Raw genomic sequence first — 56,408 nt, 5'->3', positions numbered from 1 at the left:
GGGCAAGCGCATTGCCCCCGGACCCCATTCTCAGGGGCCTCCGGTCGGGTGAAGATCGTGCTGACGATACCGAGCGCAAGACAGTGCCGCATCGTGTTTGTTCAACCACCGTGGAGAGAAAGCATGAAATCAATCAAGCTCAGCCTGGTGCTCTGCGCCGCCTTGATGGCCGCAGGTTGCGTGACCGACAAGACCTACAACACCGAAGTGCAGAAGGCCAATACCTACGCCGCGCTCAACCAGACGCTGTCGAGCGAACTGAGCAGCGACCAGGCACAGATCACGCAGTTGCAGAACGAGCTCAAGGTGACGATGGTCAACGAGATCCTGTTCCCCGAAGGCGGCTGGACACTCAGCCCCAAGGGTGAAGCGACGCTGGCCAAGATCGCACCGACGCTGTCCAACCTGCCGGGCCAGCAGATCATCGTCCAGGGCTTCACCGACAACGAGCCCATCGGGCCGGCCCTGCGAGGCCGGTTCCCGTCCAATCTCGAACTCTCGTCGGCGCGCGCGGACAACGTCGCGCGCTTCCTCACCTCGAAGGGCGTGCCGCAGAACTCGATCTCTGCGCAGGGCTTCGGCGACGCGCGCCCCGTGGCGAGCAACACCACGCCGCAGGGCAAGGCGAAGAACCGCCGCGTCGAAATCGTCATCTCGGCAGCCAACCGGCCGTAGCGGGTCTCGCCTAGAACCCGCAGAAGCAGCCGAAGTTTTCTACGGGTTCGCGCGCGGCACTTCGCAGCGCCGCGCGTGTCGGTGTAGCCGAGTAGCCGAGCACCATGCCCCTTGCGTTTCAGCAATCGCGAGGCCGGCAATTCAGTGCCGCGCGAAACTCAGAGAATGGGAGTTTGCAAGACGCTCCAGCCGGACCACCCTGGCTTCGACAAACGGAACTGGTCGCTTCGGAGGGCCTGTTCGTTCCAGCTCGGACTGGAGGCAATTCGCTGAACTAATCAGGTCGAGCAGTCGCTGCAGCGGTCAACGACCGATCTCATCATGCGGATTCAACCGGTCGATGCAACGATTTGGCTGAACATCTCAGCCGGCGTGTGGAAGTCGAGGGTCTTCCTTGGTCGCTCGTTCAATTGTCTTGCAACGGCATTCAGCTTGGCCTGTGAATGGCTCGAGAGATCGATCCCCTTAGGGAAGTACTGCCTGAGCAAGCCGTTCGTGTTCTCGTTGGTTCCGCGCTGCCAAGGATTGTGCGGATCGCAGAAGTAGACTTGGATGTCGGTCGCCAGGGTGAAGCGCTTGTGAGCCGCCATCTCCTTGCCTCGGTCCCAGGTCAGCGACTTGTACCGCTCCTGCGGCAGCTTGCGAGCGTTCTTGATCAGCGCATTGACGACGGTCTCGGTGTCCGTGCCCCCAAGTTTTACCAGCATCACGTAGCGTGTTTGACGCTCGACCAGGGTGGCAATCTGACTGCTCGTGCCCCCGAACAGCAGGTCGCCTTCCCAATGACCAGGCACTGCCCGATCTTCCACCGTGGCCGGGCGCTCGCTGATCGATACGGTGTCAAGGATTCTTCCGTGGTTATCGGTCTTCTGCGTGTGATGGCGCGAACGGCGCATGACCCGCGTGCGTCGCAGATGCTGCAGCAGTTCCTTCTTCAAGGCCCCACGGGCTTGGATAAAGAGGCTGTGATAGATGGTCTCGTGTGACACCTGGAAGTGCTCGTCGCCAGGATAACTATGCTTGAGCCACCCCGCGATCTGCTCGGGCGCCCACAGCGATTGGAGCTTGGCAGCCACGATGCGCGCCAAGGCTCTGTTCCTTATCAGTTTGCATCTCTTGGGACGGTGCCCGCAGTCCCACGCCGCCTGGTCGGCCTGAGCAGCCCGGTAGCCTTCTCGACCACCGTTGCGCTTGATCTCCCGGCTTACAGTCGATGGCGCTCGACCGAGGATGCTGGCGATCGCTCGAATTGAGAAGCCGGCCACCACAGCACGTGAGATCTCCTCGCGCTCGGTCAAGGTCAGTGCCAAGGAGGACCGGGACCGCTTTGGCGGTGGTATTCCGCCGGCTCGGGACAGAATCCCTTCGACCGACGAATGCGATCGATCAAACAACTGGGCTATCTGTTGAAGGCTGTCGCCTGCTTTCCAGCGCTCCCACATCAGGGCCTTCTGGCTGTCCGTGTAGTAGGTCCGTGTCCGATACTTCATCTACAACACTCCTTCTGCCTACGCAGTTTCTAGTGTGTTGCATCGACCGGTTGAATCCGCACCTCGGAGCGGAGGTTCGTTTCGGATCGGACTGCTGCAGGAATTGAAGTACCCGATTGAATGCACGTAGGTCGAAGAGCCTTGCGAAGGTCGACGACCGCTCTTGGCAGTAGAGCAAACATTCGGGGCGCCCAGTCGAAAGACCGAGATGGGCACGTTGCAGGCTTCCCTGCGTCGAGTGGGAACGGCTGGTCTGCGCCATCAAGGGGTCCTGGTCGCGAAGTCGGCATTCGCTGCACTGCGGACATGGACCGCGATGTTTGATGTTGCGCTCCTGCGTTGACTAGCAGGTTTCAGGGTTGCAAGCCAGGTCGGCCGATGCTGTTGGCTGGCATCAGCAGGTGATCCGCCATCATCCGAGCTGCAGCCGACAACTGCCTTGAAGCGCTGTAGCCCAGCAACAGTTGGCGCTGCGCCCAAGAATCGATCAGGCGCACTGCCCTGAGCCCGCGCGGGCCTGGCGTTTCCTTGCACGCTGCCAACGGGAGTACGCCCACCCCGAGCTGGGCGGCAATCATCTGGCACATCGCGTCGAAGCTGCGCACCTGCACGCGCATTCGCAGCGGCCGCCCAGACTCCGCGGCCGCGCGGGATGTCAGCTCCAGCAGTGAACTTCCCCGGTTCAGCCCGATGAAATCGTGGTCCAGGCAATCGGCGAAAGCGACTTTCCTGGCCTTGGCCAATGGATGCGCGCGCGGACACAACAACACCAGTTCGTCGTTGCGAAACGGCGCGAGCGTAAGGCCGTCGGCCGGCGTACCTTCGGCAAACACGCCAATGTCGGCCAGGCCGTCCAGCAGAGCGCGGACGATGTCCCCGCTCAACTGTTCTTCAATGTCGACGCGTATTCCGGGCTGATGCGCCATGAAGTCCGACAGCGCCTGTGGCAGGAACTCGGTCAGCGCAGACATGTTGGCCCACAGTCGCACATGCCCCCGATAGCCCTCGGCGTAGTCCGCCAGCTCGTTGCTGAACAGCTCGAAACCCTGGAACAGCCGCATCGCATGTTGTGCGGCCGCATGACCGGCTGGCGTCACGCTCACGCCCTGCACGCTTCGCTCTAGCAGCTGTGCGCCGGTGGCCGCCTCGAAGTCGCTGAGGCGCCTGCTCGCGGCCGACAACGCAAGATGGCATTGCGCGGCGCCCTTGGTGATGCTGCCGGTTTGCACCACGGCACAGAACAGCCGCAGCGTCACGAAGTCAACCCGCGCGGGGTTGATTGGGCTCTTCACCATCCCGGTCTCCTTGTGGGCTTCGCAGAACGCGAAGGATACATGCCGACATGGCAATTCCTCCTGGGCGCCCTTGGACCCTAAATTCAGGTCTCGACAGCTCACGAAAGCACAGAGACATGAAAGCACTGCAAGGCCTCAAGGTCCTCGAACTGGGACAACTCATCGCCGGCCCCTTCGCCGGCAAGACGCTGGCCGAGTTCGGCGCCGACGTCATCAAGGTCGAGCCGTCCGGCGTCGGCGATCCGCTGCGCAAATGGCGCCTGCTGCGTGACGGCACCTCGGTGTGGTGGGAGGTGCAGTCGCGCAACAAGCGCTCGGTCTGTCTCGACCTCCGAAGCCCGGAGGGCCAGGACGCCGTGCGGGCCCTGGCGCTCGAAGCCGACGTCCTCATCGAGAACTTCAAGCCCGGCACGCTGGAAGGCTGGGGACTGGGCTGGGAGCAGCTTCATGCACTCAACCCGCGGCTGATCATGTTGCGCATCTCCGGCTACGGCCAGACCGGACCCTACCGTGACAAACCCGGGTTCGGCGTGCTCGGCGAGGCGATGGGCGGCCTGCGCCACCTGACCGGGGAGCCCGGCCGCGTGCCGGTGCGCGTCGGCGTGTCCATCGGCGACACGCTCGCGGCGCTGCATGGCGTGATCGGCGTATTGACGGCCCTGCACCACCGCACGGCCCACGGCGGCGAGGGCCAGTTCATCGACGTGGCGCTCTACGAGTCGGTCTTCAACGTCATGGAAAGCCTGGTGCCCGAGCACGACGCTTTCGGCGCCGTGCGCGAACGCGCCGGCAGCGCATTGCCGGGCATCGCGCCCACCAATGCCTATCGGTGCAACGATGGTCAATACGTGCTGGTGGCCGGCAACGGCGACAGCATCTTTCGCAGGCTGATGCGCGCCATCGACCGCGAGGATCTCGAGACCGACCCGGATCTGACCCACAACGACGGTCGCGTGCGCCGCGTGGAAGAGATCGACGCCGCAATCGAAGCGTGGACGCGGGAACGCACCCGCGACGAGGTGCTGGCCGTGCTCGATGGCGCCGGCGTCCCGGTCGGTCGCATCTACTCGGTCGCCGACATCGCCACCGACCCGCAGTACCTGGCCCGCGAAATGATCGTCGAGTCGCCGACCTCCGACGGGCGGACGCTCAAGGTGCCGGGCGTCGTGCCCAAGCTCAGCGCGACCCCGGGCGCCATCGCCCATGCGGCGCCCCGCCTGGGGCAGCACACCGTAGACCTGCAGCGCGGCGGCTGGCCTGCGCGCTCGGCCTGAACCCAAAGGAGCAAGAACCATGAACCACGGCAACAAACAGCGGCTCTTCATCAACGAAGTCGCCACCCGGGACGGCTTCCAGATGGAGCCTCACTTCATCCCTACCGACGACAAGATCGCATTGATCGACCAGCTCGGCACGCTGGGCTACTCGAAGATCGAGGTGACCTCCTTCACGTCGCCAAAGGCCATCCCGGCGCTGCGCGACGGCGAGGAAGTCATGGCGCGCATTGCCCGCAGGCCGGGCGTGGTCTACACCGCGCTGGTGCCGAACCTGCGTGGCGCGGAGCGAGCGCTCGACGTCCGCATCGACGAGTTCAACATCGTCATGTCCACCAGCGAGACACACAACCTGAGCAACCTGCGAATGACGCGCAAGCAGTCGTTCGCACAATTGGGCGAAGTGATCGCGTTGGCGCGCAGCGCGTCCGTTCCGGTGAACGTATCGCTGTCGTGTGTGTTCGGCTGCCCGATGGAAGGCGAAGTGCCGCAAGAGACGGTGCTCGGCTGGATCGACCGGTTCGCCGAACTGGCCGTCAAAGGCATCACCCTGTGCGACACGACGGGCATGGCCTACCCCACCCAGGTTCAAACACTGTGCCAGGCGGCGATGACGCGCCATCCTCAACTGGAATTCACGGCGCACTTCCACAACACGCGGGCGATGGGCCTGGTCAACAGCGTGGCAGCTGTGGAAGCTGGCATCCAGCGCTTCGACATGTCGCTGGGTGGCATCGGCGGATGCCCTTACGCGCCTGGCGCTACAGGCAACGTGGCGACCGAGGACGTCGTGCACATGCTCCAGTGCATGGGCTACGACACCGGAATGGATCTCGACGGCCTGATCAGCGCCGCGGCGCAGGTCAGTCACCTCGTGCGGCACGACCTGCCGAGCCAGTTGCCGAGAGCCGGCCACCGCCTGACAAAGCATCAGCCCCCAGCCGACTTCCCCGAGATCGTCGCCCGCGCGGCTGCAAGGCAAAGCGCAAAAGGCAACGCAAAGGAGGCCGTCGCATGATCGACCATCTCGACCACCTGGTGCTTACCACCACCGACGAGCAGGCATGCGTCGCCTTTTACGTCGAAGGGTTGGGCATGACGCTCGAATCATTCGGCGAGGGACGCAAGGCGTTTCGCTTCGGCAACCAGAAAATCAACCTGCACGTGAAAGGCAAGGAGTTCGAGCCGAAGGCGCACCAGCCGGTGCCGGGTGCGCTGGACCTGTGCTTCATCGCCAGCCTGCCGCTGGACGACGTGATCGCCACCCTGAAGCACAAGGGCCTCGCGATCATCGAAGGGCCTGTGATGCGCACCGGTGCGGTGTCGCGCATTCGCTCCGTGTACTTGCGCGATCCGGACCTGAACCTGATCGAGATCTCCGAGGTGGCGTCATGAAGGTGGTCTTTCTGGACGCGGCGACGCTGCCTCAGGCCCTCGCCTTCGATGACGGCCTGGGCATCGACTACCACCCCTACGACACGACTTCGCCCGCGGAAGTCGGCGAGCGCATCGCCGGCGCGACGGTGGTCATCACCAACAAGATCCGGCTCGACGGCGGGCCGCTTCGGGCCGCGCGGGGCTTGCGACTCGTGGCCGTCGCTGCAGCCGGCACGGACAACATCGATGTCGAGGCGGCCGAAGCGCTGGGTATCCGCGTCCAGAACGTCCCCGACTATGGAAGCGAGTCCGTCGCCGAGCACGCGATTGCCACGCTGTTCGCCTTGCGCCGCGAGATCGTGACGTACGCCGCCGCGGCGCGGGACGGCCGATGGACGGCATCCCGCCACTTCTGCTGGACCGGACCTCGCATCCGTGACCTCGGCGGCTCGCGCTTCGGCATCGTCGGCCGCGGCCGCATCGGCGAGGCGGCTGCAAGACTCGCGCGTGGCGTCGGCATGACCGTGCACTTTGCACAGACACCCGGCACGGCGTGCAAGGACGACGAACTCCCGCTCGACGACATCCTGTCGCAGTCCGATGCAATCACGCTTCACGTGCCTTTGACGCCAGGCACGAAGGGGTTGATCAACGCCGAATCGCTGGCGCGGATGAAACCCGACGCGGTGCTCATCAACACCGGCCGCGGCGCGCTGGTCGACCCCGCCGCGCTGGCCGACGCGCTTCGCAGTGGCTCGATTGCGGGTGCGGCCATCGACGTGCTGGAAGTGGAGCCGCCGGCACCGGGGCACCCACTGATCGACAGCAACGTTCCCAACCTCCTGCTGACGCCGCACGTCGCCTGGGCCAGCGACCGCGCTCAGGCCCGGCTGGCCACTCGCCTGCAGGAACTCGTGACGCAACAGGCCCGCCTTTCCTGAACACGACATCCACCGGAGACAAACCCATGAATACCGCTTACCTCGCTTCGCTTGCCGCAATCGCCTCATCGATCTGCGCCTCTCCAGCACAAGCCGACACCTATCCATCCAAGCCGATCACCATCGTCGTTCCGAGTGCTGCGGCCGGTTCGACGGACATCGTGGCCCGCATGATTGGCGATCAGTTGGGCAAGGCGCTGGGCCAGTCGGTCATCGTCGATAACAAGCCCGGCGCAAGCGGCAACATCGGCACCGAGGCGGTCGCGCGCGCCGTACCTGACGGCTACACACTGCTCATGCAGTACTCCGGCTATCACGTCGGCAACCCGGCGCTGTTCCCGCAGATCCGCTGGAAGACGAGCGACTTCGCGCCGATCGCGCTGGTCATGCGGGCGCCACACGTGATCGCAGTGAGCGGCACGCTGCCGGCCACGAACCTCAAGGAGTTCATCTCCAGCGGACAGAAGAACGGCAAGGGGCTCTTCTTTGCGTCGTCGGGCAATGGCTCGATCCAGCACATCGCCGGCGAGATGTTCGCGCGACAGGCCAAGGTTCAGGCCACGCATGTTCCCTACAAAGGTGCCGGTCCGGTCGTGACCGACCTGATCAGCGGACAGGTCGACATGTTCATCACCACACCGCCCTCCGTCATTGGACAGGTGCAGGCCGGCAAGATCAAAGCTCTTGCCTATGCCGGACCCAAGCGCCATCCATCGATGCCGACGGTTCCTACGACGGCCGAAGCGGGCCTGCCCGGGTACGAGGTCGAGTCGTGGTTCGCCTTGTTTGCCCCTGCGAAGACGCCTCCTGAAGTCGTCGCGCGCCTGACCGCTCAGGTCAAGACCATCGTTGAAAGCGAGGCCTTCAGGAAGAAGGTCGAAGACCAGGGCGCCTTTGCTGCCTACATGGACCCGCCGGCGCTCGGCAAGTTCGTCGACCAGGAAGCAGCCCTCTGGGCGAAGGTGATCAAGGACGGAAACATCAAGCCGGACTGAGCCACACTTTGACGCGACCCGAAAGATAAAGAGGCAAAATATCTTGCTTTCGGAATCGCCGACCGAGCGGTCCTTCGCTTCGCGCTGACCTACGACTTTGATCGGCCATGAACAGTCTGTCGCGCCGCCTCCAAGTTATGTCCGCCTCGATTGAAGGCGGACATTGAGGCAGGTGAACAAAAAAGCCCGGCTGCAGTTTTGGGACGCGAGTGACCTTTGTGGCTGCGTGTGCAATCAACCATCTTCCTTCGGCGGCGCAACCAGCGCACCCCTGATGTCGTGGCGTGCCATGGCGTCGGCGACGAATCCTGATGCTTTCATCTCTTCAACGAACTCGCTCAGATAGTTGGCAGCTTCTATTCCCCTGCTGCGCGGTGTTCCCATCGCTTGCTGGATCACCATGAATCTGCCAGGCAAGAGTCGCAGCCCCTCTAATCTTGCTGCGTCGGAGGCAAGCTGCTGACGCACACCTGCAGCCACGTCGGCGTGCTGCGCAAGAAACTCTTCAACAACCGTAGGTGACGTGTCGGCTCGAAGGATCTGGGCCTTCTTGAGCTCGCGAGTCAGGTAGAGGTCGTATGCGCTTCCTTTGCCGACCATGATCCGCACGCCTTCGGCATCGACTTGCTCGTTTGTTGCGATCTTGGAGTCTTCGCGCACGAGGTAGCTCCCTTCGATCAATATGTACGGGGCTGTAAAGAGCAAGCCTTCGCCGCGCAGGGGATCGACGGCGAAAAACCCGACATCGGCTTGCTCGCCGGTGACGGCGGTTACTGATTTTCCAGCGGCATCGAACACCACTGGCTTCATTTCTGTATGCAGACGCCTCGCAAGTTCGATCGCCAGGTCGACCGACACGCCCGTTGCCTGTGAGGTGGCCGCATCCCACCTTGCCAGGATGGGGTTGCCAAGGTTGATAGAGGCGCGCACTACGCCTGTCGGCGCCAGTGCCGATCGGATTGTTAGTGGGACTTGCATTGCAGGAGACCTTTCAAGGAAGGGACGTGGTATCACTGAGCTATGGCGTGGCTGCCGCTTAGACCTTGGCTGCGTGCTCTTCGAGCAAAGCGAGCACCGAGGGGTCCAGTGCAAGCCCTTCACGCCGATGCCGCGCAAGGTTGTTCAGTTCGATTTCCCCCGGCACAAGAACTGGACGCGCTGCTTCGGCGGGAGGGCTGTCGTGAAGGATCGCCGCGAAATCGTTCATCCGCTCCGCAAGCCATGCAGTGGAACCGAGGCGCCGTGTGTCGATGAGGATGAAGAAATGTCCGAGGTTTTGCGGCTCGTCAGGCGCATCGACCCAGGACTTCACATGCGTGAGGTAGGCGGCGCCCGATAAAAGTCCTGCGAACAGGTCCACAAGCAAAGCCAGCCCGTAGCCTTTGTGTCCGCCGATCGGAAGCAGGAAGCCATCAAGGGCCGCAGCGGGATCGGTCGTCGTCCGGCCGCCCTTGTCCGTCGCCCAGGTGTCGGGAATGGATTCACCGCGCTTGAGTGCGTTGCGGATTTTTGCGCGAGCGGCAACGCTGATGGCCATGTCCAGCAAGAACGGCTTGCCGCCGGGGTTCGGCACGCCAAAACCGACAGGACTATTCCCGAGACGGGCATCGCTGCCGCCCCACGGTGCGATCGTCGTGGTGGCATTGCTCCCGATGATGCTGGCGAACTCGGCTTCGGCTGCGATCAGCGAATAGGGCGAGACAGGGCCGAAATGGTTGCTGCCACGCGCAAACGCAATACCCACTCCTGTCTGCTTGGCCGTTTCCATGGCGGCCTCCAACGCGCGCATTCCAACGAGCGGGCCGACTCCGTTGTCGCCGTCGATGCTCACGATGGCGGGCGCTCGCTGTTCCACCTTGATGTCCGGTCTGGCCTTGATGCCGCCGACACTCAGTCGCTCACCGTACGACTCAATACGGCCGAGGCCGTGGGTCGACAGGCCGAACAGGTCAGCGGTTACCAGGATCCTGGCGACGTCTTGTGCGTCTTTGTGATCGAGGCCAAGGCCCTCGAAGGCCTTGGCACCGAGCTCAAGCAGTTCGGACTCCAGTAGGACGCGTTTTTCAATGATGGCGGTGTTCATGGTGTCTTTTAATGGGAAGTGATGATTGGTGGCTTCATTCGGCCTTGAGGCCGGCCTTGCGAACAACGTTGCCCCAACGTTCACGCTCGGCTTTGATGAACTTGGCAAATTCCGCAGGGGCCATGGGAGACGCGGTGCTGCCGTCTTCTTCAAGCCGTGCACGTACCGTCGGAACGCTCAACGCCTTGATCGCAGCGTCATGCAGGCGGGCGACGATCTCCGGCGAAGTCTTGGCCGGCGCGAGGATCCCGAACCATTGCGAGCTGTCGAACCCGGGGTACCCGAGTTCGGCCACCGTGGGGACGGCAGGCAGTGCGCCCAGCCGTTGAGGGGAGCCGCTTGCGATGATCTTTATCTTTCCCGCCTTGGCCTGTGAGATGAAGCCGGGAGGGCCTGCAGAAGCGGCATCCGTGTTGCCCGCCAGCAGATCGTTGAGCTGGGCACCAGTGCCCTTGTACGGTACATGGGTGACGTCGATGTTGGCCGTGACCTTCAACATCTCGAATGCAAGATGACCTGCGCTGCCGTTGCCTGCTGAACCATAGTTCAGCTTGCCGGGCTGCGCCTTGGCCAACGCGACGAACTCCGGCAGCGTCTTCGCCGGAACCTTCGCTCCGATGGCGAACACCATCGGCACCTTGGCCAGCAAGGCAATGGGCGCGAAGTCTTCGTCGCCATACGGCAGCTTGGGAAACATCGCCGGGTTGACCGCCAGGGTGCCGACATGCCCGAGAACGATGTTGTAGCCATCAGGTGCCGCGCGTGCCACCTCTTGCATGGCGATGATCCCGGATCCACCTGCCTTGTTGTCGACGATCACGGCCTGCCCCAGCGTCTTTGACATCTCGTTGGCGATCAGGCGTGCAATGACGTCGGAACTGCCGCCTGGGCCATAGGGCACCACGAGGCGAATCGGCTTCTCGGGCCAAGCGGCGTGGGCCAAGGGCATCGTTGCTGCCATCACGGCGGTCGCCAGAAGGCCGATCACGCGGCGGTGAAGCGAACTTCGAGTGGTGCTGCCGATGCTGGGCAAAGTGCTCATTCAATGTCTCCTTGTTGATGCGGCCTGGATATGGCCGCAGATCAGGGTTGAATGGTCGCGGGGAGTCGCTTCGGTGTAAATTGCAAAGATTCGCTCTACTTTTGCGTCAAACGCATGAATTTCGATTTGGCGGATATACGCGCCTTCCTGTCCGTTGCAGACTTCGGCAGCTTTCGGGTTGCTTCCGAAAACTTGCACCTGTCGCAGTCAGCCCTGTCTCGTCGCATCGACAAGCTCGAGTCGGCGCTTGGCATCAAGCTGTTCAGCCGCACGACGCGGAAGGTGGAGCTGACGACGGTCGGCAGAGCATTTGTGCCTAGGGCTCAAAACGTCATGCGCGAGCTCGACGACGCGCTCGTGGGGATCAAGGACGCGACGGAGCGAATCTCAGGCCTGGTGACGATTGCTTGCGTCCCGTCTGCTGTGGGCTACTTTCTGCCGGCTGCAATCAAGCGCTTTCACGCCTCATACCCGAAGGTTCGCATTCGTCTCATCGACGAATACTCCTCAGAAGTCCTCGTAGCAGTCGCGAGAGGGGACGCGGACTTTGGGTTGACGTACATCGGCACGCAAGAAGCAGACATCAATTTCGAACCCCTGCTGGAGGAGCGGTTTGTCGTCGCGTGCCCTGCGGGCCACCCTCTGGCAAAGAGGAAGCGCCTGACCTGGGCGGACTTGACGCAGCACGCTTATCTGACGCTTGCTCAAGGAAGTGGGAATCGATTCTTGATCGATCAGGCAATCAGCCAGGTTGAAACAAAGCCGCAGTGGATTTGCGAGGTGCGCCACGTACCAGCGCTCGTCAGTCTGGTCGAAGCAGGATTGGGGCTAGGCGTCGTCCCGCGCCTCGCAATGCCTCCGAAAGGGCATTCGTCGGGGCTGATCAGCATCCCGCTGGATGATCCAAAAATCACCAGGGTGATCGGGCTGATCAGCCGACGCGGGCACGAACTGATGCCAGCTGCCCGACTGTTCTATCAAATGCTTTTAAGCGGAAGTGAGAACAGGAGAAATGAAGCTCAGCCAATGCAACGCGCCGGGATCAAATGAAAACGAGCTAAGCCACGCGCAAGGCGGATTGGATTGGTGACGACTGCTTTGGCGTGGCCTGCGGAAGTTGGCTGACCGAACCTGAGGGAACGGAAGGGGCTGAAGAGACTTTCACCTTTTCGGCCGGTTTTTCAACTTATCGGCAACAAGCGGACATCCGCACGCGAAAAGCGTGCAGCCCGCCCCGACGGAAGCCGTTCGGGCAGCAATTAAGCTGGCATGAAAACGTCAGTCTTCCTGCGGATGCGAGGGCGGAGGGAGCAATCGAGCTGGCTTTTCAGGTTTGTCTGCGACGCGACATCAATCGACGAAGCTGAATGACGACGCTCACTAAAAGCGTCAATGCAGTTCTAGCGGTCTAGCGAGTTGCGGCCCGCGTTCCTGTCGCCGCGCGGATCACATCGATCACGCGGCCGTCACGATATTCCATGATGCCGACGATGCGTTGTTCGGTTAGAACGGGCCGGGGTGGAGTCGGCGCGAGTGAAGTGGCCAGCGACTGCAAGACGCCCATATCGACAACTTTCAGGCCGTTCTGCACCAATCGATCGCGAAGATCCCCGCGCGCAGGGTTCACGGCAACACCGTGCTCCGTCACCACGGCGTCGATTGATTCGCCCGGTGTTGTGACACATCGAACACTCTCGACGATCTTCGTTCCACCGGCGGAAGTCAACCGTGTTGCGACCAGGGCGAGCTTCGCACCGGCGGCTGTGTCGGCGTGCCCACCCGACCCTCCCAGAATGCGTCCGGAGCTACCCGTCGTGACGTTGACGTTGAATCCCAGATCCACCTCGGCGGCACCGAGCAGCATTGCGTCGAGCTGATCGGCAATGGATCCGCTGTTGTGTGGATTGGCGTACAGCGACGCAGACATTGCCTGATGACGCACGTCTCGCCGGTACGACTCGACAGCCCTGAGATCGAAGCACTGAACATCGAAGAGGCTGCGAAACAAACCTTCCTCGAGCATGTCGACAAGGTAGCCGGTCACCCCGCCCGCGCCGAAGCTGCCCTGAACGTTGCGCTTACGCATGGTCGCCTGGACAAACTGCGAGACTGCCAGCGAGATCCCCCCGGCGCCCGTCTGGAACGAGAAGCCATCAACGAGGAGGCCGGAAGCAGCAATCACGTTGGCTGCGGTTTCGGCAATCCCAAGCCCTATTGGGTCGGTCGTTGGCCGGGTGCTTCCGGACAGGATACCGGCAGGGTCGCCGATGCTGTCCACGCGAACTATGAAGTCCACCTGTTCCTGGGTGATGTCAATCTGCACGAGCGGATACTCGCCGATGTGATCAGTGACACCGACGACGCGACGAGCGTATTGCGCGTCTACCATCGCGTACCCCAGTGGCCCACACGCCGCGCGACCTTCGGCACCGCTGAGATTGCCGCACCTGTCCGCAGATGGCGCGGCAACAAATGCCACGTCGATCTGGAGCTCTCCGGCCTCGATCGCACGGGCGCGGCCGCCGTGCGTTTGCATCACCACGGGTGTGGGAAGCAGGCCGTCCGATACGGCATCGGCTACCGGACCTGACATGTAGGCTGTGCAGATTCTCGCAACGACCCCGCTTCGGATGTGATCCACCAAAGGCGCATGCACCGGAAAAAGCGAACTGGCTGCAATTCGCAAGTCTCGGAGGCCGCGCGCCGCTGCGACCGCCAACACCTGGTTGAGAACCTGGTCGCCGTTGCGAAGATGATGGTGGAACGACAGGGTGTCGCCATCCTTGATTCGGCAGGCATCAAATGCAGCCTCGAGGTTTCTCAGTTGTTTGTCTCGACCTCGAACTGCTGGACAAACTCTTGTCGACGTGCGCGTGGCGATTTCCGGTGGCAGCCCAATGCCAATGAATGGGCGCGTGCGGCCGTAGCCGTCGATGTGCGGCGGGACGGCGCGCGAGTGAAAGTCGGTCATGGTTCGATCGACGTTCCGACCATCGCCAAGGTCCGCCGGGCCTGCAAGACCACTGGCAAATCGACCATACGGCCGTCGAGCTGCACGGCAGCGCCGTTCGAGGCAGCGTCCGCTTCCAGCACGCGTCGCGCCCACAACACGTCGTTGGCAGATGGTGCAAACGCCGCATGGACACCGGCGACTTGCTGAGGATGAATGCATAGCTTGCCGGCGAAGCCGAACCGCTTGCCCCGCAGCGTGTCAGCCGCAAGACGTCGCGCATCCGTTGTCTGCACCGTCACTCCGTCGACTGGTGGCGCAAGCCCGGCGCCTCGAGACGCCATCGAAACGGCGAATCGAAGTGGATCCAACTCCCGTTCGTCCTCGCTGCAGGCGATGCCCGTGTCGGCCATGAAGTCGATGTGGCCGACCACCAGCCGGACCACGTTCGGCATGCCAGCGATCGCTTTGAGATTGTCCAGCCCAGCGGCGCTTTCGATCAGCGCCAGGATGCGGATACCGCGCAGTCGCTCGCCGAGCAACTCCAGCGTGGATGTTCTCTCAGCCTTGGGAAGCAATATGCCCCCGAGACCGGGAAGGCGGCTGACCAGTTCGATGTCCGCATTCCATTCGGGGCTTCCTTCTGCATTGATTCGAACGACTACGCAAACATCTTGTTGGGCGATGGCTTGCCAGCACGCAGAGACAGCTTCGCGGGCCAGTGCCTTGTCCTGCGAAGGCACGCTGTCTTCGAGGTCGAGGATGATCACGTCAGCGCCGCTGTTCAGCGCTTTGTCGAACCGATCCGGTCGATTCGCTGGCACGAAAAGGAAGCTTCGCGCCGTGGCGCAACGCTCGGGCTTCAAATTTGACATGGTGTAGGTCGAATCACTGAAAAAATTGGTCGGACAGCCGCTCCCACCCGTTGATGGACCGTCGCGGCTTTCTGTCACGGATACGGGTCGAACCGGTGACCTCAGACAGGAACGGTGTCCACCGGTGTGGCCGCAAGCGGCCGGCAGGCTGCCTGCTGGAGGCGTTCGCCATCGAACCGAATGGGGTTGGCAAGCAGTTTCATTTTGGGGTCGGCTGGGTGAGGCACGTCCTTGACCATGTCGATCTCCCGAAGGAAGGGGTTGTCCAGTGCCTGCCGTACGTTGAGGACCGGGGAAATCGGGAGTACGCCGGTCAGAACCTGGAGCCAATGCGCGGTCGGTTGCTTCCCGAACGCACTGTCCAGTGCCTCGGTCAGTTCTGCACGGTGCTCAGCCCGGAGCTTCTGCGACTTGAATCGCTCGTCTGCAGTCAGGACCGGGTCGCCGATCACGCCAAGAAGCGCGTGCCAGAACTTATCGGTCATGCACATGATGTAGATCCATCCGTCGCCGGTCTTGAAAGTCTGGACCGGGGTGACGGAAAGGTGCGCTCCACGCGGCAGTCGGCGCGATGCGTGGCCTTCGTTCAGATACCAGGTACCGGCATAGCCAAGTTGATGCAGAGCCACGTCGAACAGGCTGACATCGACGTCGCAGCCCTGCTTTGTGATCTGCGCACGGCGCACAGCGCCCATCAGGCCAAGCATGCCGGTAATCCCGGTCATGTAGTCGATGACCGAGGCACCGAAGCGCGCGGGTTCGCCTTCTGGATCGCCGGTGAGGTCCATAAGCCCAGATTCCGCCTGCATCAGGAAGTCGTATCCAGGCCAGGCTTCGCGTGAGTTGTGCCGGCCGTAGGCCGAGATGTGCAGACAGACGATCTCCGGCTTGATGGCCTCCAGATCCTTGTATTCGAGCCTGAGCTTGCCCGGTTGATCACCTCGAAGGTTGTTGACCACCGCGTCGGCGCCAGCGACCAGCTGTTCGAATTCTGCGCGACCCTGCTGCGTCTTCATATCGAGCGACAAGCTCTTCTTGTTGGTGTTCCAGCCCTGGAACACGAGGCTGTCGCCAGTGCCGAGGAAGTACGGACCCATGAACCGCGCGGGGTCACCGCCAATGTCCTTGTTCTCGATCTTGATGACTTCGGCGCCCATGTCCGCGAGGAACATCGAGCCGTACGGACCTGCAGCGAACTGCTCGATCGAAAGAATGCGCAAGCCTTCGAGGGGTTTCAAGATGTGCTCCTTATTCAACGGTCAGCTTGGCTTGCTTCGCCAACGAACTGAATTCGGTCAGTTCCTTGGTGACACGCGCCTTGAGTTCGGCGGATGTGCCGGGCTGGGGTTCGATGCCTTGAGAGAGCAACTGCTTCTGGACATCGGGATCTTTCAGAATTGCTGTGATCTCGCGGTTCAACTTCTCGATCACTGCGGGTGGCGTGGCCGCCGGCGCCATCAGGCCGAACCAGGTGCCGACGTCGAAGTTGGGCACGCCGGCTTCTGCGAGCGTCGGCACGTCGGGGAGAGCGCTCGAACGCTTCGCGGTCGTGACTGCAAGTGCTCTGAGTTTCTGTGCCTTGATGTGCGGCAATGAAGAGGTGACGGTGTCGAACATGACTGACACCTGGCCGCCGAGCAGGTCTGCGACTGCCGGCGCGCTGCCGCGGTACGGAATGTGGGTCAGTTGAGCGCCCGTTCGCAGCTTGAACATTTCGCCGATCAGATGATGGGCAGAGCCCGGACCCGCGGAGGCGTAGTTGTACTTGTCCGGGTTGGCCTTCGTGATGGCGACAAGCTCCTGGACGGACTTGGCGGGCACCGCTGCATTGACCACTACAACGTTCGGCACCAACGCCATCATGCCGACCGGCGCCAGATCGCGATCAAAGCTGTAAGGGAGCTTGGCGAAAACTGCTTGGGCGATGGTGTGATGCGCGGCTCCCACTAGCAGCGTGTAGCCATCAGGTGCCGCCTTGGCAACGAAGTCCGCACCGACCGTGGCCGAAGCACCGGATTTGTTCTCGATGACAACAGGCTGCCCCAGGGATTTGCTCAGGCGAGGTGTCACGATCCGCATCAGGGTGTCCGTAGTGCCACCTGCCGGAAACGGCACGATCACCTTGATGGGCCTGGTGGGATAGGTGTCATCGGCAGCGAGTGCAGGGACGCTGGCGGTCAGTGCGACGCCGCAGGCCAGGGCCAGCATCGAACGGCGATGGAAAGAGTTCACGGTGTTGTCTCCAATGAAGGTTGAAAGATGAAGGTCGCGGCCTCAGGGTTGCAGCCAACGTCGCCCGGAATGGCTCAGGAGAATGCAGCCGGACGCTTCTGCAGGAATGCGGCGATGCCCTCCTTGGCGTCGGCCGAGCAGAAGACACGATCGCTGGCTTTGAGCGACTCTCCGACGGCTTCCGCGTCTGACCGGTCAAACGCAAGATTGACGATGGACTTGGCGGCATGCAAGGCCAAGCTTGGACCCTTGGCCAGTGTTTGTGCGATGCCCTTCGCCTCGGCCAGCGCGGTGCCCTGTTCGACGAGACGGTTTACAAGTCCCCAGTTATGGGCTTGCGCGGCGGTGATGGGTTCGCCAAGGAAGATCATTTCCTTCGTGCGCGATTCGCCGATGCGACGCGCCACGCGGTAAGTGCCGCCGCTGCTCGGGAAAACGCCCAGCTTGATCTCTGGCAGACACAGCTTGACCTGCGCTTCGGCGACGATCAGATCGCAGCAAGCGGCAATTTCAAGGCCTCCGCCGTAGGTGTAGCCGTTGAGTGCAGCGATCGTTGGCTTGGGGAAGGAACGCAGGGTCTCGAACACCTTGTTCTGGAAGATCAGCTTCTTCTCCAGTGCAGCACCAGGCTCTGACATCTCGGTGAGTTCCGAGATGTCCGAACCGGCGCAGAAGGCGCGACTCCCGGCGCCGGTCAGCACCAGGGCCCGAACGGTGTCGTCACTTTCCAGCGACTTCAGTGCGGCATAAAGCTGCCGGGTCAGCGGCGCCGACACGACGTTCATCGGCGCGTTGTCCAGGAAGATGATGGCGTAGCGGTCTTCTCGCTCGATGGTGATCTTGGTATCGGTCATGTCAGTGCGGTCTGGTTGGCGTTTGCTAAATGGTCTAATGTTGTAATGTACGTACATTCTAGATCGAGTGATTGCGTACCAGATGAGTACTTACCCTATATTCATGGCCGCCTCATCCTTGGTTCGCACCTAGACCACTTTGCAACGGCTTCCATGCACGACGCACCCTCGCCGTTCACTGCTCTGAGGTGGAGTTCGCCGGTGGACTGCATGTCCCAAGCCTGGAGTTCCATGGGCTCGTCGCAGTACAGGGGGCTGACGCCCTTGAACTCAAAGCTCGCCAGTCTCAAGGCTGGCTTGCAGCGCCTAGCAAACTGTTGAAGCAGCGTGGCAGTGAGGGGTCCATGAACCACAAGGCCCCGATAGAACTCCACGTCTTGCGCGTAGGGCTGGTCGTAGTGGATGCGATGCCCGTTAAACGTCAGCGCCGAATACCTGAACAGCAGTGTGGTGTTGGGGACATGACTTTCACGCCACTGGATCGGTGCATCAGCCGGCGCTTCGGCAGGTCTCGGCGCTGGCGCAGCGGCCGCTTCGCGGTAAACAATGTCTTGTTCCTCCACGACGCACACCTGATCGTCCACCGTTGTGGTGTGAGCAACCGTCACGAAGCACATGCTGCCCGAGCGACCTTCCTTGGGCGTGATCCTGAGAATCCTGCTGGTCCGGATCGCTTCGGAACCGATTGCGATCGCCGTCAAGTATCTGATCCGACTGGCAGCCCACATGCGGCGTGGCAGAGGAATCGGTGGCAGAAAGCTTCCCGGAACATCCCTGCGAGGATGACCGTCTTCGCCGAGTGCGCTTTGCGCGACGACAGGATTGAAGAACAGCCAATGCCAGCCTGGCGCAAGAGCGTCCCCGACGCGCGATTCGTCCGTCGCGTCCAATGTTGCACCCATCGCGGCGACCGAATGGGGATCGATGCGTGCGTGCGTCGTCTCCGTACGACCAATCCAATCGTTGAAATCGTTCATTGCCATACTTGGCTCCTTAGGTGTGGTGATCCAGGGGCGTCGAAGGGGCCGGTGTTCAACCGCAAGATAGAAATACAGCCCACTCACTTGTCTCAGTGCGACGCGGAGGCTGCCAAGCCAGTCGCCAAACGCTTCCTGCTTGCGCGGGCCAGGAGCAAGAGGGTGCCGCCCGCAATGCTCAGCATGCCAAGCGCGAGGAATGACGAGGCGAACCCTGGTGAGGTGGACTTGAGGTATCCGATCAGCAGCGGGCCGAGGAACTGTCCAAGAAAGCTTCCGCCGCCGATCACGACGCCCACGGCGGGAATGGCCCGGCGCAGCGGAAGGATCTCTGTCAGGTAGGACGAGATCAGCGGCGTGGGCATCTTCATCATGAAACCGATGAGCAGGATCAGGGCGATCTGAACGGCGAGAAAGCGATCCGGGACATTGGCAAGCGCGGTCAACATGGCTCCGATGATGATCATGGGAACAGCTGCATGCTTTCGACGCTCTTGCCCGTGCTTGTCAGAGCGGTGAGTGATGTAGTACGCGCCGAACATTGCCATGATGAAGGGCGCGCCCGAGAGCACGCCCACGGTCATGCCGCTCAGGTGTTCGTGCGTCTTGAATATCGTGGGCAGCCAAAGGGTCAGCCCGTAGAGAATGATCTGACTGCAGGAAAAGCCGAGCATGAGAAGCCAGACCGACGGCTCCTTGAATGTCGTGATCCAGGAGTCAGTCTGCTTGTCTCCGTGGGCGGCCTGTTCGGTGGCAAGGCTGCTGTGAATGGCCTCGCGATCAGACGCCGCGAGCCATTTCGCGCTGTCGAGGCCCTTGGGGATTGCCAGGAACCAGACCAGGCAGAAGGCCCAGGCAGGAAGACCCTCAATGACCATCATCATTCGCCAGTCGTGGTGCGCAAGGATGGCCGCGGAGACGGGGCCGGCCAGGAAGCCGCCCGCTGCGACGCTCAGGTTCCAGATGCCGAAGGCGCGGCCGCGCTCCGACTTGATGAACCACTGCGCCAGCAGCATCGAGGTTGCGGCGTATATCGGTCCTTCTGCCAATCCCAGGAGGAAGCGAATCGCCAACAGTTCCTCAAAGGTCCTTGCGAAACCCGTCGCAACGGCTATGCCACCGAACAGCACCAGGCACGCACCGATCAGAAGGCGCGGACCAAATCGCAAGGCCAGGTATCCGGCGAGAAGCTGGGTGATCAAATATCCCCATGCGAACGCGCTGCCGATCCAGCCTGCCTGGACCGACGTCAACGACATTTCCTTCGTGATGTAAGGCAACGCCATGCCGATGTTGACTCGATCGAAGAACGAGATCATGTACATCACGAATACAGCGGGCATGATGATCAGCCACTTCTTGTGGGCCGTGGATCCGGGAACGTTTGCTGCTGCGATCTGGCTCATGTTTGTCTCCTGCAGTTGGTTGAGAGGCTCAGGCAGCCGCTACAGATGGATCGCGCTCGGGACCCGCGATAACGCCAGCGTCATGCAGCCGTCCCACGGCTTCAGGAGTCAGGCTCAGCACCTGTTCCAGGACCTCGTCGGTATGTGTCCCCAACAGCGGCGCCGGCGCGGTCGGGGCGCGATCCATTGCCGGTGCACGGATGGCCGCGCCAGCTGCGAGGTGCTCGCCAATGCCAGGGGTGTTGATTCGCTCAAACACCGGGTTCGCGGTGCTGACACGCTTGTCGTGCGCGAGAAGCTCCTGCACGGAGCTGTAGCGGCCCCAGCAAACCTTGCTGGCCTCGAGTGCCGCCTCGGCCTCTTCCGCAGTCCGTTGCGCGAACCAGGGCTCGACCAGCTCAGCGATGGAGTCGCGGCCTTCGAAGCGCTGTGCCTCGTCGTCGAAATTGAGATGAAGATCGCGCTGCATCTGCGCGATCGGCGCAGAGATGTCGCAGCACTTGACCAGCGATTTCCACTGGCCAGCCGAAATCGCTGCGACCATGATGCGCCGACCGTCCGAGGTCATGAAGTCGCGTCCGAAAGCCCCGTACAAGTGGTTGCCGATCGAGGGGCGCTCCTGGTGGAGCTGCTCGGACTCGGCCAAGACGCCGAGATGGGAAAGCATCGTGAACGCCATGTCGGAGAGCGCCAGCTTGAGCTCCGCGCCCTGCGCCGTTCGACGACGGTGGTCCACCGCGGCCAACACCGCGAATGCCGCCTGGTAGGCGCATGCGATGTCCCATGCGGGCAGGACGTGGTTGACCGGCGCCGTCGGCGAGCCGCCACCGGTGATCAGGGGGTAGCCGGTCGCGCAGTTCACTGTGTAGTCGACGGCCGTGCTTCCGTCGCCGTTTCCCTGGATGGTGCAACTGATGACATCCGCACGCTTTTCGGCCAGAGCTTGATGGGAGAGCCACGGCGTGCCGATGTTGGTCAGCAGCACGCCTGCGTCCGGTCCCGGTGCCGTCGCCAAGGCCTGGATCAACTCACGCCCCTCGGGCTTGCGCAGATCAATCGCCACCGACCGCTTCCCCTTGTTCAGCGCGGTCCAATAGAGACTGCGACCTCGGCCTGCGGGGTCCGGCATGCGGGGCATGCGTGCGTAGTCGATGCCTCCGCCAATCATGTCGACGCGGATGACATCGGCACCGTATTGAGCGAGCGTGAGGCCGGCGAGGGGAGCAGCAATGAAGGCTGAGCTTTCGATCACGCGCAGCCGACCGAGGAATGGGTAGGTCATGGAGAAGTCAGGGTGAGGACGAGGCCGCGGGCTGCGGCGCGGGCATGCCCGCTGCTCAGCACATGGCAGAGCAGCGAACGACGAAGACGCAGAGGCTTGGCTCGGCAAGTCGCCGAACCAGCAATGTCTAGGGGGAAGAGGGGGGCGCGGCCAGTCGACCGGCGGGCGGTGGCCGAGGGGCGATCAGCAGTGGGGTTGCCTGCATTGCAGGCCAGGTGAGGCGCTAGGCTGCGTTGGGCGCTGCGCGGAAACGCGCGGATTGCGTGTACCGGCTGCTGGGGTAGTAGCTCACGGACACCTGGATGAGCGCCTTGCTCTCGTCGTAGAAGAAGCGCGTGATCTGCAAGGCGGCCTCCCCGGCCTTCGCCTGGAGCACCTGCGCCAGCTTGTCGTCGAGAACGGTGGCGGTCACGTCTTGCCGGATCTCGTGGACCCGGACGCCGAACATCCGTTCGATGTTTTGGTAGATCGGACTGTTTGAAACCGGCGGTGTTTCTTGCGCGGCTGCATAGCGAGGGGGGACGTAGATGAGGACGTAGCTCATCGGCAGGTCCGCGCCGGGTGTTTTTCGCAGGAACGCTACTTCGGACAAGAGCAAGCCCGGCTGGCAGTCCAGGCGCGCCGCGAGTTCCTGGTCGACCAAGACATTCCGGCGCGAAACCGCATGCATCTCCGTGTCGCCCACGAACTGCAGCAGTTCCTCGGTGGAGTTGACCGCGTTGAAACGGTCGCGCGCCGGCGCCGACTCCCGAACGATGGTGCCAATACCGGGGTGGGAAGAGATCAGTCCTTGGTCCCGCAGCACGCGAAGCGCTTGCCGCACCGTCTGGCGACTGACGCCGTACCGCTCCGTCAGTTCCTTCTCGGACGGAAACACGCTGGCCGGCTGGTGTTTGCCGCCACGTATGTCGCGCGTCAATATGCCCGCCAAGGCTGCGTAGAGAGGCTGCTGCCCCGCGACGCGTTCCAGACGCTCCTGCGCCGAAGTTTGGATTTCCATCGCTCTCTTGTCCCTCTCGCGTGAAGATCGAATTTGCCGCGCGCCAATCGCGGGACACTGCCCGAGCCCACCGATCAACGCATTTTCGCGCATCGTGGTGGTCCGTCTCGGCGGCGCCTCCGGCGGGAATGTTCGGCGTCGGGGTTGGCCTCAGCCAAGCTGTGGGCGTCCACGACGCATCAAGGCGAGAAAGAGTTGGCCTGAGAGCAACCAAAAAGTGTTTCATCGACCGATATGTTGTAATGTACGTACATTCTAATATCGGTATATTTAAGGTGATACTAGGCTAAGCGCTCTTGTTAGGAGCACTAAACCGTGCTAGCGCACCATTCGATGGCTTGTTCGAGACGATCACTTCCCCAAAAAAGTTCGCCCTTGGTCACGAAACTTGGGGCGCCAAAGATCTCTTGAGCAATTGCGGTCTCGACTTGCGCCGCCAAACGACCCTTGACGAAATCGGAACCCGCCTCGACCAAGATCGTCGCCGCGTCCTTGCCGAGGGCCTCCAATAGCTCTTGCACAACTGCCTGCGAACCAATGTCCCTATCCTGGCAAAAGCTGGCGCGGAAAACGGTAAGCGTGAACTCACTGCACCACCCCTCGTCCGCTGCCAGCAGCGCCACCCTTGTCGCTAGAAGGCTCCCACGCGGATAAACCGATGGCCATTGCAACGGCAGTCCGTAGCGTTCGCAGAGTCGCTCGACGTCCCGCCGGCGATAACGCCGTTCGGAAGGATCAGGATTCTGAAACGCACTAACGCCACCTGATCGTCGTTTAAATATCGGACCGAGCAGAAAGGGCCTCCACTCAATGGAAACCGACGTGTCCGATGTCAGGCGCTCGATTCTCGCAGCAGCAATGTATGAATAGGGACTGGCAAAGTCGTACCAGAACTCCATCACTGAGGGTGCTGCAATGGGGGCCATCCTTGCTCCATTTCGCTGACTGGCGTGGGCCTAGAAGCACATGGCACAGGGTGCCACCTTTCGCAGTATTCGCAGGTTCGAGCGCCGCAGCATCCGATCTCCCCGGCCCCAGGGCCGAAGTTCCCTGAAGGCGACAGCTACAGTCGTCGGGGAGCGATCATTCGTCGGCTGACGGCCTGAGGCTCTTGCCTCGTGCTCCGCTTTGCGCGCTCCTGCCGTGTCCATCTGGCGCCACGAACGCTGCTACCTTGCCATCGATTGCAACCGCGCGATGTCAAGAAAGGAGTCAACGAGTTGGTGTCGGGCACCTTTCAGGTGCATCGCGAAGACGTTTGCTGTCATCTTGACACCGCTGAGGGGGAGAAATCGGACATCGCTCCGGTTGTTGTCCGCCACCGATTTGCCGACCAGCGCAAACCCCAGTCCGGCAGCCACGAGACACAGCGCCGTGTGGATCTCCTTCGCTTCATACGCCACGCGAGGTTTAACGCCAGCCTGCTCCAGCGCCTGAATTGTGTGCCGTGCAAAGCTGCTGTTGGGGTCTTTGGGGTAGCTTATGAAGGACATCTGGCCAAGGTCCCTTGGCTTGAGGACCTTGCGTCGAGCGAGCGTGTTCTCCGACGGCAACGCCACAAGCAGCTGGTCGGTGAACAAGGGCACGCATTCCAAGTCTTCATCAGGGCTGAAGGGGCCAATCGTGCGGGCCAGCCCGACGTGAATTGACCCGCTGCGCAATGCTTCGCCCTGATGTTCCGTGAGGATCTCGGTCAGATCGATTCGCACTTTTGGCGCACTCGCGCTCAAGCTGCGCACAGCGTTCGGCAAGACCGAGAAGATCGTGGAGCGTGTGAAGCCAATGCTCAGCCATCCGGATCGACCCAGCGATAGGTCTTTCGCTTCTTCCAGCATGCGCTGCGAATCGGACAGCAGGAGCTTAGCTTTCGGATAAAGAAATCGCCCAAGCGGCGTCAACTTCATTGGGCGCGTCGAACGGTCGAACAGCTTGCTTCCAAGAAGCTCTTCGAGTTGCGCGATCTGCATGCTCACCGCCGTCGGCACCACGTGCAGTCGACTGGCCGCCGAGCTCGCGCTGTTCGCATCGACCACCTCACAGAAATACCGCAGCGACTTCAAGTTCATAAATACTGATCTTATGGTCAAAAGAGGTTGGTTGTGTTACTGGTTTCGTTCACTGAACATCGAGTCTGTTCCTTCACCACCCCTCGGAGACGAACTTGACTTTCAATGTGAACGAGCCGCAATGGCTTTCCCAGAGCCGATCCCTGTCGACGGCTGAGGTGTCTGATGCGCTGGACTTCTTCAATCTGCCTGGTAGCGCCTTTGGCGTTCGACCCATCGCGGGACCGTCCAAGCTTTTCGGACAGGCCTTCACGGTTCGCTTCGCTGCGATCGACCACTCTCAACCAGGCACCGTGGGTGATTTCATCGACCGGCTGGAGCCAGGCAGCGTCGCAGTGATGGACAACGGAGGCAGGCTGGACTGCACAGTTTGGGGTGGCATCTTGAGCCAGTTGGCCGCGCAAAAACGCATCAGTGGCACCGTCGTAAACGGAGTTTGCCGTGACACAGCAGAGGCCGACGAAGCGGGCTACCCGCTCTATGCCTGCGGCAAGTTCATGCGTACCGGCAAGGACCGCGTCCAGGTCGAAGCATACGAGCAACCGGTGATGCTGGGTGACGTTCGCGTGTGCCAAGGCGACCTGGTAATCGGCGACGCCGACGGTGTCGTGGTGGTACCTCGTCTGCGCATGCAGGAAGTGCTGACCAAGGCCCTCGAAACGCGTGTCATCGAGGCACAGATCCTGGAGGCTGCGCTAGCTGGCATGCCATTGGCCGAGGCCAGGAAGAAGTATGGCTATCACACGCTGCAGCGGTCGGCGACGACCCTCGCGGCCTGAGCGGCTGGCGCTCACCGCGACACCAATCAAACGAACCGGAGACAACTCATGAACACAACCATCAAATTCTTTCGCTCAGCCGCATTCAGTCTGGCGGCGTCTGCTGCCGCCTGCGGCGCGCTGGCGCAAGACACGTACCCCTGCAAGGTGGTGAAGCTCGTCTCGCCCTATCCGCCCGGCGGCACGACAGACATCCTTGCGCGGCTGGTCGCGCCCGGCTTGGCAAAGGAACTCGGCACCACAGTCATCGTGGACAACAAGGGCGGCGCGAGCAGCAACATTGGCACCGAGTTCGTTTCAGCCGCTCCGCCGGACGGTTGCACACTGCTGTTGGGCAACAACACCGGGATCGTCATCAATCGCAACCTTTACAAGCTGCGTCTCGATCCGGTGAAGTCGCTCACGCCAATCGTCGAGGTCGCTTCGGTGCCATTGGTGCTCTATGTCAATGCGGCCGAATCCGCAAAGACGGTTGACCAGCTCAGTGCGGCGATCAAGGCTGCGCCCGGCAAGTACAGCTTTGCCTCCGGCGGTAGCGGCAGCCCGCAACACCTGATGGGAGAAATGCTGAAGCTCGAGATGAAGGTGGACATGACCCACATTCCCTACCGCGGCCAGGGGCCAGCGCTTCAGGACGTGATTGCCGGACAAGTGCCGGTTGCGTTTGAAACGACCACCGCAATCGCTTCGCAGTTGAGCGGCGGCGGGCGCATCCGGGCGCTTGCGACGACCGGCAGCGCGCGCTCGAAGAATCTTCCGAACGTGCCCACGATGAAGGAGCTCGGTTATGACAACTTCGTGGTCGAGAACTGGTACGGCATCTTGGCGCCTGCCAAGACACCGGCGGCGCTGACCGAGCGCTTGAACCGCGACCTGGTCAAGGTCCTCAAGAGCCCCGAAGTGTCGAAGAGTCTCGCCGACATGGGCTCCCGAGACGTCGCGGGAAGTGCCGAGCAGTTCAACCAGTTCATCGCCAAGGAACTTCCTTACTGGGAATCGCTGGTGAAGCGCTCTGGTGCAAAGGTCGACTGATCGATACCCACTTATGCACCGGCTGCACTTGCACAGCCGGTGCGCCCATCCAACCCAATACTTTGCTGGAGATCTCTTGGCTACGTCCGAACAAATCACTCAGCTGCGCGACCTCGGCGCAGCGACCGTCTATGAGGCGCAAGGCGCCAAGGGCGCGCTCGACCACGGCATGAAGCCCATCGATCCGACGATGCGCCTCGCCGGCCCCGCCTTCACCGTCGACTGCCGGCCAGCGGACAACCTGATGCTGCACTATGCGGTGCAGAAGGCGAAGCCGGGCGACGTGCTCGTGGTCGATGCCAAGGGGTTCATGGAAGCCGGGCCTTGGGGCGACGTCCTTACGATCCAGGCCCGGAAGATTGGCATCGCCGGCCTCGTCATCAACGGCTGCGTGCGCGATGCCAACCTCATCATTGAACTGGCATTCCCGGTGTTTTGCCGCGGATTGTCGATCAAGGGAACCGGCAAGAATCAACCCGGAAGTATCAACGTCCCCGTCACCATGGGCGACGTACGCATCCACCCCGGTGACATCGTCGTCGGCGATCGCGACGGCGTCGCCGTGGTCCCGAAAGACGAAGTCGAATCCGCGATCGCCAGCAGCTTGGCGCGCGAAGAAAAAGAGGCTGGGCAACGCCGGGCCATCGAAGAGGGGGCGATGACTGTCGACTTGCTCAACCTGACGGACACGCTCAAGCGTTTTGGGCTTGTTTGACGGAGCAGCCTGTCCGGCGTGGCGACGTGCGCGAGAACCTCGCCGTGATTTGTGGCATCGAATTCTCAGCACTCTTGCCGCTCAAGTACCGCTTTGCAATAGATAGCCGCCTTTGCAGACCGGTCCGCGACTGACCGGTCATGGCAGGTTGCTCCAGTTCAACAAGCTCACGCAGATGTCTGCAACGGGCACGAAGCCGTAGATCCGGCCTGCCCTCCCCTTCGGCCGCTTTCGCTGCGAAGCCGTCGTCCGGCCGTTCGGCCAGCATCCCAGGGCGCGCCCAAGCGAGCCGGGGCTCACCGAAGCTCAAGGTTGATCTTCTGTCGCCAGAACTTCCCGAAGATGAAGGGGTGCGGGGGACGTCGTTGCCGGCATGAACTGACGCGCTAGGCGTCCTTGAAAGTTGGAGAACATGTCTCACGCGAGGTTGTGTCCGTCCGAAGTTTTTTGCCTTTTGCTGTCGCCCTTCCGTTTCGAGACGCCAGCGCCGCGGGCTAACTTCGCAAGACGTACTCGCCGCCGGCTCTTTCCGAGAAGGAAGTTGCTCTCAAGACTTGTCGAGAAACGCGCGGATGGCCGCGACGGAATCGTCGGGGCGGGTCAACAGAAACAAGTGGCCGCAATCGAAGACCTTGAGCTCCGAATGCCGGATCAGCATGCGCATCAGCTTTGCGTTGGCCAACGGTACCAAGGGATCGTCGGCTCCTGCCATCAGCAGCGTGGGCTGGCGGAGGCCAGGTAGCCAATGGATGCTGGTCCAGCCCGCGATCGCAACGAGCTGCAGGTAGTAGCCGAGCTTCGACTGCCATTTGATGTGCCGAAACAGCTCAGTGGCCGACGACGGATGGGCCCGGAAGTCGCCGCCATAGATGTCGCCGCTGATGCTGCGCGAGTACTTTGCGTCGGTATAGCGCCTTGAAGTTGCCATCTTCCACAACACGGTGGGGCTGGCCGGAATCATGGCTAGGCCAGCGGCGGTTGCGCAGAGAACGAGCCGACGGCAGCGGTCGCTGAAGCGGTTTGCGAACTCCTGTGCGGCGGCGCCGCCCCAGGAGACGCCCAGCACATCCGCCTGCCCGATCCGAAAGCGATCCAGAATCTGCGTGGCCATCCGCGCAATGCCACAGAGCCGATATGGCCCCTTCGGCAATTGCGATTCACCGACACCGGGAATGTCGAAGATGACGATCTCTCGCTCCGGCATCTTTTCAGCCAGCGGCGCGAGCAGCTCGATGTTGCCGCCGATGCCGTTGAACATCAGCAGAGGCACGCCCTTGCCGTTGCCCGCCTGCCGACCGACGCGCACAGGCAAAGGATCGGCGGCGGTGCCCAGATCCATCATCTCGATTGCAAACGTGTTCATTGATGAACTCAAGCCGAAAGCTCGCGCAAAGCCTTCTTGTTGATCTTGCCCACACTTGTCTTTGGGATCTCGGAAACAAAGGCGATGCGGTCGGATTCCGGAACTGCGAACTTGCTGATTCGCTTCGAGTCGACATGCCCCAGAAGGCGCTCTCGAATCGCACCTGGCTCGACCGCCATGCCCGGTGTGCGGATGACAAACGCCATGGGGCGCTCGCCCCACTTCTCGTCGCGCACGCCGATCACGGCGCACTCGTGCACGCCAGGAACTTCGGCGATCAGGCCCTCCACCTCGATCGAGGACACCCACTCGCCACCGGTCTTGATCACGTCCTTGATCCGATCGACGATCTGGACGAACCCGTCCGACGTCATGACGGCGATGTCCTGCGTGTGCAGGTAGCCTCCCACCCACAGCTCCTCGGACGCCTCGGGCTTCTTGAAGTAGCTCTGCGTGAGAAATGGTGCCCGCAGGACGATCTCGCCTTGGCCCTGGCCGTCGCGCGGCATGTCGCGCAACTCGTCGTCAACGGCGCGGAAGTCGACCAGCGGCACGGGCCGGCCCGCCGAGCATCGCATGCGCACCTCGTCGCGCCGATCCGTCGAATCGAAACCGGGCGGCAGCTGTGCCAGCGACACGATCGGCCCGGTCTCGGACATGCCATAGCCAGCGAACACGTCGATCCCGCGGTCGAGCGCCGCTTCGCACAGGATGGGCGAGAGCGCTGAGCCGCCGATGATCATCTTCCAGCCCGACAGGTCCTGCTTCCCGTCCTGGGACCCCTGCAACAGCATCTGCAGGATGGTCGGCACGCAATGCGAGAAGGTGACCTTCTCCGAATGGCGCAGTTTTAACAGCAAGTCCGGCGCGTAGCGGCCAGGCAGCACCGTCTTGAGGCCGAGCATCACGGCAACGTAGGGCAGGCCCCAGGCCAGCACGTGGAACATCGGCGTGATCGGCATGTAGACGTCCTCGCGGTGCAGGCGCTGGCCTTCCTTCTGCGCACCCAGGCTCGTGGCCGCGACCAGCGCGTGCAGGACGATGTCGCGGTGGCTGTAGCTCACGCCCTTGGGGTCGCCGGTGGTCCCGGTGGTGTAGAAGGTCGCGGCCTTGGTCTGTTCATCGAAGTCGCGGAATTCGAACCCGGGCGAGGCCTGCCCGAGCAACGCTTCGTACTCGCCGGCCAATGGCAGTTCCGTGGGCGGCACGGCCTGGCCGTCGGCCATCACCACGATCTGGCGCACGCCCTTGAGGCCATCCCTTATCTTCTCCAGCATGGGCACGAAGTCCGCATGCACCAGCACGATCTCGGCGTCCGAGTCGTTGAGCGTGTAGAGGATCTGTTGCGGCGACAGGCGCACGTTCACCGTGAACAGCGTGGCGCCCATCATCGGGATGCCGAAGTAGCTCTCCAGGTAGCGGTGGCTGTCCCAGTCCATGACGGCCACCGTCGTGCCGTGGCGCGCGCCGAGCGTGCTCAAGGCTGACGCGAGCTGCCCGATGCGCTGGCGGAAGTCGCGGAAGGTGTAGCGCATCTCGCCGCGATAGCTGATTTCCTGATCGCCGTGAAGGCTCAGCGAGTTGACCAGCAATTGCTTGATGAGCAACGGGTAGGTGTACGCCGACGGCGTGGCGGTGATGAGGTTGGGTTGCATTCTTGTCTCCGTTCTTGTCAGGGATTTGGCTGTCGTTCAAATGGCGCGGTGCGACGCGTTCATGCGCTGTTCGATCAAGCCAAGCACCTGGGCCTTCTGCGGCTCTGTCATTCGCGGCCAGGCGCCGATCTCCAGCGCGGTCCTCTTGCATCCCTGGCAGAGCTTCCCGCCCTGGTCCATTCGGCAGATGTTGATGCAGGGGTCTGCAATAGGATGGTTCTGGCTCATCGCGGTGTGCCGAAAGAGAGATTGGCGAAGTGGTCCGCAGGGAGTCCCAGCTCAGGCCGCGAGGCGCACGGGCACGCCGCGCTGGCCCTGGGCACGGTTGGGCGGCATGCCCAGGCGGGCCAGCGCCTCATCGGCGTTGCCCCAGGACTGGCCGATGCCGAAGATGCTGCGCGCCTCTTCGCCAGTGGCCACTTCACGGCGCAGCTCGCGCGCCTGGCGCACCACCATCTCGATCTGCTGCACGGAGCTCATGCGCTCGCCGTGCGGGCCGAACAGCGTGTCCTCGATGCCCACGCGCACGTGCATGCCCAGCGCGATGGCCATCGTGTTCATCGGGTAGATGTGACGGTTCAGCGTCTCCAGCGTGAGCACCGCGCCGTCGGGCGTGCGGCGTGCGAACTCCAGCATGTCGGCCGGATGCAGGCCCGCCGAGCCGCCGCCGATGGCCACGTAGTTGATGTTCAGCGGGCCGCTGTAGACGCCGCGGCGCACCATGCGCAGCAAGCTTTCAAGGCCGGTCAGGTTGCCCAGCATGAAGTGTGGCTGGATGCCGCTGGCCACCAGGCGTCGGATGTGCTCCTCGTACCACGACGGGTTGGACGGCACGATCATGTCGCGGTAGGCCGCCTGCACCACCGGGTTGGCCAGCGTGGTGCCCGCCACGTCGGCCGCGGTCATCAGCTCCATCACGTTCATCTGCTGGGTGTTCACGGCCACCGTCACCTGGTCGGGCTTGGGATCGAGCTCGGCCAGCATGTGGCGCGTGTCGTCGCTCAGCCACTTGGCGGCCTGGCCGTCGCTCTCGGGGGCAAACGAGATCGAGCCGCCGACCTGCAGGATCATCTGCGGCACCGCTTCGCGCAGGCGTGCCAGCATCTCGTTGAACTTGGACAGGCGCTTGCTGCCCTTGCCGTCGTCTTCGCGCACGTGCACGTGCAGTACGGTGGCGCCGGCGTTCCAGCAGTCGACTGCCTTTTGCACCTGCTGGTCCATCGTGACGGGGATGTCGTCGGAGTCGCCGGCGGCCCATTGGGGTCCGTAGGGCGCGACCTGGATCACGAGCTTTTGCTGGTTTTCAGGCAAGAGGGAATCGTCGAGGAAGTGCATGGTTGTCTCCGGAAAGGGTTCGGGTGGGGTTTCAGGTGGGGGGTGGGGTTGGGGGGGTGGAGTGGTGCGTTTCAGCCGACGGTCTCGCCATTGCGCTCGGCGTGTGCAGCGGATTCTTCGAGCAGGATCGGTGCGCCCAGGCTCATCGTGTGGATGCCCAGCACACTCACGCACTGCAGCACCGCGTTGATCTCTTCCTTCGTGGCACCGAGTTCGAGAGCCTTGCGGATGTGGCGGCGCACGCCCGGGCCGTGCATGTGGGTGCACGAGGCGTCCACGGCGATCGCGATGAATTCGACGGTCTTGGCGTCGAGCACGCCCGACACCATGGGCGCGACGCCCATGGCCATGAATTTCTCCGTCCATTGCGCGTCGAGCGTGGCAAAGGCATCCCAGGCGGGATTCCAGTTGCCGGTGTTGCGCATGCGGTCGCAGACCGGGGTGGTCGAGCGGGCGTTGTCGTGTGCTTGCATGAGTCTTGTCTCCTGGGTTGTTGCCGCGGCATTCAGGCGGCTGTATCGAGTGCCTTGATTGTTCCTGGAGCGGACATTCGGCAATTGACCTGCGGTGACATTCGTTTAACCTTCGGGGACGCAACGGACCCACCAATGACGAATCTCGTTCGCAGTGCCAGCCTGACCAACTACGCCGACGTTGCGCGTGCGGCCGGACTCGATCCGCTGGCCCTGCTCGCCGATGTGGGCCTCAATCCGGCCTGCTTGCACGACCCCGACCTGCGGATCCCGAGCGACGCGGTGCGGCGCCTGCTCGAGGCCTCGGCAACTGTCAGCAGAATGGACAACTTCGGGCTGCGCATGGTCGAGACTCGACAGCTCTCGAACCTCGGCGTGGTGGCGTTGGTGGCGCGGGAGGAGCCCACGGTGCGACGCATCGTGCGGGCGATGCTGCGCTACAGCCATCTGCTCAACGAGTCTGTCTACGCGAAGCTCGAGGAGGCCGACGGCGTCGCGGTGATCCGCGAAGAATTGCTCCTCGGCCAGGAGGGCTCCTCGCGGCAGGCGACCGAGCTTCTCGTCGGCGTCATGTACCGCAACCTCAAGTATTTCCTGGGCCCGGACTGGAGCCCGATCCGGGTTTGCTTCACCCATCCGCCGCCGCAGGACCCAGGCCTGCACATCCGCATATTCGGCTATGTCGTCGCCTTTGGACAGGACTTCAACGGGCTGGTCTGCACCACGCGCGACATGGATGCACCCAACCCGTTGGCCGATCCGGTGATGGCACGCTATGCCCGGCAGATGCTCGAAGCCACCGCTGGATCGGGTCGCATGGCCACGGTCGACAGCGTGCGCCACATCCTGCTCGTGCTGTTGGCCACGGGGGAGTGCTCGATCGACCAAGTGGCGCAGCAACTCGGCGTCGACCGGCGCACTGTGCATCGGCGTCTGTTGCGCGAGGGCACGACCTTCACCGACGTGGTGAACATGGTCCGGCGAGAGATGGCAGTGCACTACGTCGAGGACGGTACGCGCCCGCTGTCCCAGGTCGCCGAGTTGCTGGGTTTCTCGGCGCTCAGTGCCTTCTCGCGCTGGTACAAGCAGCAGTTCGGGGAGGTTGCCGGGCGGCGGCGCCGATCGGAGCCGCGCGCATAGTCGCCCGGCGCAGCGCCCAAGTGAGCGGCCGGAGCGGCCAGCACACTCGATCGTTGTCATTTCACCATCACGTAGTCGCCCGGCGCAGCGCACAAGGGGCGATGGGCGCGCGATCCGGCCTTGTCGGGCGCAGCGATCGATTCGCCCGATCTTTCCTGCATCCACGCGCGCCAGTGCGGCCACCAGCTGCCCTCCTGGCGCACCGCCGTGCGAGCCCAGTCGTCGGGATCGGCCTGGCGGCTGGGCGCGCTCGAGAAGAAGGACTTGGGCGCACCTGGCGGGTTGATCAGGCTTTGCAGGTGGCCCGCGTTGGCCAGCACGAAGGTGGTGTCGTCGCCGAACACGCGCGCCGTCGCATAGCAGCTCCTCCACGGCGTGATGTGGTCGGTGGTGCCGCCGATCACGTAGGCGCCGATGTCCACCTTCGACAGGTCGACCACAACGCCCTGGATGGTCATCGTGCCCGCGTGGACGTAGGGGTTCTTCTCCATGATGTCGAGCAGGTCGGAGTGGAACCTGGCCGGCAGCCGCGTAGTGTCCGCGTTCCAGGCCAGGATGTCGAAAGCCGGCGGCTTGTTGCCGAGCAGGTAGTTGTTGACCCAGTAGTTCCAGATCAGGTCGTTGGGTCGCAGCCAGGCGAACATGGCCGCCATCTCGGAGCCCTCCACCACGCCTTTGCGGCGCGAGCGCGATCGCGCCAGGCGCGCCGTCAAGCACGCACACCGCCCAGGAGACGTTGGCCACCTTGCGGTTTCCTGTGCCCGCAAGCCAGCCCAGATAGGCCGCCAGCGTCATGCCGCCCGAACAAGAACCCCACATGTTCACGTCAAGGCTGCCAGTGATCTCGCGCGCAACGTCCACCGCCTCGTCCAGCGCCATGGCGTAGTGCTCGAGGCCCCAGTCGCGTTGCGCGGCCGTGGGATTGCGCCAGCTCACCATGAACATCTGCACACCGCTGTCCACGGTCCACTTCACGAGGCTCTTTTCCGGCGCCAGGTCGACCGCGTAGAACTTGTTGACCTGGGGCGGCACCATGACCAGCGGGCGCCGATACACCTGCGGCGTGGTGGGCGTGTACTGGATCAGCTCGAAGGTCTCGCAGCGGTAGACCACCTGGCCCGGCGAGCTGGCCATGTTCTCGCCGATCTGGAACGGCGTGCTGTCCACCTGCCGGGGCAGCATGTTGTTGTGCCGCAGGTCGCTCACGAGGTTCCGGGCGCCTTCCACGAGGCTCATGCCGCCGGTGTCGACGGCCTTGCGCACCGCGACGGGGTTGCCCAGCAGCCAGTTGCTCGGCGCCAACGCATCGGTCACGAGGGCCGTGAGGAATTGCGCCTGCCCCTTCTCGCGCTCGCCCAGCGTGGACTCGGCGATGAGGCTGTCGAATTCATTGCGCGCGAGCAGGTAGTTCTGCATCAGGCGCTTGTAGACGAAGTTGCCTTGCCATGCGGGATCGGCGAAGCGGCGATCCTTGGGGTCGGGAGCGAGTTCGGAGTGGCCCTGGACGATCTGTGCCAGGGCCTTTGCATAGCGGGCCATGGCGCCGGCCATCGCGTCCGGCGACGTCGCGGCCAGTTCGAGCAATGTCTGCGCGGCTTGCGCGAGATCGCCGGCCCGCAGCTCCAGGAGCGGATTCGGCGCTAGCGTGTTCTCGCTGGCGCGTGCCACCAGGTCATTGAGTTCGTGGATGGCGACCATCGGGTCGGATGGCGCACGGCCGCGCTGCGCGGACGGCCTGGGCTGGATCGCTGGCTTCGCCAAGGAGGCCTTCTTCGGTTCGGGCGCCCGGGTGGAGGTTGGTGTCTGTGTGGCCATGTCTGGTCTCCTCGTGCCTGTTCCGGGGTCAGGCGATCAGCAAGACCATGGAGTGCGCCACCAGCGCCAGCTTGGCCTCGCCCTCGATTTCGATCGAGTTCTCGGTCGTGAGCAGGTGACGGCCATGGCCCTTGTCCTCCAGGGAAACGATGCTGACGTGGTTACGCACGCGCTTGCCCGCGCGCACCGGCGCCACGAAGCGGACCTTGTCCAAGCCGTAGTTCACGACCTGCTTGACGGCCATGCGCGAGATCAGCACCTCGAAGGCCGTGGATGCGAGCAGCGACAGGGTCAGGAAGCCATGCGCGATGGTGCCGCCGAAGGGGCTCTCGGTCCTGGCGCGTTCCCGGTCGACATGGATCCATTGCGCGTCGTTGGTGCACTCGGCGAACTCGTTGATGCGGGTCTGGTCGAGTGTGATCCAGGACGAGGAGCCGACGCGTTGCCCGGCCAGGCCGGCGAGGGATTGAAGCGTGAAATCAGGGGTTGTCATGGCAGCGGAAGATTTGGTTGGAAGATCGGAGGCTCAGCGGGCCAGGATAAGGAATGCGGCGACCAGGATCGCCAGGAACACCGTCTCGCTCACCATCAGCACGATCGGCTTCAGGCCTACGGTGGCAATGTCCTTCAGGTGCGATTTCATGCCGATCGCGGCCATCGAGATCACCAGCAGCCAGGTCGAGAGCGTCTGCAGCGCCTGCTGCAGGGCCGGCGGGATCAGGCCGATGCTGTTGATGACGACGATCACCGCGAAAGCCACCACGAACCAGGGCAGCAGTGGCGGCTTCGGGCCTGTCGCGCCGCTCGCGGCATGGTCCTTCCGGTAGGCCAGCGTGATGACGAGGATCACCGGCAGCAGCATCGCGACGCGCAGCAGCTTGACGATGGTCGCCACGTCGCCGGTTTCCTTCGACATGCCGTAGCCCGCGCCCACCACCTGCGCCACGTCGTGGATCGTGCCGCCGAGGAAGACGCCCGCCTCCTGGCTGCGCAGCCCGAGCAGGGTGGTGATCATCGGATAGAGCACCATCGCCAGCGTCGAGAGCGTGCTCACGCCGATGACCGTGAAGATGGTGGCGCGTTCCTTCAGCTTGTCGTCGGCTTGCAGGGGGATGACCGCGGCGATCGCCATCGCGGCCGATGCGCCGCAGATGCCCACGGCGCCACCGGTCAGCACGCCGAACCTGTTTCGATAGCCCATGAGGCGCGCCAGTCCCACGCCGAAGCCGATCGTCAGCGCTACCGACAGCACAGCCATCGCGACCGGCATGGCGCCGAGCGCCGTGATCTGCCCGAACGTGATGCGCACGCCGAGCAGCGCCACGCCGATGCGCAGCAGCGTGCTCGCGGAGAACTTGATGCCCGGCACGCAGCGGCCCTCGGTCGACAGGAAGTTCAGTGCCATGCCGAGCAGCAAGGCGAACAGCATCGACGAGATGCGGTAGTGCTCGGCCATCGAGATGGCGGCCACCGCCACCACCACCGATACCAGGATGCCGTGGAAGTTCGTGCGGGCGGGCTTGCGCCATCCGGCCAGCGTGAGGGATGCATTCATGGGGTAAATCGCTTGAAGGGGCGTGGAGAGGAGGTGTGCCGTTCGCGTTCAGGCCGCTTGCGGAGCGCCCCTGGCCCGGTTGCGCGCTGCATCGGACTCATAGCTGCGCGAGGCGAGCACGAAGAAGAGCGCAGCGACCAGCGCAAGCACCGGCGTCAATGTCAGTGCAAGCTTCAGCCCGATGACATCCGACAGCACGCCGACGATCAGCGGACCCGGTGCGAGGCCGATCAGGTTGTTGGCCAGGGTCATCGCCGCCGTCACCGTGGCGCGCACGCCAGGGTGCGTGACGTCGCAGACGATGGCGCCGGAGCAACCGCCATGCGCGGCGGCGAACAAGGCGCCGAGGAAGATCAGGCCCAGGCCCAGCGAGCCGGGCGGCAGGGCGAACGCGGCGCACAGGACCATCGCCGAGACCACCGAGTAGGCAGCAGGCACTAGCGCGCGGCGACCCGGGTGGTTGCGGCTGAGCCGGTCCGCCAGGCTGCCGCCGAAGATCATGCCGATGCCCGAGGCCAGCACCGCCACGCCGGCCATCATCCCGGCCCTCTTCACATCCACGTCGTGGTAGCGGCCGAAGTAGGTCGGCAGCCAGGCGATGAGCATGGCGGGCATCGCCATCTGCAGTCCGCTGGCGAGGTAGGTGAAATTGCCCGAGCGTGCAGCAAACACTTCGCGAGCGATTTGCGCCACGCGCAGGCGCTGGAATGCAGCGCCGCCGGGTGGAGCTTCGGGCGTCAACTCGACCGTCTTGTAGTCGCGCACGACGAATGGGTAGATCAGGGCCAGCAGCAGGCCCGGTGCGCCGACGACGAAGAAGGCCATGCGCCAGCCGGAATGGGCCGCGACTGCGCCGCCGAGGACCACGCCGAGCACCGAGCCGAACAGGCTCGCCGACAGGAAGGCGCCGAGCACGGCGGCACGTTGCCTGGCGGGGAACACATGCGCGAGCAGCGCGGCGCCTGCGGCGCCGTAGGCCGCCTCGCCCAGGCCCACGAAGGCCCGCGCCCAGAGCAGTTGCCCGTGGCTTTGCGCCAGGCCGCAGGCGACGGTCGCCAGGCACCAGACGAAGGCCATGAGCGTGATGCTCTTGACCCGGCCCCAGCGGTCGGCCACCAGCGACATTGGCACCGTCAGGACGCCCACGACGAGCGAGACCACGCTCACCAGCATCGCGAGTTGCGAGTCCAGCAAGCCCCACTCCTCCTTGAGCGCCGGGATAACGGCGCCGATGACTTGCCGCGACAGGTAGTCGGACAGCATCAGGCCGAAGGTGAGCCCGAAGACCACCCAGGCATAGACACGCGGCAAGCGGGCGGGAGGTGCGGAGAAGGGTTGGGCGGCAGTGGCCGGCAAGGAGGGGTTCATGGCATTTGTCTCTTGGGTGGTTCTGTGGGCGAGACGGGAACTTCGCTTGCAGGAAGTGTCTGTGCGCAGGGCCCTCGTCGATTGACGCAAGGGGACAGCGAATTACCCTCTCGGGACAACGCGGTGCCGTATTCCGAAGATCGACCACTGGCAGGGCTGCGCTCGTGACCGCAACCGCCTCAGTCCGCAGGCCGCGATGCGGGGGGCTTCTGCCAGCCCAGGGTGAGCAGGGCTCGCACAGACGCACTGAGAAGAACCATCAAACCCCGGTCTCGAATCCGAGGTAGACGTCATGCCGCCGGCAATGAAGAGCGTCGTGCCAACGACGGTATCTGACCGGCCGATGCAAATCCGATTGCACCCTTGCGCCGACAGGCGCAACATGCCTGATACAAGCCAGACACGGCAAGTTGTCCGCACAGTACACCCACCGCACGGACTGAAAGGACACGAAGATGGAAACCGCCCATGGCCTGCTGCGTCTTGCGCTTGTCTTCTTCCTGTCCGGAGGTCTCGCGTTCGCCCAGGAACCGGGCTCGAAGAAGGAGGCCGGAGACATCCTGACGTTCGACCTCGCCCACGCGAAGCCGTGGACCGGCGACCTCGACGGAATGATCGAGCGGCGTGTGATCCGCGTGCTGACCGTCAACAGCAAGACCTTCTTCTTCGTCGACAAGGGCGTGAGCCGCGGCGTCGTTGTCGACCACTTCCGGCTGTTGGAGGACGAGCTCAACAAGAAGCTTGCCGCCGAAGGCAAGCTCAAGAACAAGAACCTGAAGGTGCGGGTGGTCTTCATCCCGATGGGGCACGACCGACTGCTCGCCGGACTTGCCGCGGGCAAGGGTGACATCGCAGCGGCGAATCTCACGATCACACCGGAACGCCAGAAACTGGTGGACTTCTCCTCGGCCGGCATGAGCAACGTCAGCGAGGTCGTAGTGACGGGGCCGGCCTCACCGAAGATCACCGACCTGGACGATCTCGCTGGCAAGGACGTTTTCGTGCGCAAGTCGTCGAGCTACTACGAAAGCCTGGTTGCGCTCAACAAGAAGTTCGCTGTCGAGAAGAAGGCGCCGGTCAATCTCAAGGAAGCCCCGGAGACACTGGAAGACGAAGACCTTCTCGAAATGCTCAATGCCGGACTCGTCCCGATCGTCGTCGTTGACAAATACATCGCGGACTTCTGGAAGCAGATATTCCCCAAAGTCACCGTGCACGACAACGTGGCAGTCCGCACCGGGGGCGAGATCGCCTGGGCGATTCGCAAGGAGAGCCCGCAACTCAAGGCGCTGGTGGACGACTTCGCCAATCGCAACAAGGTCGGCACTGCGATGGGCAACCAGCTCCTGACGCGCTACCTGAAGAACGTCAAGTACGTGAAGGATTCGGCTTCCGCGGAAGAGCGCAAGAAGTTTCAGGCGCTGATCGACTATTTCCGCAAGTACGGCGACCAATACAACGTGGATTGGGTGTTGATGGGCGCTCAGGGCTACCAGGAGTCTCAGCTCAACCAGAACGCAAAGAGCAAGGTGGGCGCCATCGGCGTCATGCAACTGATGCCCGCCACCGGCAAGGACATGAAGGTGGGCGACATCACGCAGACCGAGGCAAACATCCACGCAGGCGTCAAGTACATGCGCTGGATGATCGACCAGTACTACGAGAAGGAACCCATGACGCCACTGGACAAGGCGTTGTTCGCCTTCGCCTCGTACAACGCCGGTGCGGGCCGCATTTCATCGATGCGCAAGGAGGCTGCCAAGCGCAGCCTCGACCCCAACGTCTGGTTCCAGAACGTGGAGTATGTGGTGGCCGAGAAGATCGGGCAGGAGACGATCACCTATGTCAACAACATCTACAAGTACTACGTCGGCTATCGGCTGATGCAGGAAAACCGGGTTGCGGCGAAGGAAGCCGTCGAAAAGGTCAAAGGCGGCACCAAGTAGGAGTTCGCTGTCTTGCACTCAGTGCGGCCCCGACATCTCGTTGCCCCCACCCGCACCGGCGCTCGCGCCTTGCGCCTTTGCGGCCACTTGCTGGCGAACCAGACCAATGTGCTCGCGTAGCGTAAAGGCTTCGCTGGCGTAGCTCACAGGGGTGCGGCCTCGCGCGGCGGCCTGCTCGATCCGGCCCAAGTCTTCCAGCCATTGCCGGATCGGCAACGCGCCGGTGCTTCGAGGAGCAGGTTGACGATTGGCGGCGACAACCCTTCGCGCGAAACCAACATCGCCCTGGTTCCGATCAACTTGACGTCAGTCACGGGAATGTGTTGTTCAATTGCGCTGATAGGCTTCCGCGCGTGCAGGCTCAACAGTTTCAAGTCAGGGTCGTGCAGGGCCTGAAAGATCGCCGGAAACGGCACAGGACCGATCAGGAACGCGGCATCGACCTGTCCAGCTTGCAACGCGCGCAGGGCGGGCAGGTTGGTCAAGGGCACCAGTTCAGTGTTGAAACTGGTGATGCCGTTCGCGGCGAGCAGCGGTTCCATGAACGCGCGCATACCGCTACTCGATGAGCCCACGGCGAGCCGCTTATAGCGAAGTTCATCAAACTGCGTGCACGACACTGTCGCGATAGAAGATCCACAGCGGCTCGTAGTACAGCGCGGCGAGCATAACCACCGTGCATGAACGCCACGTCGACGCCGGAATGTGGGTCTTGCAGCAAGCGCGCGTTCTCTTCCGCGCCGCCCGTCATGCGCTCCTCAACCGTCACGCGCTCGCGCGCCACAATCTCTTTGTAGCGCCGCGCGTACTGGTGGTACTTGCCGTCTTGCAGGCCGGACGCGAGCACGATGTGGCGCGGAATCGAGCGCTGCAGCAGCCATGCGCCAAGGATCCGCGACGGCGATGCATGCCACCGCGAGCGACGCCCAGCGCACCCGATCACGTCGTATTGTCATCGGCAAATCACGAAGTTTCATGCGCCATACCTCGCGTCAATATCAGCGGAGGAATCAGCACGCGTCACCTGGCTTTCGGCGTTCAACAAGGGAGAAGTTTGCAATGCCGACGGGTGTTCGCAATTGACGGACGGAGACATCCATTTATCAATCCGGGAAAGTGCGGGAAAGCACGAATGCCCGCCTTGAAGCGATCCCATCCGCAGTTGACTTGTCGAAGCTGCGGCGCTGCGTTTGAGGTCTAGGGGGACTCGACACCCATGGACTGGTATCGACTTCGATAGGCGCCCGGGCTCAGTCCCATGCGCTCGCGAAACAGCCGCGAAAAGGAACTGGGGTCGTTGTAGCCCACCTGTGACGCGATCTGATCGACGCCGAGATCGCTGGCTTCCAGGAGGGCACGAGCGGAGTCGATACGCAGGTGTTGCAAGTAGGTCAGCGGGGACTGATCGAGGACGGCGCCGAAGCGTCGGACCAACGTTCTTTCGCTCACGGCCAACTCGGCAGCAAGCTCGGAAATGCGCACGGCTCGGGCCATGTTCGATTGCAACCAGTGCTGCGCGCGATGAACCACCGCGTCGGTGTGGCTGATGTCCGCGAGCAAGGGCAGGTAGGGCGTCTGGGTCGTCTGGCTGACGTCGATGAGCATGCTCTTGGCGCATTGCGACGCGATCGCCGGGCCGGAGAATCGTTCGACTACTCGAACCGCCTGCAGCAGGTAAGACGCCGAGGCGCCGGCGCAGAGCAGGCGATCGACTTCCGTGAGCACGGGTCGCAATTGCAGATCGACACGCGGAAAGCGCGTGCGGAACTGCCGTTCCAACCACCAGGTCGTCGTGGCGATGCGCCCGTCCAGGAGACCTGTCTGAGCCAGGATGAAGGTGCCCGTACAGTTGGCCGCGAGCCAGGCGCCGCGACGCCACTGCGATGTGAGCCACGCGCACACGGCGGACTGACCCTTGAGCAACTGGTCGAACTTCGAGTGGCCGGCGTAGTGCAGGCTCGGTATGAAGACGAGGTCGAAATGTTCGCGCGCGCCGACCTTGTGTGTCTGCAGTTGCAGGCCATTGCTTGCTGCGACGGGTTCGCCCGTCAGCGACACGAAGCGCCACTCAAAGAGCGCCGCGGAAGCACCCTGCTGCCTGCGCAAATGCGAATTCGCCACCTGCAGGATGTCGGCGAACCCGCCAAGGCTGGAGGCATAGCAGCCGTCAAAGGCAAGGATTGCGGCACGAGGCATGGGTTGTCCGATTTCGCATTGAAAACGTCAATTTCGCCAATGTACCGCGGAAGCCCCGAAACCTAGACTCGTCTCACATCAACGGGCCGGCAGCGCCCACCACCCCCCACAGGAAACACGAGACATGAACGCCAGAGACAACACCGTTGCACTGACACAGCAGGCGCCCGAGCGCCATCAACCGAAGCTCTATCACGACCTGCTGACGCCCGCGGAAACGCTGGCCATCCGCGAGGAAGTTCGCCGCTTCGCCGACCAGCACGTCGCGCCGGTGGCGTGGGAGATCGGGCACCGCGAGGAGTCGGTCGAGAATTTCCCGCGCGAGCTGTTTCGCAAGATGGCCGATGCGGGCCTGTTCCGCATTCCCTTCGCGGCCGAGGTGGGCGGACGCGGGCTGAAGTACCCGGCCTGCGCCACGGCCGCGCTCATCGAGGAACTGGCCTACTACTCGAACTCTGTCGCGGCCCTGGTCGACGTGCATTGCATCCTGGCCGGCCATGCGCTGGAACACGCATCGCCTGCGCTGCAGCAGCGCTACCTCGCCCCGCTGCTGGCTGGCGAGAAGATCGGCAGCTTCGCCACCACCGAGCCCGATGCCAGCACGGATCTGAGCATCAAGACGATGCAGACCTTCGCGAACCGCGAGGGCGGTGGCTATGTGGTCAATGGCCGCAAGCGCTTCATCACGAACGCGCCGGTCGCCGATTTCGTTGTGCTGCTGTGCGCGGAAGAAGGCCGCATGACCGAGATCGTCATCGACCTGGATTCACCGGGCGTGCGCGTCGGCGCGCCCGATCGGAAAATGGGCAATCACGGCCAGCTGACCGCCGACATCTACTTCGACAACGTGCAGGTTCCCGCCGAGAACGTCGTTGGCGCAGTCGGCGGCGGCCTCAAGATCGCATTGCAGACGTTGACCTACGGGCGCATCGGCATCGCCGCGAGCGGCGTCGGCATGGCACAGGCGACCTTCGACCACAGCGTCGAGCGCCTAACGACGCGGCAGGCCTTCGGCAAGAAGATCGCGCAGTTCCAGCACTGGCAGTTCAAGCTGGCCGAACGCGCCACCGAGATCGAGAATGCACGCAACCTCTACATGAAAGCGGCCCTGCGCATGGATGCGGGCGAGGCGTTTCCGGAGCCCGAAGCGGCCATGGCGAAGTGGTATGCGACCAACCTCGCCGCCGAGTTCGCGCGCGATGGCGTGCAGATCTTCGGCGGCTATGGCTTCATGGCCGAGCTGGCAGCCGACGGCTCGCACTACCGCGTGGAGGAGATCTATCGCGATTGCAAGATCGCGGAGATCTACGAGGGCACCAACGAGATCCAGAAGCTCGTGATCGCCCGGGCCATCTTCGGCAAGGACATCACGGGCTGAATGCCATGAAGGTCTTCGTCGTTCACGCTCACCCCGAGCCCCGGTCCTTAAGTGCCGCACTGAAGTCGGTGGCGCTCGAGGAGCTTCTTCACCAGGGCCACGAAGTGCAGGTCTCGGACCTGTACGCCATGAAGTTCAATCCCGTTGCGTCGGCCGAAGACTTCGGCGTGCGGGCCAATCCCGACTACTGCGCCTACGCGTTGGAGCAACGGCAAGGGATGCAGACGGGCACGATTGCCGCCGACATCCAGGCAGAGCTCGAGAAGCTGCTGTGGTGCGACCTGCTCATCCTGAACTTTCCCGTGTTCTGGTTCTCCACCCCCGCGATCCTGAAGGGCTGGATCGACCGCGTGCTGGTTTCGGGGACCGTATATGGCGGAAAGCGCTTCTACGACCGTGGAGGCCTTCGCGGCAAGCGTGCACTCGTGAGCCTGACGCTGGGTGGACAGGAACACATGTTCGGCGAGAGTGGTATCCACGGGCCGTTGAAGGACATGCTCAGGCATCTCCTGCAAGGCACGCTCGCCTACACCGGCATGAGTGTGCTCGAACCCGTTGTCGGTTGGCATATCCCCTATGTATCCGACGACCAGCGGCGGCATGTTCTCGAAGCATGGCGCACGCGCTTGCAGTCCCTGAGCTGCGAAGAGGCCCTGCTCAGGTTTCCCAGCCTGTCTGAGTACGACGAGCGCCTGTATCCACGACGTAGCCAAGAGCTCCTCTCGGGGACCTGATCCTGACTGGCGCACTCGACGTCTTCGACAGGGGGCGGTACTCGGAATGTCCCGCTAAGGTAAATGCATGTCACTCCCGGTCAATCGGCATTGCACGGACGCGGAACAATCAAGCTTCCAAAAGGAGCAACGCATGTACCAACAGAATGTCGTCATCATCAGCTGCGCCATCACCGGCGCGATCCACACGCCCTCGATGTCGCCGCACCTGCCGGTGACGCCAGAAGAGATCGCGGAGTCTTCGATCGCGGCGGCGAGGGCAGGCGCCGCCATCATCCATCTGCATGCCCGCGACCCGGTGACCGGTAGACCGGACCAGCGTCCTGAGGCTTTCACGCCCTTTCTGGGGCGCATCAAGGGCGAATGCGATGCGGTGGTCAACCTGACTACCGGCGGCTCGCCTTACATGTCGGTGCAAGAACGCATCCGACCCGCGACCGAGTTGCAGCCCGAGGTCGCCTCGATGAACATGGGTTCGATGGGGTTCGGCTTGTTCCCGATGCTGGATCGCTTCAAGGAATTCAAGCACGACTGGGAGCGGTCGTACCTGGAGGGCAGCAAGGACCTGGTCTTCCGCAACACCTACGGTGACATCGAAACCTCGCTGCGGGAACTGTCGGCCAGCGGCACGCGCTTCGAGTTCGAGTGCTACGACACCTCGCACCTCTACAACCTGGCCCACTTCATCGATCGCGGGCTCGTCAAGCCGCCCTTCTTTGTCCAGACCGTGTTCGGCATCCTGGGCGGCATCGGCGCACATCCGGACGACGTCATGCACATGAAGCGCACCGCGGACCGCCTTTTCGGCAACGACTTCCGATGGTCGGTGCTCGGCGCGGGCCGCAATCAGATGAAGGTGGCGGCCATGGCTGCGTCGATGGGGGGAAATGTGCGCGTCGGGCTGGAAGACAGCCTGTGGATCGCTCCAGGAAAGCTGGCCGAGTCGAACGCGCAGCAGGTGCGCAAGGTCCGCGAGATCCTGGAAGGGCTTGGCCTGCAGGTCGCGACGCCGGCGCAGGCGCGCGAGATTCTTTCGCTCAAGGGCGCCGAGAACGTCGGGTTCTGAGTTGGCCCGCGCGACTGGCCTTGCTTACTCATGAGGCACCAGATGAATGAAGAGAAGAGACTGCGTGCGGCCCGCCTGGCCGGCAAGGTCGCCCTGGTCACCGGCGCCGGCCCTGGCCTGGGCGGCGTGATTGCAGAGGCGATGGCCGACGAGGGCGCGCATCTCGTGCTGTGCAACATCGACCAGGGGGCGCTGCAACACACGCAGTCTCGGCTCGAGGCACAGGGTGTGCAATGCCTCGCGCTGCGCTGCGATGTCTCCGATAGCGCCGCCGTCGACGCGATGTTCACGCAGGCTGTGCAGCGCTTCGGCACGGTCGACATCCTGGTCAACAACGCCGCGCGCGTGCCCAATGCGCCCGCCGAGGAGACACGGCGCAACCTGCACCAGCAATACGTGACGACGCCGATGCCGCGCCAGTCGCTGGGCATCGTGTCTTCGCTGTCCGACGACGACTGGCTCAAATGGTGGGGAGTCAACATGCACGGCGTGTTTTTTTGCACCCGCGCAGCGCTGCGTCTCATGGAGCCACGGCGCTCGGGCAAGATCATCAATATCGCCTCGATCGCCGGGCTGGGCGCTGGCAGCACGCACAGCCCCGGCTACTCGGCGACCAAGGCCGGCGTCATCAGCCTGACCAAGACCAGCGCGCTGGATGTCGCCGGCGCCAACATCTACGTGAATGCCATCGCCTGCGGCGGCATCCTGACGCCGCCGTTGGAGGACTATCTCGCGCGTGCCAGCGAAGAGCAGAGGAACCGCGTGAACCAGTTGATCCCGCTCGGGCGAGTCGGCCGGCCTGAGGAATACGCGTCGCTCGCGGTGTACCTTGCCTCGGACGAACACTACCTGGTCGGGCAGGTGATCAGCCCCAACGGCGGCATGATCATCTGATTGCCACAGTCGAAGGGAACATTTGCATGAGCGCGCTGACGGTCGCGGCCACCGCTGCCGATCTAGCCATCTTGGAGTGGATCGCACAGGCCGTATCGCTATCCGCGCGCGAGAGGCAACGTCAGGATGTCGCCCTGAAGCAGTCATGAGTTTTAGATGCTCATGGCCGGGACTGCCTGTTCGCCAAGCTCGCCTAGAGCGGTGGTTGGCTAACCGGGCGATCACGCCGAAGGTCAGCTGTCATGCACGGCCGCGAATTGATACTCGCGGCCAGACCAGTCAGTCGCTTCGCTGCGCTTTTTTTTAGGCCGCGCGCTTGGCTGAGGAGCAGGCCTTTAAAAACTCTAGATGGGGTCGCGCGCTGGCGGGCAGCCGGCCGGGAGTCTTTCTAAGGGTCATCCGGTCAGTGTCCTTGGCCGGCTCTTCACCCATGCCGACGCGGGATCTGCAGAACTTATCTTCCTTTCCAGGGGTCTTACGATCAGGAAATCGATCGTCCGCCCCTTAACTAGATTCTCCGACCGTGTTACGTTCGGTAGCGAACAACGCGAAATGTGGTGGACTGCCAGGTTTCGTGAACACGAGTTTTGCCCACCCAGCTCGGACCGGGGCAGCGTCGGAGGACCACATGCATCGATTCCTATCCAACAACCGGGAAGAGTTGATTGCGCGGTGCAAGGAGAAGGTCGCGCAGCGACCAAGGCGGGCCGCGACAGCAGAGCAGCTTGCCAACGGCGTTCCGATCTTCCTGGATCAATTGATGAGAACGCTGGAAGCGCAGGAGAACGGCGAAATTGACGAGAGCTTCAGGATCTCCGGTGCCGCTGGTGGTGATTCCGCGTTGTCCGAAATGGGCCTGAGCGCCGCGGCGCACGGGAAGGAGCTTCTAGGACTTGGCTATACCGTAGACCAGGTGGTGCACGACTACGGTGACCTTTGCCAAGCCATTACAGACCTTGCGGTCGAGCGCGATGCGCCATTCTCCGTTGATGAATTCCGCACCTTGAATCGTTGTCTCGACAACGCCATTGCCGATGCGGTTACCGAGTTCGGCGTCTGGCGTGACGCGAGCGTCGCTTTGCAGCAGTCCTCAGATGAGAACGAACGTCTCGGCGTCCTGGTTCACGAGTTCCGAAATTACCTGCACACCGCAACGCTTGCGTTTTCGGCACTGGAATCGGGGAAAGTTCCAATCGGTGGTGCGACCGGCGGCGTCTTGAAAAGGAGTCTGGCTTCTCTGGCCGCCTTGCTCGACATGTCGCTATCGCAGGTCAGAGGCGCAGTTGCAACGCCGAACGCGGAGGCTTTTTCGCTCTCATTGTTTGTGGCAGACGCCAAGAATGCCGCTTCGCTCGACGCGAGCGTCAAGAACTGCACTTTTACGGTTCCAGATGTGGACGTCGCACTGGGAATCTCTGGGGATCGGGAGCTTCTCTTAGCGGCTTTGGTGAACCTGCTCCAGAACGCATTCAAATTCACCCACCCTGGCTCGGAAGTTACGCTAAGCGCTTACGCCGAGGGGGATCATGTTCTGGTCGATGTCAAGGACAACTGCGGAGGTCTTCCATCAGGAGCTACCGCAAGCATCTTTCGACCCTTCAAGCAGGTCGGTGACGACAAGAGCGGGTTGGGGCTTGGTCTTTCCATCGCTCGGCGTAATGTCGAGGCGGACGCTGGGCTTTTGACCGTGCAAGACGTGCCTGGCACCGGGTGCGTGTTCACCATCAAGCTTCCGCGCAGGACGCTTCCATAGCAGTTGGGTCGCTCCAGCGCGCCATTCAAAACGGCAGGTTTGGCCTGTACCACGGCGGTCCATCAGGCTCCGGTGTAGCCGATGAGTGCCTGTTTCGGAGCGTGGCGAACTTCAGCTTTGGACCCCATTTCGCGACATTCAAAAGCAGTCGCTCACGCGCGACTTCGTCATGCTCATCCGTTGCCGCCCGCGAACCGAACTGGCGACACCGGCGACGGTCGAGTTCCAAAGTGGACCGGCGGTTCGTCAAAAAAAGTGCCAAGGTCTGGTCTCGGCGACCCCTGTCATTCGGTAGCCAAATTCGAAGGACAGCAGACAGTCTTGAGCGCGCCTTCGGGCCAGCCCCGTGAACTGGCAATGCCGGCCACAAGCGAAAGGCCGGCAGAACCTCCCCTCGGGAGCCGTGCGCCTGGAAGCCCACGTAAACGAGCTTGGCCGGGTGTTACTTGCGCGCCTCCAGCACCAAGTTGAACGGCGTCTCGGTCGCGCGGCGGAAGCGGGAGAAGCCCGCCTCAGCGAAGACGTGCCTCAGCCGGCGTTCGCCGGCCTGCGCGCCAAGCCCCAGCTTCACATCCTGCGACAGTGAGTTGGGCGTGCAGATGCAAGTCGACGCCGCGTAGAACAGCCGGCCCACGGGATTCAAGTTCTCGTCCAGTTCGTCGTTGGCAAACGGTTCGACCAGCAGCACGGAGCCTCCCGGCTTTAGCGCCTCGTGCGCTCGCTGGGCTGCCCCCACCGGATCGCCCATGTCGTGCAGGCAGTCGAAGAAGCACACCAGATCAAAATCGCTGCCCGGGAATTCGCGTGCAGTCGCCTGGGTGAACTGGACCCGATCCCCGACAGCGGCGTCCGCCGCGCGTTGGCGAGCCTGCTCGATCGAGGGGTCGTGAAAGTCAAATCCGTGGAAGGTCGATTTCGGATATGCCTTCGCCATGATCAATGTGGACGCACCGTGACCGCAGCCGACGTCGGCGACCTTTGCGCCCTGCTCGAGCAGGGACACCACGCCGTCGAGCGCCGGCAGCCATTCGCTGACCAGGTGGGCTCGATAGCCGGGCCGGAAGAAACGCTCGGTTCCAGAGAAGAGGCAGGGATGGTGGTCGGCCCACGACAGCGCGCCGTTGCCGCGCATTGCGGTGACCACCTTGTCCTTATCGAAGTACATACTGGCAAGCACGACCGCTCCGCCGGCCACGTAGACCGGCGAGTCCTCTTGCGCCAGCGCCATGGCCTGCTCTTCGGGGAGCCTGAACCGGCCCTGGTCGTGTTCGACGTAGCCGCTCGCCGCCTGGCCGCTGAGCCACTCACGCACGAGCCGGGCGTTGCAGCTGGTGCGCTCGGCCAGCTGGTCTGGCGTAACCGGGTTTCCGTCGGCCATCGCCCGGTACAACCCCAGTTCTTCACCGAGGATCACGTTGGCCATGATGGCCGCGCCGCCCATGTCGATGACGAGCTTGCCCATGAACTCGTTAAGTTTGGCTTCATCCATTACATCGTCCTCCGCGGGCTGGGACGACACATCGGCGCGGGTAGCCCGCGACTCGGCCGGGGAGCGCACCACCCGGTGCGCGAAGAATTCTCCTACCGTCTAGTTGAGCGGGTCAACGTGGCTTCTGTAGCCACTTGGCCCGACTCCGCACAGTTGCCAAATCATCGAGGTACTGACGCTCTGTCAGTACCAATACTGGCGCGCTATGAGGCCTTGTTGCTCACCCCATGGTTAGATTCGCTTTCGATAGAACACACGCTCGTAGCCGCTCTGGGCTCGGCGGTCGTATTCGACGTAACCAATCTTGGGATAAAGCACTTGGTTCTCCGTCATCTTGGAGTTCGTGCAGAGGCAAATGGACTCGAAGCCGCGTCTGCGAGCCTCGCCTTCGGCAAACTCCAGCAATGCACGGCCCACCCCCGTACCATGCGTCTGCGGGGACGCCGCGACCGTATCGATGTAGAAGCCGTCTGCAGTCTCATACTGAACCAGAACACCGACCACCTGTTCACCCAGCTCCGCGACCCAAACCTTCCCTTCGACGGCCAGTGCTGCATAGTCGGAGAGCATCGGTGCGGGCGGCTTGCCGATTCGCTCCACATAGGGCTCGAAAGCAGCGTTGACGCAGGCCGACGCCGCGAGAGCATCGCGCTGATACGCTACACGGACTCTGATTGCAGGTGCTGTCATCGCTAAGCCTCAACTCATTCGGCGATTGTGCTACCCGGGTCATCAGTGTGTCGCGTCACAGGGGAGCGGCCGCTTCCTGCATTCATCGTGCCACGTCTGCGAAGGTCGCCTCATGGCCGCGAGCACCAATTCGAGACCGCGCTTGATAGCTGACCTTCGGCGTGATCGCGCTGTTCGCCAAGGGCTGCTAACGGCGAGCTTGACGAACAGGTAGTCCCGGCCACGAGCCGACATACGTCAAGGTCTGCTTTTGAGCGATCCGTCTCGAGCAATGGAGGCGCGTGTTCGGAATGCGGATGCGTCGTTGCAGATGTGCGGGGCCTGCGAGCTTCAGCCTTTCCGCCGTGATGGAGAAGATGAGCGCCGCGGCGCCGCTTGAGCTAGTCGGCGCCGCGAGGCGTGCGGACGCCCCCAACGTTTGCGCCCCGCGTCAAAGCCACCATGGCTGGCCGAATGCCTCGACCTGGGCCCCGCCTTACTTGACCGTATAGCCACGACCCTCTAGGCATGCGGCGCGAGCCCTGGCAAACGAAGCCTGCTTTTGCTGCGTGGCCGACGCCTGCTGCTGCTGGGCCGAATTCGCTGCCGCCACGTTCTGCCGGCGGCTTTGCCCGCGCGCAGCCACCGCACCCGCCGCCGCACCGGCGCTGGCGTTTCCGCCGGCGATCTCGCCGACAGCAGCGCCGCGCAATGCGCCGCGAGCACCTGCCCCCGGGGTCGTCCCAGTCGCTGTGGTCGGCGGCTTGGCCGTGGGCGCGGGCGGAGGTGGTTTGGCTGGATCAAAGCCGGACTGCTTGACCGCCCACGAATAGCAGGCGGCCTCGTCACTCTTCTGTTGCTCTGGGCTCTGGCCCTTGGCCGGGTACACGTACTGTTGTGCGCTGGCTTCGGAAATCAACAAACCTGCCAACGCCAGGAAGCACAGGGTTCGATGCTTCATTTCGTGGACCTCCGATCAATGATGGCGCGCGTCGCGTCAGCGCCGCCGCTCGAATTCACCTGAACCGAAACTGAATTCGCCAGGGACGATGACGACGATGGCTCGAGGGCAAGGTTCAGACGCGAATATCTCTCGCATCCACTATGGACTTCGGAATGCTCGCCGTCTACTGCCAGCAAGGGTAGGTGGCGGTGCGCGCAGTGCGCGCAAGGTCTACAGTGATCCGTGCTGCCCTCGGCGATCGTCTAGCCGAGGGTGAGCTTGTTCGAGAAGCTGTGCCGGTGATTGAGAAACGTCGTTTCTAGAAAGGAACTCATCATGAACGGACCGTGCTCATTTACCGCCGCCGCCGTCGTACTGATGTTGGCGGCTTTGCTGCCGCTGGACGCCTCGGCGGCGGCCTGCGCCAAGGGCGTCTACCGCGCGGGCTGTGTCGGACCGAATGGCGCCGCCGCCGTCCGCAAGCCGGTACCGCCACCGGCACCAAAGGTGATTTGCGCGAAGGGCGTTTACCGTGCGGGGTGCGCCGGCCCCAATGGCGCGGCAGTCGTCCGCAAGTAGTTGCGGAACGCCGCATCGGGCGGCAACCCGATCGAACTTGGAGGAAGCACCATGAGAAAGTCGAATGACGATCTTTCCCGGGGCCGTACGCCGATGAAACGGGACAGCCTGCGTTGCGCGTTGACAGCATTCGCGCTGGGCCTGAGCCTCGCGGGCGTCGCTGCGGCACAGAAGGCGTCACCGGGCGCGCTCGACCGGACCGTCCTTCCGATCGCCGAGCCACGGCGCACGCCCATCACCCAAGTCGACGTGCGCAACGCAAAGGCGCCGCCCCGTTTCGAGGTGAAAGCCCCGAAGGGCGCGCCGAACGTCGTGATCGTGTTGCTCGACGACATGGGGTTTGCGCATCCGAGCACCTTCGGCGGCGCGATTGCCATGCCGACGCTCGACCGGCTCGCCGCCAACGGCCTGCGCTACAACAACATGCACGTCGCTGCGTTGTGCTCGCCCTCGCGGGCGGCGTTGATCACGGGCCGCAATCATCACACCAACAACACCGGCGCTGTCCAGGAGATCGCGACCGCGTTCGAGGGCAACACTGGCATTCGCCCGGCGAGCGTCGCGCCACTGCCGGAGATGCTGCGCCTGAACGGCTACAACACGGCCGCATTCGGCAAGTGGCATCTGACGCCGGCCTGGGAAACCAGCATCTCCGGCCCCTACACGACCTGGCCCACCCAGTCGGGCTTCGAGAAGTTCTACGGCTTCCTCGGCGGAGAGACCAACCAATGGTCGCCGCTCTTGTACGACGGGGTGACCCGGGTCGAGTTGCCCGCCGATCCGAACTACCACTTCATGACAGACATGACGAACCAGGCCATCGCCTGGGCTCGGTTCCAGCAGTCGATGACCCCCGACCGGCCGTTCTTCATGTACTTCGCCCCTGGCGCTACCCACGCGCCGCACCATGTGTCCAAGGAATGGGCTGATAAATACAAGGGCAAATTCGATGAGGGCTGGGACAAGTACCGCGAGGACGCTCTGGCCCGGCAGATCAAGCTCGGCATCGTGCCGGCTGGAACGAAGCTCGCGCCCAAGCCCGCCGGAATCAAGGATTGGGACAAGCTGACGCCCGATGAGCGACGACTGTTTGCACGCCAGATGGAAGTCTTCGCCGGATTTGCCGAGCAGGCCGACTACGAGATCGGTCGCCTGGTGAAGTCGATAGAGGATCTGGGCGTGATGGACAACACGCTCTTCATCTACGTCGCCGGTGACAACGGTGCGAGCGCCGAGGGTGGGGCGACCGGCCTGTTCAATGAACTTACGTTCTTCAATGGTGTCCCGGAGACCGTTGAAAACCAGTTGAAGAACCTCGATAAGTGGGGCGGCCCGGAAACCTACCCACACTATGCCGCCGGCTGGGCCGTCGCTGGCGATGCGCCTTTCGCCTGGACAAAGCAGGTGGCGGGAGACTATGGCGGCACCAAGACCGGCATGGTCGTGCACTGGCCAAAGGGGATCAAGACGAGGGGAGAAATTCGCTCCCAGTGGCAGTACATCACCGATCTCGCGCCGACGGTGCTCGAAGTTGCGCAGTTGCCGTTTCCAAAGTCTGTCAACGGCACGGTCCAGAAGCCCTTCGAGGGCGTGAGCATGGCTTACACGCTCAACGATGCGAAGGCGGCCGACCGACGGAAAACGCAGTATTTCGAGATCCTCGGCAACCGCGGCATCTACCACGATGGCTGGCTCGCGCGTACCGTGCACAGGGCGCCATGGGAACCCAAGCCACGCGCGACGCTCGACAAGGACACGTGGGAACTCTTCGATGCGCGCAAAGACTACAGCCTTGCCACCGACCTTGCTGGGACGCAGCCGGCGAAGTTGAAGCAGATGCAGGCCGTGTTCCTGAAAGAGGCGGCGAAGTACAACGTGCTTCCGATCGACGACCGCAGCGTCGAGCGCTTCAACGCGGCGATCGCCGGGCGCCCCGACTTGATGGGAACGCGTACTTCGATCACGCTCTACCCGGGCATGACAGGCATGATGGAGAACACGTTCATCAACGCGAAGAACCGCTCCAGCACGATCGCCGCCGAGATCGACGTCCCACAAGGCGGCGCCGAGGGCGTGATCTTCGCGCAAGGCGGGCGTTTCGGCGGCTTCAGCCTGTACCTGAAGGACGGCAGACCCACGTACACCTATAACTGGGTTGGCCTCGAACGCTACACGGTGGCCTCTCCTCAGGCGCTTCCGCCGGGTAAGGCGACCATCAAGCTGGACTTCGCGTATGACGGCGGCGGCCCCGGCAAAGGTGGCACGGCTTCTCTATCGGTCGGCGGGCAGAAGGTTGCCGAAGGTCGGATCGAAAAAACCATTCCGTTCATCATCTCGCCCGACGAGGGTGCTGACGTTGGCGAGGACGATGACACGCCCGTCTCAGGCGACTACGTGGCGGGCATCAAGAGCCGATTCACTGGGAAGATCGAGAAGGTGAGCCTGGAGGTCCGGTGAGACGCACCAGCCGTTTCGGTAGAAGTCTGCTATCACCATGAACCGCCCGTCAAAGGGCTCCTTTCCGGAAGGCGCCTCCAGGACGCGAGGCTGCCTGCCTTGCGACTTTCACCATAGGAACCGCGACCCGACACCCGGGTGTCTCCGTCGGCGGTGATCCAGCGATCGGTGTCTGGTTTGGGGCAATCAATTTTGTAGCGGCTACTTCCGCAATGGGCACGTTGCAGGCTTCCCTGCGTCGAGTGGGAACGGCTGGTCTGCGCCATCAAGGGGTCCTGGTCGCGAAGTCGGCATTCGCTGCACAATTGAATTCCCCGGTCGGCATTCGATGGCAATTCCGGGCCCGAAAGGGAACTTCACGCCTTGCGAAAGCGGACGCTCAGGGCAGTCGGTTTCGGGCCTTCGAATTTCCGTCATCCGCAGCTCTCTTGCAGTGCTCCGTCCTTCCTAGTCGCCGAACCTGAGCAGGGCCGTCATCGAGACCTTGCTCGCCCGGACCGGCAGGTGTTCGGGGGCGTAACATCTACAGCGCCAAAGAGCGCATGATGTGAGCTGATGGCCTGACCTCGCCGATGCGCAGGGGACGCTGAATTCTCCCCTCTGAGCTCTTCGAACTCGTCGAAACCGAGGTTCTCATGGAGGACCGTATGCATAGATTCCTTTACAACCATCGCGACGAGCTCATCGAACGGTGCAAGGCCAAGGTTGCTCAGCGGCCCCGTCGGGCGGCCACGCCCGCGCAGCTCGCCAACGGCGTTCCGATTTTCCTGGACCAACTGATGAGAACGCTGGAAGCGCAGGAGAACGGTGAGGTCGGCGAGAGTTTCAGGATTTCAGGTGCCGCTGGCGGTGACGCGGCTGCCTTGTCCGAAATGGGCCTGAGCGCAGCAGCGCACGGCAAGCAGCTAATGGAACTCGGCTTTTCCGTCGACCAGGTCGTGCACGACTATGGTGACCTTTGCCAGGCCATCACAGACCTCGCCGTTGAACTCGACGCGCCCTTCTCCGTCGACGAGTTCCGCACGTTGAACCGTTGCCTCGACAACGCCATTGCTGACGCGGTCACCGAATTCAGCAGCTGGCGGGACGCCAGCGTCGCACTGCAGCAGACCGCCGAGGAGAGAGAGCGCCTGGGCGTGCTGGTGCACGAGCTGCGGAACTACTTGCACACCGCAACGCTTGCATTCACCGCGCTGGAATCGGGGAGGGTTCCAGTTGGCGGTGCGACCGGCGCCGTGCTGAAAAGGAGCCTGACGTCATTGGCGGCCCTACTGAATCTGTCTCTGTCTCAGGTCAGGGGCACAGCCGAAGGTCCTCAGGAGGCGCCCTTTTCGGCCGCGTCGTTGGTCGCGGAGGCCAGGAATGTCGCCTCGCTCGATGCGAGCACCAAGGGCTGCACGCTTTCGGTCCTCGACGTCGATGCCAGGCTGGGCATCTCGGGAAACCGCGAGCGGCTCCTGGCGGCCCTGGTGAACTTGCTGCAGAACGCCATAAAGTTCACCCATGCGCATACCGAAGTCACCCTGAGCGCCCATGCCGAAGGGGACTATATCTTGGTCGACGTCAAGGACCACTGCGGGGGACTTCCCCCAGGAGCCACCGCGTGCATCTTCCAGCCCTTTGTCCAGGTCGGTGAGAACAAGAGCGGGTTGGGACTCGGCCTTTCCATCGCGCGACGAAGCGTTGAGGCTGACGCAGGCGTATTGACCGTTCGGGACCTCCCGGGCACGGGTTGTGTCTTCACCATCAAGCTTCCGCGAAAGACGCTCTTGGTTGAGTGAGCCCAATAGTCGAATGTCCGTCCTTAGCCGACTAGAGCCTGTCGGCTACTAGGCCCTTTGGGCCCAATGCTGTCCTCCACATTGATGCCAGCAACTGAACCTTCGCAGCATCAGCGGCCGTTCCGGAGATGACCTGCCTCAGGCGTAGAAGTCCCCCGTTCGTATCTTTCTTGAAGCTCTAAAAGTTGACCTTCGGAGGCGCGACCCGATAAGGGATGGGATCGGCGGGCGACTAACGGTCCAGGATCTTTCTGCTTACCAGTTCAAACACCGTCACCAAATCAACCGGTTTGCTCAGCAGGTGATCGAAGGTGCCCTTCTGCCGAAGTTCGGCCAGCCGCAACACATTCCCGGACAGGGCGACGAGTAGGAGCCCGGAATCCGGGTACACCGAACGCAATGCTCGCGCTGCTCCTTCGCCATCCAAGCCGCCCATCTCCAAGTCGAGGATCGCGAGGTCAGGACGGCATTCCGTGCCG

Annotated in this window: 51 protein-coding genes and 2 pseudogenes; 20 read left to right on the top strand and 33 right to left on the bottom strand. The window is 62.9% G+C overall.

Annotated elements, in window-relative coordinates; genetic code table 11:
* Positions 1 to 123: 123 nt before the first annotated feature.
* Positions 124 to 675 carry an OmpA/MotB family protein gene (locus tag QTH97_RS31485; RefSeq protein ID WP_286572523.1) on the top strand — a complete coding sequence of 184 codons (552 nt, stop codon included), beginning with the start codon at positions 124 to 126 and terminating at the stop codon, positions 673 to 675.
* Between the two features lie 329 nt (positions 676 to 1,004).
* Here the strand turns inward: QTH97_RS31485 and QTH97_RS31480 are convergent, their stop codons facing one another.
* Both QTH97_RS31480 and QTH97_RS31475 read right to left on the bottom strand, forming a co-directional pair.
* Positions 1,005 to 2,165 (bottom strand): IS30 family transposase, encoded by a 1,161-nt coding sequence (locus QTH97_RS31480; RefSeq protein ID WP_286572522.1) that lies wholly within the window; start codon positions 2,163 to 2,165, stop codon positions 1,005 to 1,007.
* Between the two features lie 353 nt (positions 2,166 to 2,518).
* Complete coding sequence (locus QTH97_RS31475) at positions 2,519 to 3,460, bottom strand: LysR family transcriptional regulator (protein WP_286572521.1); 942 nt, start codon at positions 3,458 to 3,460, stop codon at positions 2,519 to 2,521.
* A 116-nt stretch (positions 3,461 to 3,576) separates the two neighbouring features.
* Here QTH97_RS31475 and QTH97_RS31470 point away from each other — a divergent pair, with 116 nt between their 5' ends.
* The 5 genes from QTH97_RS31470 to QTH97_RS31450 are packed head-to-tail and all read left to right on the top strand — an operon-like array spanning position 3,577 to position 8,047.
* On the top strand, positions 3,577 to 4,734 hold the full coding sequence (locus QTH97_RS31470; protein ID WP_286572520.1) for a CaiB/BaiF CoA transferase family protein: 1,158 nt from the start codon (positions 3,577 to 3,579) through the stop codon (positions 4,732 to 4,734).
* Between the two features lie 19 nt (positions 4,735 to 4,753).
* Positions 4,754 to 5,752, top strand: coding sequence for a hydroxymethylglutaryl-CoA lyase (locus QTH97_RS31465; RefSeq protein WP_286572519.1), 999 nt, complete (start codon positions 4,754 to 4,756; stop codon positions 5,750 to 5,752).
* Complete coding sequence (locus tag QTH97_RS31460) at positions 5,749 to 6,129, top strand: VOC family protein (RefSeq protein WP_286572518.1); 381 nt, start codon at positions 5,749 to 5,751, stop codon at positions 6,127 to 6,129. The genes QTH97_RS31465 and QTH97_RS31460 overlap by 4 nt, the downstream gene beginning before the upstream one ends.
* Positions 6,126 to 7,052, top strand: a complete 927-nt coding sequence (locus tag QTH97_RS31455) for an NAD(P)-dependent oxidoreductase (protein ID WP_286572517.1) — start codon at positions 6,126 to 6,128, stop codon at positions 7,050 to 7,052. Before QTH97_RS31460 ends, QTH97_RS31455 begins: the two co-directional genes overlap by 4 nt.
* Before the next feature lie 26 nt (positions 7,053 to 7,078).
* Positions 7,079 to 8,047, top strand: coding sequence for a Bug family tripartite tricarboxylate transporter substrate binding protein (locus tag QTH97_RS31450; protein ID WP_286572516.1), 969 nt, complete (start codon positions 7,079 to 7,081; stop codon positions 8,045 to 8,047).
* A gap of 234 nt (positions 8,048 to 8,281) precedes the next feature.
* On the opposite strand, the gene QTH97_RS31445 is transcribed toward QTH97_RS31450, so the two are convergent.
* Genes QTH97_RS31445 through QTH97_RS31435 form a run of 3 tightly spaced genes read right to left on the bottom strand, consistent with a single transcriptional unit; the run spans position 8,282 to position 11,172 of the window.
* Complete coding sequence (locus QTH97_RS31445; RefSeq protein WP_286572515.1) at positions 8,282 to 9,025, bottom strand: ABC transporter substrate-binding protein; 744 nt, start codon at positions 9,023 to 9,025, stop codon at positions 8,282 to 8,284.
* Between the two features lie 58 nt (positions 9,026 to 9,083).
* Positions 9,084 to 10,130 (bottom strand): Ldh family oxidoreductase, encoded by a 1,047-nt coding sequence (locus QTH97_RS31440; protein WP_286572514.1) that lies wholly within the window; start codon positions 10,128 to 10,130, stop codon positions 9,084 to 9,086.
* 34 nt (positions 10,131 to 10,164) lie between these two features.
* Entirely contained in the window at positions 10,165 to 11,172 is a 1,008-nt protein-coding gene (locus QTH97_RS31435; protein WP_444813500.1) for a Bug family tripartite tricarboxylate transporter substrate binding protein, read from the bottom strand.
* Positions 11,173 to 11,286: 114 nt separating this feature from the next.
* Between QTH97_RS31435 and QTH97_RS31430 the strand changes: the two genes are divergently transcribed.
* Positions 11,287 to 12,222: a LysR family transcriptional regulator gene (locus QTH97_RS31430; RefSeq protein ID WP_286572513.1), complete on the top strand. Its 936-nt coding sequence runs from the start codon at positions 11,287 to 11,289 to the stop codon at positions 12,220 to 12,222.
* Positions 12,223 to 12,580: 358 nt separating this feature from the next.
* Here the strand turns inward: QTH97_RS31430 and citF are convergent, their stop codons facing one another.
* The 11 genes from citF to QTH97_RS31375 all read right to left on the bottom strand — a co-directional run bounded on the left by citF (position 12,581) and on the right by QTH97_RS31375 (position 24,814).
* Positions 12,581 to 14,143 carry a citrate lyase subunit alpha gene (gene citF, locus QTH97_RS31425; protein ID WP_286572512.1) on the bottom strand — a complete coding sequence of 521 codons (1,563 nt, stop codon included), beginning with the start codon at positions 14,141 to 14,143 and terminating at the stop codon, positions 12,581 to 12,583.
* Positions 14,140 to 15,075, bottom strand: a complete 936-nt coding sequence (locus tag QTH97_RS31420; RefSeq protein ID WP_286572511.1) for an HpcH/HpaI aldolase/citrate lyase family protein — start codon at positions 15,073 to 15,075, stop codon at positions 14,140 to 14,142. Before QTH97_RS31420 ends, citF begins: the two co-directional genes overlap by 4 nt.
* A 23-nt stretch (positions 15,076 to 15,098) precedes the next feature.
* Positions 15,099 to 16,217: a CaiB/BaiF CoA transferase family protein gene (locus QTH97_RS31415; RefSeq protein ID WP_286572510.1), complete on the bottom strand. Its 1,119-nt coding sequence runs from the start codon at positions 16,215 to 16,217 to the stop codon at positions 15,099 to 15,101.
* Between the two features lie 28 nt (positions 16,218 to 16,245).
* Positions 16,246 to 17,205, bottom strand: coding sequence for a Bug family tripartite tricarboxylate transporter substrate binding protein (locus QTH97_RS31410; RefSeq protein WP_286572509.1), 960 nt, complete (start codon positions 17,203 to 17,205; stop codon positions 16,246 to 16,248).
* A gap of 98 nt (positions 17,206 to 17,303) precedes the next feature.
* Positions 17,304 to 18,083 (bottom strand): enoyl-CoA hydratase/isomerase family protein, encoded by a 780-nt coding sequence (locus QTH97_RS31405; protein ID WP_286572508.1) that lies wholly within the window; start codon positions 18,081 to 18,083, stop codon positions 17,304 to 17,306.
* A 101-nt stretch (positions 18,084 to 18,184) separates the two neighbouring features.
* Entirely contained in the window at positions 18,185 to 19,060 is an 876-nt protein-coding gene (locus QTH97_RS31400) for an HTD2 family dehydratase (RefSeq protein WP_286572507.1), read from the bottom strand.
* 92 nt (positions 19,061 to 19,152) lie between these two features.
* Positions 19,153 to 20,466: an MFS transporter gene (locus tag QTH97_RS31395; RefSeq protein WP_286572506.1), complete on the bottom strand. Its 1,314-nt coding sequence runs from the start codon at positions 20,464 to 20,466 to the stop codon at positions 19,153 to 19,155.
* Between the two features lie 28 nt (positions 20,467 to 20,494).
* The gene (locus QTH97_RS31390) at positions 20,495 to 21,748 is read right to left on the bottom strand and encodes a CoA transferase (protein ID WP_286572505.1); all 1,254 of its coding nucleotides are present in this window, start codon (positions 21,746 to 21,748) and stop codon (positions 20,495 to 20,497) included.
* A 223-nt stretch (positions 21,749 to 21,971) separates the two neighbouring features.
* Positions 21,972 to 22,748 carry a GntR family transcriptional regulator gene (locus QTH97_RS31385; RefSeq protein ID WP_286572504.1) on the bottom strand — a complete coding sequence of 259 codons (777 nt, stop codon included), beginning with the start codon at positions 22,746 to 22,748 and terminating at the stop codon, positions 21,972 to 21,974.
* A 308-nt stretch (positions 22,749 to 23,056) separates the two neighbouring features.
* The gene (locus QTH97_RS31380) at positions 23,057 to 23,674 is read right to left on the bottom strand and encodes a 2-hydroxychromene-2-carboxylate isomerase (RefSeq protein WP_286572503.1); all 618 of its coding nucleotides are present in this window, start codon (positions 23,672 to 23,674) and stop codon (positions 23,057 to 23,059) included.
* 243 nt (positions 23,675 to 23,917) lie between these two features.
* Complete coding sequence (locus tag QTH97_RS31375) at positions 23,918 to 24,814, bottom strand: LysR family transcriptional regulator (RefSeq protein WP_286572502.1); 897 nt, start codon at positions 24,812 to 24,814, stop codon at positions 23,918 to 23,920.
* 107 nt (positions 24,815 to 24,921) lie between these two features.
* Between QTH97_RS31375 and QTH97_RS31370 the strand changes: the two genes are divergently transcribed.
* The 3 genes from QTH97_RS31370 to QTH97_RS31360 all read left to right on the top strand — a co-directional run bounded on the left by QTH97_RS31370 (position 24,922) and on the right by QTH97_RS31360 (position 27,340).
* Positions 24,922 to 25,593, top strand: coding sequence for an RraA family protein (locus QTH97_RS31370; protein WP_286572501.1), 672 nt, complete (start codon positions 24,922 to 24,924; stop codon positions 25,591 to 25,593).
* Between the two features lie 48 nt (positions 25,594 to 25,641).
* Entirely contained in the window at positions 25,642 to 26,625 is a 984-nt protein-coding gene (locus QTH97_RS31365) for a Bug family tripartite tricarboxylate transporter substrate binding protein (RefSeq protein WP_286572500.1), read from the top strand.
* A gap of 76 nt (positions 26,626 to 26,701) precedes the next feature.
* Positions 26,702 to 27,340 carry a 4-carboxy-4-hydroxy-2-oxoadipate aldolase/oxaloacetate decarboxylase gene (locus QTH97_RS31360; RefSeq protein WP_286572499.1) on the top strand — a complete coding sequence of 213 codons (639 nt, stop codon included), beginning with the start codon at positions 26,702 to 26,704 and terminating at the stop codon, positions 27,338 to 27,340.
* Positions 27,341 to 27,887: 547 nt separating this feature from the next.
* Here the strand turns inward: QTH97_RS31360 and phaZ are convergent.
* The 5 genes from phaZ to QTH97_RS31335 all read right to left on the bottom strand — a co-directional run bounded on the left by phaZ (position 27,888) and on the right by QTH97_RS31335 (position 32,166).
* Complete coding sequence (gene phaZ / locus QTH97_RS31355) at positions 27,888 to 28,682, bottom strand: poly(3-hydroxyalkanoate) depolymerase (RefSeq protein WP_286572498.1); 795 nt, start codon at positions 28,680 to 28,682, stop codon at positions 27,888 to 27,890.
* Between the two features lie 29 nt (positions 28,683 to 28,711).
* Positions 28,712 to 30,358 (bottom strand): fatty acid--CoA ligase, encoded by a 1,647-nt coding sequence (locus tag QTH97_RS31350; protein WP_286572497.1) that lies wholly within the window; start codon positions 30,356 to 30,358, stop codon positions 28,712 to 28,714.
* A gap of 36 nt (positions 30,359 to 30,394) precedes the next feature.
* The gene (locus tag QTH97_RS31345; protein ID WP_286572496.1) at positions 30,395 to 30,586 is read right to left on the bottom strand and encodes a DUF1289 domain-containing protein; all 192 of its coding nucleotides are present in this window, start codon (positions 30,584 to 30,586) and stop codon (positions 30,395 to 30,397) included.
* A gap of 51 nt (positions 30,587 to 30,637) precedes the next feature.
* Positions 30,638 to 31,693 (bottom strand): beta-keto acid cleavage family enzyme, encoded by a 1,056-nt coding sequence (locus QTH97_RS31340; protein WP_286572495.1) that lies wholly within the window; start codon positions 31,691 to 31,693, stop codon positions 30,638 to 30,640.
* Positions 31,694 to 31,764: 71 nt separating this feature from the next.
* Positions 31,765 to 32,166, bottom strand: a complete 402-nt coding sequence (locus QTH97_RS31335) for a carboxymuconolactone decarboxylase family protein (RefSeq protein ID WP_286572494.1) — start codon at positions 32,164 to 32,166, stop codon at positions 31,765 to 31,767.
* Between the two features lie 135 nt (positions 32,167 to 32,301).
* On the opposite strand from QTH97_RS31335, the gene QTH97_RS31330 reads away from it, so the two are divergent.
* Positions 32,302 to 33,306: an AraC family transcriptional regulator gene (locus QTH97_RS31330; protein WP_286572493.1), complete on the top strand. Its 1,005-nt coding sequence runs from the start codon at positions 32,302 to 32,304 to the stop codon at positions 33,304 to 33,306.
* Between the two features lie 56 nt (positions 33,307 to 33,362).
* On the opposite strand, the gene QTH97_RS31325 is transcribed toward QTH97_RS31330, so the two are convergent.
* The 5 genes and pseudogenes from QTH97_RS31325 to QTH97_RS31305 form a co-directional block, all read right to left on the bottom strand.
* Positions 33,363 to 33,959, bottom strand: coding sequence for an alpha/beta fold hydrolase (locus QTH97_RS31325; RefSeq protein WP_286572492.1), 597 nt, complete (start codon positions 33,957 to 33,959; stop codon positions 33,363 to 33,365).
* 373 nt (positions 33,960 to 34,332) lie between these two features.
* Positions 34,333 to 34,722 (bottom strand): annotated as a pseudogene (locus QTH97_RS31320) (class II poly(R)-hydroxyalkanoic acid synthase); the annotation flags it as partial.
* A gap of 427 nt (positions 34,723 to 35,149) precedes the next feature.
* Positions 35,150 to 35,614, bottom strand: a complete 465-nt coding sequence (locus QTH97_RS31315; protein ID WP_286572491.1) for a MaoC family dehydratase — start codon at positions 35,612 to 35,614, stop codon at positions 35,150 to 35,152.
* A gap of 33 nt (positions 35,615 to 35,647) precedes the next feature.
* A complete protein-coding gene (locus tag QTH97_RS31310; protein WP_286572490.1) occupies positions 35,648 to 36,676 on the bottom strand; it encodes a YeiH family protein in 1,029 nt (342 codons plus the stop codon).
* Positions 36,677 to 36,724: 48 nt separating this feature from the next.
* Complete coding sequence (locus QTH97_RS31305) at positions 36,725 to 38,044, bottom strand: MFS transporter (RefSeq protein WP_286572489.1); 1,320 nt, start codon at positions 38,042 to 38,044, stop codon at positions 36,725 to 36,727.
* A 455-nt stretch (positions 38,045 to 38,499) separates the two neighbouring features.
* On the opposite strand from QTH97_RS31305, the gene QTH97_RS31300 reads away from it, so the two are divergent.
* A complete protein-coding gene (locus QTH97_RS31300; protein WP_286572488.1) occupies positions 38,500 to 39,990 on the top strand; it encodes an MltF family protein in 1,491 nt (496 codons plus the stop codon).
* Positions 39,991 to 40,133: 143 nt separating this feature from the next.
* Here QTH97_RS31300 and QTH97_RS31295 read toward each other — a convergent pair whose 3' ends face one another.
* A complete protein-coding gene (locus QTH97_RS31295; RefSeq protein WP_286572487.1) occupies positions 40,134 to 40,610 on the bottom strand; it encodes a TAXI family TRAP transporter solute-binding subunit in 477 nt (158 codons plus the stop codon).
* A gap of 577 nt (positions 40,611 to 41,187) precedes the next feature.
* A complete protein-coding gene (locus tag QTH97_RS31290; protein WP_286572486.1) occupies positions 41,188 to 42,186 on the bottom strand; it encodes a GlxA family transcriptional regulator in 999 nt (332 codons plus the stop codon).
* Between the two features lie 124 nt (positions 42,187 to 42,310).
* On the opposite strand from QTH97_RS31290, the gene QTH97_RS31285 reads away from it, so the two are divergent.
* The 6 genes from QTH97_RS31285 (at position 42,311) to QTH97_RS31260 (ending at position 48,011) form a co-directional block, all read left to right on the top strand.
* Entirely contained in the window at positions 42,311 to 43,564 is a 1,254-nt protein-coding gene (locus QTH97_RS31285; RefSeq protein WP_286572485.1) for an acyl-CoA dehydrogenase family protein, read from the top strand.
* Positions 43,565 to 43,569: 5 nt separating this feature from the next.
* Positions 43,570 to 44,298: an NAD(P)H-dependent oxidoreductase gene (locus QTH97_RS31280; RefSeq protein WP_286572484.1), complete on the top strand. Its 729-nt coding sequence runs from the start codon at positions 43,570 to 43,572 to the stop codon at positions 44,296 to 44,298.
* Positions 44,299 to 44,431: 133 nt separating this feature from the next.
* A complete protein-coding gene (gene kce / locus QTH97_RS31275) occupies positions 44,432 to 45,364 on the top strand; it encodes a 3,5-dioxohexanoate:acetyl-CoA acetone transferase (RefSeq protein ID WP_286572483.1) in 933 nt (310 codons plus the stop codon).
* A gap of 42 nt (positions 45,365 to 45,406) precedes the next feature.
* Positions 45,407 to 46,258: an SDR family NAD(P)-dependent oxidoreductase gene (locus QTH97_RS31270; protein WP_286572482.1), complete on the top strand. Its 852-nt coding sequence runs from the start codon at positions 45,407 to 45,409 to the stop codon at positions 46,256 to 46,258.
* Positions 46,259 to 46,284: 26 nt separating this feature from the next.
* On the top strand, positions 46,285 to 46,407 hold the full coding sequence (locus QTH97_RS31265; RefSeq protein WP_286510802.1) for a hypothetical protein: 123 nt from the start codon (positions 46,285 to 46,287) through the stop codon (positions 46,405 to 46,407).
* Between the two features lie 479 nt (positions 46,408 to 46,886).
* Complete coding sequence (locus QTH97_RS31260; RefSeq protein ID WP_286572481.1) at positions 46,887 to 48,011, top strand: sensor histidine kinase; 1,125 nt, start codon at positions 46,887 to 46,889, stop codon at positions 48,009 to 48,011.
* Between the two features lie 442 nt (positions 48,012 to 48,453).
* On the opposite strand, the gene QTH97_RS31255 is transcribed toward QTH97_RS31260, so the two are convergent.
* The 4 genes from QTH97_RS31255 to QTH97_RS31240 all read right to left on the bottom strand — a co-directional run bounded on the left by QTH97_RS31255 (position 48,454) and on the right by QTH97_RS31240 (position 51,540).
* On the bottom strand, positions 48,454 to 49,500 hold the full coding sequence (locus QTH97_RS31255) for a class I SAM-dependent methyltransferase (RefSeq protein WP_286572480.1): 1,047 nt from the start codon (positions 49,498 to 49,500) through the stop codon (positions 48,454 to 48,456).
* Between the two features lie 231 nt (positions 49,501 to 49,731).
* Positions 49,732 to 50,190 (bottom strand): GNAT family N-acetyltransferase, encoded by a 459-nt coding sequence (locus tag QTH97_RS31250; RefSeq protein ID WP_286572479.1) that lies wholly within the window; start codon positions 50,188 to 50,190, stop codon positions 49,732 to 49,734.
* Positions 50,191 to 50,665: 475 nt separating this feature from the next.
* A complete protein-coding gene (locus tag QTH97_RS31245; protein WP_286571501.1) occupies positions 50,666 to 51,130 on the bottom strand; it encodes a hypothetical protein in 465 nt (154 codons plus the stop codon).
* Positions 51,131 to 51,375: 245 nt separating this feature from the next.
* Positions 51,376 to 51,540 carry a hypothetical protein gene (locus tag QTH97_RS31240; RefSeq protein WP_286572478.1) on the bottom strand — a complete coding sequence of 55 codons (165 nt, stop codon included), beginning with the start codon at positions 51,538 to 51,540 and terminating at the stop codon, positions 51,376 to 51,378.
* Between the two features lie 202 nt (positions 51,541 to 51,742).
* Between QTH97_RS31240 and QTH97_RS31235 the strand changes: the two genes are divergently transcribed.
* Both QTH97_RS31235 and QTH97_RS31230 read left to right on the top strand, forming a co-directional pair.
* Positions 51,743 to 54,148: an arylsulfatase gene (locus QTH97_RS31235; RefSeq protein WP_286572477.1), complete on the top strand. Its 2,406-nt coding sequence runs from the start codon at positions 51,743 to 51,745 to the stop codon at positions 54,146 to 54,148.
* A 647-nt stretch (positions 54,149 to 54,795) separates the two neighbouring features.
* Positions 54,796 to 55,929: a sensor histidine kinase gene (locus QTH97_RS31230; protein WP_286572476.1), complete on the top strand. Its 1,134-nt coding sequence runs from the start codon at positions 54,796 to 54,798 to the stop codon at positions 55,927 to 55,929.
* 232 nt (positions 55,930 to 56,161) lie between these two features.
* Here the strand turns inward: QTH97_RS31230 and QTH97_RS31225 are convergent.
* A pseudogene (locus tag QTH97_RS31225) lies at positions 56,162 to 56,408 on the bottom strand (hypothetical protein); the annotation flags it as partial.

The sequence above is a fragment of the Variovorax gracilis genome, assembly GCF_030317115.1.
In the GTDB taxonomy this organism is placed as follows: Bacteria; Pseudomonadota; Gammaproteobacteria; order Burkholderiales; family Burkholderiaceae_C; genus Variovorax; species Variovorax gracilis.
Note: the sequence above shows the minus strand (reverse complement) of the source record. Positions and strands in the feature narration are given on the sequence as shown.

Bases quoted from the DNA above. Each gene is read 5' to 3' on its own strand.
- QTH97_RS31285 (WP_286572485.1), top strand. From the start codon at position 42,311: ATGAACGCCAGAGACAACACCGTTGCACTGACACAGCAGGCGCCCGAG.
- QTH97_RS31465 (WP_286572519.1), top strand. From the start codon at position 4,754: ATGAACCACGGCAACAAACAGCGGCTCTTCATCAACGAAGTCGCCACC.
- QTH97_RS31270 (WP_286572482.1), top strand. From the start codon at position 45,407: ATGAATGAAGAGAAGAGACTGCGTGCGGCCCGCCTGGCCGGCAAGGTC.
- QTH97_RS31390 (WP_286572505.1), bottom strand. From the start codon at position 21,748: ATGACCTACCCATTCCTCGGTCGGCTGCGCGTGATCGAAAGCTCAGCC.
- QTH97_RS31450 (WP_286572516.1), top strand. From the start codon at position 7,079: ATGAATACCGCTTACCTCGCTTCGCTTGCCGCAATCGCCTCATCGATC.
- QTH97_RS31430 (WP_286572513.1), top strand. From the start codon at position 11,287: ATGAATTTCGATTTGGCGGATATACGCGCCTTCCTGTCCGTTGCAGAC.
- QTH97_RS31335 (WP_286572494.1), bottom strand. From the start codon at position 32,166: ATGCAAGCACACGACAACGCCCGCTCGACCACCCCGGTCTGCGACCGC.
- QTH97_RS31440 (WP_286572514.1), bottom strand. From the start codon at position 10,130: ATGAACACCGCCATCATTGAAAAACGCGTCCTACTGGAGTCCGAACTG.
- QTH97_RS31435 (WP_444813500.1), bottom strand. From the start codon at position 11,172: ATGAGCACTTTGCCCAGCATCGGCAGCACCACTCGAAGTTCGCTTCAC.
- QTH97_RS31315 (WP_286572491.1), bottom strand. From the start codon at position 35,614: ATGACAACCCCTGATTTCACGCTTCAATCCCTCGCCGGCCTGGCCGGG.
- QTH97_RS31405 (WP_286572508.1), bottom strand. From the start codon at position 18,083: ATGACCGATACCAAGATCACCATCGAGCGAGAAGACCGCTACGCCATC.
- QTH97_RS31475 (WP_286572521.1), bottom strand. From the start codon at position 3,460: ATGGTGAAGAGCCCAATCAACCCCGCGCGGGTTGACTTCGTGACGCTG.
- QTH97_RS31300 (WP_286572488.1), top strand. From the start codon at position 38,500: ATGGAAACCGCCCATGGCCTGCTGCGTCTTGCGCTTGTCTTCTTCCTG.
- QTH97_RS31410 (WP_286572509.1), bottom strand. From the start codon at position 17,205: ATGCTGGCCCTGGCCTGCGGCGTCGCACTGACCGCCAGCGTCCCTGCA.
- QTH97_RS31380 (WP_286572503.1), bottom strand. From the start codon at position 23,674: ATGGCCCCCATTGCAGCACCCTCAGTGATGGAGTTCTGGTACGACTTT.
- QTH97_RS31230 (WP_286572476.1), top strand. From the start codon at position 54,796: ATGCATAGATTCCTTTACAACCATCGCGACGAGCTCATCGAACGGTGC.
- QTH97_RS31330 (WP_286572493.1), top strand. From the start codon at position 32,302: ATGACGAATCTCGTTCGCAGTGCCAGCCTGACCAACTACGCCGACGTT.
- QTH97_RS31480 (WP_286572522.1), bottom strand. From the start codon at position 2,165: ATGAAGTATCGGACACGGACCTACTACACGGACAGCCAGAAGGCCCTG.
- QTH97_RS31290 (WP_286572486.1), bottom strand. From the start codon at position 42,186: ATGCCTCGTGCCGCAATCCTTGCCTTTGACGGCTGCTATGCCTCCAGC.
- QTH97_RS31235 (WP_286572477.1), top strand. From the start codon at position 51,743: ATGAGAAAGTCGAATGACGATCTTTCCCGGGGCCGTACGCCGATGAAA.
- QTH97_RS31245 (WP_286571501.1), bottom strand. From the start codon at position 51,130: ATGAAGCATCGAACCCTGTGCTTCCTGGCGTTGGCAGGTTTGTTGATT.
- QTH97_RS31345 (WP_286572496.1), bottom strand. From the start codon at position 30,586: ATGAGCCAGAACCATCCTATTGCAGACCCCTGCATCAACATCTGCCGA.
- QTH97_RS31305 (WP_286572489.1), bottom strand. From the start codon at position 38,044: ATGAACCCCTCCTTGCCGGCCACTGCCGCCCAACCCTTCTCCGCACCT.
- QTH97_RS31385 (WP_286572504.1), bottom strand. From the start codon at position 22,748: ATGGAAATCCAAACTTCGGCGCAGGAGCGTCTGGAACGCGTCGCGGGG.
- QTH97_RS31260 (WP_286572481.1), top strand. From the start codon at position 46,887: ATGCATCGATTCCTATCCAACAACCGGGAAGAGTTGATTGCGCGGTGC.
- QTH97_RS31255 (WP_286572480.1), bottom strand. From the start codon at position 49,500: ATGGATGAAGCCAAACTTAACGAGTTCATGGGCAAGCTCGTCATCGAC.
- QTH97_RS31280 (WP_286572484.1), top strand. From the start codon at position 43,570: ATGAAGGTCTTCGTCGTTCACGCTCACCCCGAGCCCCGGTCCTTAAGT.
- QTH97_RS31310 (WP_286572490.1), bottom strand. From the start codon at position 36,676: ATGAATGCATCCCTCACGCTGGCCGGATGGCGCAAGCCCGCCCGCACG.
- QTH97_RS31445 (WP_286572515.1), bottom strand. From the start codon at position 9,025: ATGCAAGTCCCACTAACAATCCGATCGGCACTGGCGCCGACAGGCGTA.
- QTH97_RS31365 (WP_286572500.1), top strand. From the start codon at position 25,642: ATGAACACAACCATCAAATTCTTTCGCTCAGCCGCATTCAGTCTGGCG.
- QTH97_RS31395 (WP_286572506.1), bottom strand. From the start codon at position 20,466: ATGAGCCAGATCGCAGCAGCAAACGTTCCCGGATCCACGGCCCACAAG.
- QTH97_RS31350 (WP_286572497.1), bottom strand. From the start codon at position 30,358: ATGCAACCCAACCTCATCACCGCCACGCCGTCGGCGTACACCTACCCG.
- QTH97_RS31485 (WP_286572523.1), top strand. From the start codon at position 124: ATGAAATCAATCAAGCTCAGCCTGGTGCTCTGCGCCGCCTTGATGGCC.
- QTH97_RS31470 (WP_286572520.1), top strand. From the start codon at position 3,577: ATGAAAGCACTGCAAGGCCTCAAGGTCCTCGAACTGGGACAACTCATC.
- QTH97_RS31400 (WP_286572507.1), bottom strand. From the start codon at position 19,060: ATGAACGATTTCAACGATTGGATTGGTCGTACGGAGACGACGCACGCA.
- QTH97_RS31455 (WP_286572517.1), top strand. From the start codon at position 6,126: ATGAAGGTGGTCTTTCTGGACGCGGCGACGCTGCCTCAGGCCCTCGCC.
- citF (WP_286572512.1), bottom strand. From the start codon at position 14,143: ATGACCGACTTTCACTCGCGCGCCGTCCCGCCGCACATCGACGGCTAC.
- QTH97_RS31340 (WP_286572495.1), bottom strand. From the start codon at position 31,693: ATGCACTTCCTCGACGATTCCCTCTTGCCTGAAAACCAGCAAAAGCTC.
- QTH97_RS31325 (WP_286572492.1), bottom strand. From the start codon at position 33,959: ATGGCGGCCATGTTCGCCTGGCTGCGACCCAACGACCTGATCTGGAAC.
- kce (WP_286572483.1), top strand. From the start codon at position 44,432: ATGTACCAACAGAATGTCGTCATCATCAGCTGCGCCATCACCGGCGCG.
- QTH97_RS31250 (WP_286572479.1), bottom strand. From the start codon at position 50,190: ATGACAGCACCTGCAATCAGAGTCCGTGTAGCGTATCAGCGCGATGCT.
- phaZ (WP_286572498.1), bottom strand. From the start codon at position 28,682: ATGATGGATCTGGGCACCGCCGCCGATCCTTTGCCTGTGCGCGTCGGT.
- QTH97_RS31265 (WP_286510802.1), top strand. From the start codon at position 46,285: ATGAGCGCGCTGACGGTCGCGGCCACCGCTGCCGATCTAGCCATCTTG.
- QTH97_RS31460 (WP_286572518.1), top strand. From the start codon at position 5,749: ATGATCGACCATCTCGACCACCTGGTGCTTACCACCACCGACGAGCAG.
- QTH97_RS31375 (WP_286572502.1), bottom strand. From the start codon at position 24,814: ATGAACTTGAAGTCGCTGCGGTATTTCTGTGAGGTGGTCGATGCGAAC.